Consider the following 40,963-nt stretch of genomic DNA (forward strand, 5'->3'; position numbering starts at 1 on the left):
TGCCAGATCGCGTTGGCGGCCGCGGCGTTGGTCAGGCCGTCCACGTTGCCGGCGTACCGGCCCGCCTGTTCCATCGGGATGGTGCCGGCGTCGGCCTGGCGCAGCAGGTACTCCTGGTACAGGTCGGCCGCCGCGTTGATCTCGTCACGGCCGTCCTGGGTGACCTGGCCGAGCATCAGCATGTGCCGGGCGTCGGTGCTGCCCAGGCGCTGCGCCGCCGGATCGGTGTCCAGGCCGTCGAGCGGCTGGGCGTACAGGTCCATGTTCGGCACGGTGGCCCGGGCGATCGCCTCGGCGAAGTGCGGGTTCTCCCGCATGGCGGCCAGGGTCTGCGGGTACGACGCCGGGTCGGTGATCGTCTGGGTGAGGTTGACGTACGCACCGCGGGCCAGGTCGTGCTCGACGGGATCGGCTGTTGCGGCACCGATCCAGTCGACGACCCGGCCCGCGGTGCGGCCGTCGTCCGCCCAGCCGAAGCCGGCCAGCCGGCGCAGCGTCTCGCCGTCGCTGGCCAGCGCCGCGTCGGCGGCGTGGTTACGGGTGGACACGTCGAGCAGCGGGGTCAGCGTCGCGTCCACCCGCGACTTGTCCCAGAGCACCGCGTCGTCGGTCGACACGTAGTACCCGGGCTGGTTGGGGCTGTGCCGGGACAGGTCGTCCAGGCGCTGGGTCACGTCGGCCATCTCACCGACCCGACGCGTCACCGCGGCGGAATAGTCGGCTCCGGCCACGAGGTCCCGGTCGGCCGCGCCGGTGAGCTGGGACAACGCCTCCCACTGGGCGTAGCGGGGCACGTCCAGCCGGTTGGTGTAGACCGTCTCGCCGATCGCCCCGGTCAGCGGCGCCCGGCCCGGCACGGACGGCACCTCCTGCGTGAAGCCGAACGAGTTGGTGCCGATGTTGGTCTCGATGGCCGCCGGGGTGTGCACCAGGTCGCGAATCGCGGCAGGCAGGTCGGCCGGGTCCTGCGAGAGGGTCAGGATGCCGTTGCCGACGGTCCGTAGCATCGCCTGCCGGTCGGCGGGGGCGAAGCCCGGGGCGGTCTCGCCGAACATGCCGAACAGGCTGGTCTGGTAGCGGTGCTCGGTGGCCTTGAGATAACCCGGCAGGTCGAACACCCGGTCGCCGAGCGCGCCGTAGAACGACGTCAGGAAGGCCTTGTCCTCGGCGGACGGTGGCTGGCCGGCGCGTACCCGGTCGGTGATCACGGCGAGTTGCGCCATGCTCTGGCGGAACTGCGCCGGCGAGACGTCCCCGCCGAGCGCGGCCAGCACCGACTCCGCGGCGAGACGTCCGTCGGCGCCGGCCGCGGCGGCCGGACCGGCGGCGCCCGCGGGGTGCGGCCCGCCGAGTTCGGTGGCGACCTGCGCCAGCACCGTACCGAGCCGGTCACACACCCCGCGCATCGCGCTCAACGCCTGTTCGCCGACGCTTCGGGCCTGGCCGAGCAGGGCGGAGACCTGGCTGCTCGGCACCGCCCGGGCGGCGGCCACCAGGAGCTGGGCGTTGGCCCGGAACCGGGCGATGACCACGTCGGCGGTACTCGCGGCGGCCTGGAGTCCGCCGGCCGCGCGGTCCAGCGCGGCGGCGTGCTGGCGCAGCCGCGCCTCGGTGCCGTCGAGCCCGGTGCTGACCCGGCCGGCGGCGGCGCCGAACGCGTCGTACGCCGAGCCGTGCCAGTGCGCCGACAGTCCGCTGCGGCGCCGGTCGAGCTCGCCGGAGACACCCGCTGCCCGGTCGGCGATCGCCAGGTAGGAGTGGGCCACGGCCCGCAGCCCGGCCGGGTCGCCGGTGAGCTGCCGGCGGTACTCGGCGAGCACCGTGGCGTACCGGTCGAGCAGCCAGGACAGCGCGCCGGACAGATTGACGGTGCCGCCGACCAGGACGGAAGAGGCGCCGGCCACCGGTCAGTCCACCTTGACCGAGCCGTCGGCGCCGACGCTGATGTCCGCGTCGACGCTCTGCCCGCCGGAGCTGGCGGTGACCTCGATGTCGAACGCGCGTCCGGTGTCCACCGGCACCTCGACGGTCACCGTCAGGTCACCCTTGCTGGCCGTGACCGTCACCTCGTCGCCGTCGCCGTCGGCACCGGGCCCGGACGGGGCGGACGACGGCGGCCCGTCCACCGACCCGGACGGGGGGATCGGCAGGGTCTGCACCGGGCCGGTGGGCGTCGTCGTCACCGGCGTCCCACCGGAGGAGGGCGAGGACTGACCGGGTTGGACCGCGACCCACTGGTCGGTGCCGAGCGCCGAGGGCAGGTAGCTGCTCATCGAGCCACCGGTCGGGTAGCCCGAGCCGTTGAACGACGGCATGCCGTAGCCGCCGCCCAGGGCCGCCTGCCCCGCCCCGCTGGCGATGCCGGCCATCGGCGGTGGCGCGAGCACCGGGTTGCCCGCGCTCCCGGCCGGCAGCGCCGCGGCGGACGCCGAGCCACCGTCGTTGTTCTTCGAGAACAACTGCTCGATCTGGCCGACGATGGTGGCCAGGCCGGTCAGGATCTGGCCGAGGTTGGTCACTCCGATGGCGGTGAGGATGCCACCGATCCCGGTGAGGAACGCCTTGAGGATCCCGGTGGTGCTGACCGCCAGCGCCCGGCCGGCCGCCTGGGTGTAGGGGTTGGACATCAGCGCGGCGACCGTCGGGTTCACCGCGCCGACCACCGCCCGGTAGGCCGTCTGCGCGGTGGTCAGCTGCGCGGCGGCACCCTCCAGTTCCCGAACGCCGGCGAACACGGTCTCGATGATCTGCTGGAAGCTGGCGAAGGACTTGGTCAGCTTCTGCACCACGGAGTCGCTCGCCGATCCGGCGGACCACACCTCACGAAGCTGCTCGCGGGCCCGCTCCAGGTCGGCCAGGAGGGTGACCAGCCGGGCCACCCGCGCGGTCAACGCCGCAGCGTGGGCGAGGATCGCCTGCGGGTTACCGCCCACGATCGTGGGCAGCGCGACGGTGCCGGGCCCACGACCGCTGGCAGCGGCGTCCATCGCGCCCGAGTTGGGAATGTCAAACACGACGCACCTCTCTCGGCTTCACGTCGTCGGGGTTCACCACAGCGACGTCGCATCCGTCATCGGGCGGTAGACCCGGACGCGTCCGAACTCCGCCGCCGAGCCGACCGCCCCGTGGTTGTAGAGCTGGCCGTTCGCGCCGGCGACACCGATCACCGGGCCACCGTCGCCGACGAAGGGCTGCACGACCACCACGTCGCCGGGGTGTACCAGGCCGGGCACGTCCCGCCCGCTGCCCGAGTAGACCGCCAACAGGCCGACCCGTTCCTGGTTGGCCGGGCTGCGGTCGAGCCAGTCGGCGAAGTCCCGCGCGTCGCGGAAGGTCACCTCGGTCAGGGGCCGGGCCGAAAGCTCGCCGAGCCCCGCCCGGCCTAGATAGTCCAGCACGTTGCCGACCGACCCGGGCTCCCCCGCCGCGCCCGCGCTGTCGTTGATCGCGTAGCCGGCGAGGGCGGCGCTGGGCGCCGCACCGCTGCCGGTGGACGCCCCGCCCAGCGCGGCGGCGACCGCCTGGTCCGCGTCGTCGTAGTCGTTGGCGCTGCGGTGTACCAGGTCGTTGGTCTCCTGCAGCAGTTGCAGCAGCGTCCGCATGGTGCCGACGACCTGCCCCTGCATCGCGATGTTCGCCGACGCGACCGGCGAGCCCAGCTTCGCGAACGACGTCGGTGACAGGGTGAGCCGCTCCAGCTCCAGCACCGTGCTGTACGCCTGGAGCAGAAGGCCGACGATGTTGCCGACCACTCCACGTACGGCATCCGGCCGCACGTGGTACGACGAGTTTGTCGTCATCGTTCGCACCTTCCCGCCAGATCACCCGGCCCGCGTCACACCGGGCCGGACAATTTCGACCGCGCTGGGCCGGTTCCCGGATGGTTGCGGGTCATCGTAGGTTGATGCGCGCGAGCCCTTAAACGGCAAAACTACCCACGACCTGCTCCGTCAAAGTGACCACGGGTTACCGATTCATCGGGCCGAGGAGGCACCGCCGGATGTCCGCCGACACCTTCCGCCGCCGGGCTGTACTGCCCGAACCACCACGCGGCGAGATCATGTTGCAGTCCCCGCCCGCCCTGCCCCGCGGGTCCGGCCAGGCCGGCATGCAACTGATGTTCATGCTGCCGATGATGCTCGGCATGGGTGCCATGTCGTTCGTCTACATCGGGCGGTCCGGTGGTGCGATGACCTGGGTCTTCGGCGCCCTGTACATCAGCGCCATGGCCGGCATGCTGGTGATGAGCCTGTCCCGTGGGGGCGCCTCGAAGAAGGCGCAGATCAACGACGAACGGCGCGACTATCTGCGCTACCTCGGCGGGCTGCGCGGCCAGGTCCGTGAGGTGGCGGTCCGCCAGCGGGAGGCGGCCCTGGCGGCGCTGCCCGACCCGGCCGACCTGTGGTCGTTCGCCGGCACCGAGCGGCTCTGGGAACGGGCCCGCACGGATGCCGACTTCGGTCGGGTCCGGGTCGGCATCGGGCCCCAGCGGCTGGCCACCGCGCTGCGGGCGCCACAGACCGCCCCGCTGGAGGACCTCGATCCGGTGGCGTCCACCTCGCTGCGGCACTTCATCCGCACCTACGCCACCGTCGGCGAGCTGCCGGTGGCGGTGTCCCTACGCTCGTTCCGGCGGGTCACCCTGGCCGGCGACCGTCCCGAGATCCTGGCCCTCGCCCGGGCCCTGCTGGCCCACCTGGTCACCTTCCACTCCCCCGACAACCTGCGCATCGCCGCCTGCGTCGGGCCGGACCGGCAGGACGGCTGGGACTGGCTCAAGTGGCTGCCCCACGCGGTGCATCCGGGCCGGGCCGATGCCGGTGGGCCGACCCGGTTGGCCGCGCCCAGCCTCGGGGAGCTGGCCGCGCTGCTCGCCGACGATCCGGCCGACCCGGCGGCCCGCGGCCCGTTCAAGGCCGGGGCCCGGCCCGAGGCGCCGCACCTGCTGATCGTCATCGACGGAGCAGGCACGCTGCCCGATGCCGGGCTCGCCCCGCCCGGCGGCCTGGCCGGCACCACCATTCTGGAGATCGGCGGTGGGCCCGGCGGTGGCGCCGACGCGCTCGATCTGGTGATCTCCGAGGGTCGGCTCGGCATGCGCACCCCGGACGGCGTCGCCCTGGTCGGCGTGCCGGAGCGGCTCAGCGTCGCCGGCGTCGAGGTGGTCGCCCGGCAGCTCACCGCGTTGCACACCGGCGCGCCGGTGGCCAGCGAGCAGCCGCTGTCCACCACCTTCGGCCTGGCCGACCTGCTCGGCATCGGCGACCCGCGCCGGCTCGACCCGGCGGTCACCTGGCGCCCCCGGTCGGCCCGGGACCGGCTGCGCATCCCGATCGGGGTGGATCCCGACGGACGCCCGGTCGACCTGGACCTCAAGGAGTCGGCCGAAGGGGGCATGGGCCCGCACGGGCTGGTCATCGGGGCCACCGGTTCCGGCAAGAGCGAGCTGCTGCGCACCCTGGTCACCGGGCTCGCCGCCACCCACTCCTCGGAGACGCTCAACCTCGCGTTGATCGACTTCAAGGGTGGCGCCACCTTCGCCGGCATGACCGGCCTGCCGCACACCTGCGCGGTGATCACCAACCTCGCGGCCGACCTGACCCTGGTCGACCGGATGGCCGACGCGCTGCGCGGCGAACTGGTCCGCCGCCAGGAACTGCTGCGGGCCGCCGGGAACCACGCCTCGGTACGCGACTACGAGCGGGCCCGGGCCGAGGGCGCACCGCTGCGACCGCTGCCCTCGCTGCTGGTGATCATCGACGAGTTCAGCGAGCTGCTCTCCAGCCGGCCCGAGTTCATCGACCTGTTCGTGATGATCGGTCGGCTCGGCCGCAGCCTCGGCGTACACCTGATGCTCGCCTCGCAACGACTTGAGGAGGGGCGGCTACGCGGCCTGGACAGCCATCTGAGCTACCGGATCGGGCTGCGTACCTTCTCCGCGGCGGAGAGCCGGGCGGTCCTCGGGGTGTCCGACGCGTACGAACTGCCGCCGGTGCCCGGCTCGGCGTACCTGAAGTGGGACACCACCACCCTGCAACGGTTCAAGGCCGCGTACGTCTCCGGCGAGCTGCCGCCCGAGCAGGTGGCCGCCGCAGCCGAGGAGATCCCGTACCAGCGGCGGGTGCTGCCGTTCGGGCTCGCCCCGCTGACGCCGGCCGAGGCGGGGCCGGCACCCGCACCGGCACCGGCGGGCGGTTCCCACCCGGCGCCGACCAACGGCGAGACCGTGCTGAGCGCCATGATCGGCCGACTGCTCGGCAACGGGCCCGCCGCGCACCAGATCTGGCTGCCGCCCCTGGCCGAACCGCCCGCCCTGGACCAGTTGCTGCCGCCACTGGGCATCGACCCGCAGCGCGGCCTGACCCCGGTGGGCTGGGCCGGCAACGGGCAGCTCACCGTGCCGCTGGCCATCGTGGACAAGCCGTTCGAGCAGCGTCGGGACCTACTGTGGGCGGAGCTGTCCGGGGCGGCTGGGCACGCGCTCGTGCTCGGCGCGCCGCAGAGCGGCAAGAGCACCCTGCTGCGTACCCTGGTGACCGCGCTGGCACTCACCCACACCCCGATCGAGGTGCAGGTGTTCGTTCTCGACTTCGGTGGCGGTGGCCTGGCCACCCTCTCCGGCCTGCCGCACGTCAGCGGCTACGCCAACCGGATGGACGCCGAGCGGGTCCGCCGGATCGTCGCCGAGCTGACCGGCCTGCTGGCCGAGCGGGAGCGGTCGTTCGCCGCGCACCGCATCGACTCGATCTCCGACTTCCGGCGCCGTCCACCGCCCAGCCCGGACGGGCGGACCTTCGGTGACGTGTTCCTCGTCGTCGACGGTTGGATGACCCTGCGCCAGGAGTTCGAGCCGCTGGACGAGTCGGTCACCACGCTCGCCGCCCGCGGCCTCGGGTTCGGTCTGCACGTCGTACTGTCGGCCAACCGGGCGATGGAGATCCGGCCGGCCCTGCGCGACCTGATCGGCACCCACGTCGAGCTGCGCCTCGGCGACCCGGCCGACTCGGCGTACGACCGGCGGGCCGCGGCCAACGTGCCGAAGGGCGCACCGGGTCGCGGGCTCACCGCCGACAAGCTGCACTTCCTCGGTGGGCTGCCGCGCATCGACGCCCGCACCACGGTCAGCGACCTGCCCGACGGCGCGAGCGACCTGGTCAAGCAGGTGGACGCGAGCTGGCACGGCCCGCGCGCTCCGCAGGTGCGGCTGCTGCCCCGGCTGGTGCCGGCCGGCGACCTGCCCGGTCCGGTTCCCGGTGACCGGCGGATCCCGATCGGGCTGGCCGAGGCGGACCTGGGACCGGCCTACCTGGACTTCGACGCCGACCCGCACTTCCTCGCCTTCGGCGACGTGGAGTCCGGCAAGACCGGGCTGCTGCGGGTGCTCGCCCAGCAGATCGCGGCCCGCTATCCGGTGACCGACGCCGCGGTCATCGTCGCCGACTACCGGCGCGGGCTGGTGGACGCGCTCACCGGCCCGCACCTGCTCGGCTACGCCGGCAGCGAGCCGGTGCTCGCCCAGCTCGTCGCCGAGGCCGCGGAGGGGCTGCGGCGACGCCTGCCCGGTCCGGAGGTGACCGCCGCCGAGCTGCGCGAGCGTAGCTGGTGGAGCGGCCCCGAGCTGTTCGTCCTCGTCGACGACTACGACCTGGTGGTGTCACCGAGCCGCAACCCACTCGCGCCCCTGCTGGACTTCCTGCCCCAGGCCAAGGACGTCGGCCTGCATCTGGTGCTCACCCGCCGCTCCGGTGGCGCCAGCCGAAGCCTGTTCGAGCCGGTCGTGCAACGGCTCCGTGACCTGGGCACACCGGGCCTGCTGCTCTCCGGCTCCCGCGACGAGGGCGCGCTGCTGGCCGACGTCAAGCCCAGCAAGCAGCCGCCCGGACGGGGGCAGTTGGTGGACCGGCGGACCGGGGTGTCGCTGGTGCAACTCGCCTGGGCGCAAACCGATCCGGCCTGATCCGGACCGGTCGGCGCCCGGGCCCCGCTGCCCCGGCGGCGGGTCCGTGTGGGTAATAGTGCCGTGTACGCGACGGGTACTTGTGCCGTACTAACGAAGGGTGACGGATGCATAGCATCCCAGCGTGTACGGCGCCGCGAGTCGGCGCGCGACTCCGCCAAGAGGAGGTGACCCGACGTGGCCAGTCCCGGATACCAGAGCGATTCCGCCGCGATGACACGAGCGGTCAGCGGGTTCGACGAAGCCGCCACCAACGCGGCTCGGAGCATGAGGGAACTGGAGAGCGAACTCGTATCGGTACTGAGCCGGTACGCCGGCAACCAGGCCACCGCTTTCTGGCAGCTACAGGGCCGGCTGCAGGAGAGCATGCGAGTTGCCTCACGGGAACTGCAGACCATGTCCGGCCTGGTCAACGAGAGCTTCCGCAACTACAACTCCGGTGACGTGGCGGCAGCCGACTCCCTGCGCGGCCTCACCGGTGCCGTGGGCGAGGGCAGCCCCGTACTCAGCCGGCTGGCCGGTGCCTAACCGCCCGGAAGGGGTGATGTGAGATGACCGCCGATGTGATCAACGTCGAATTCGCCGCGCTGCGGGCCGCCGCCGACTCGTTGCAGGTCAAGGCCCAGGCGTTGAACGGCCACATGGACCAGTTGCAGACCAGCCTGGCCCCGATCAAGCAGACCTGGTACGCCTCCGGCAGCACCGCCGGTCAGGCCGCGGAGCAGTCCGAGACGCGACTGCGCGCGGCGCTGGCCGACATCATCGCGGTGATCGGCCAGTTCTCCGGCAAGGTACACGAGGCCCACGACACCCAGCTGGCGCTGGAGAACCGGAACACCAGCTTCTTCGCCTGAGCTGGGGCGATCAGCGGCGGCGTGGGGTGGGGCGGGATCCGCCTCCACCCGACGCCGCCGCCCCGCTGACCGGCGTTGTTCTCAGCCGAGCTCCGAGACAGGAGAGCGCGACGATGTCCCACGAGGAGTCGTTCCGGGTCCACCTCGATTCGCTGCTGGCGTTCGCCCGCGAGTTGGAGGATCAGCTGGAGGCGATGCGCAAACCGACCGACGGCCTGGGCCAGTTGCGCATCCGGCCGGTCCTGCTCGGCGACTTCGGCGAGGCGGCGTCGTTGACCGACCGGCACCAGGCTGCCGCCGAACAGATGCACGAACTGCTGCACACCGTGCGGGAGGCGATCGCCTTCGCCAACGACGTGACCCGCATGATCGCGGACGGGTACGCCGACTACGACATCGGCGTCGCCACGTCCTTCCGGGCGCACGGAAGGGACTGACACGATGCCGCGTGGACGCGGTCGGGCGCATACCGACTTCAGTCAGTACAGCCATCAGGAACTCGTGCGGATGCTGCACGTCGGCAAACCGGAGTCGGTGACCGAGGCGGCGGAGGGCTGGGGAGCCGCCGGCACCGCGCTGCACGAGCGCGCCGGCGACATCGAGCGCCAGCTCCGCGAGTTCGAGCAGTGGTGGGACGGCGGCGCCGCCCGGCAGTACCAGTTGATGATCAACGACCTGACTTCGGGTATCCGGCAGGTGGCCAGCACCGCGTTCGCGGTGCGTGACCTGGCCTTCTCCTCCGCCGAGGCGCTCACCACGGCCCAGGAGGCGATGCCCGCCCCAGTCGCCGTGCCCGATCTCGCCCCCTCCGTCATCGCCGCCGCGACCACGCCCCTGGTCGTCCCCGCGGACACTCCGACCAGCACCGTCGACACGCTCCGCCAGCATCAGGCCGAGGCGATCGCCGAGGTCCGCGCCCAGCAGCAGACGCAGGCCGCCTCGAACGCGGCTCACCAGCAGGCGGTGCAGGTGATGTCCACCCTCGCCACCGAGTACGTCACCACCGAGGACGCGATGCCGATCACCCCGAGCGCCGCGTCCCGGCCGACCACCGGCGCGCCGATCGAGGAGCCGCCGCCGGTCACGCCACCCCTGCCGCTGGCACCGCAGCCCGGTGGCGATCCGCCGTCCGTACCGGACGGGACACCGGGCGACCCGGGCGCGGCACCGGGCGACCCGAACGAGCTGCCGCCGGCAACCCAACCCCGGCCGCTGTTCGGCACGATGTTCACCGCCGGGTTGGCCGCGGCCGCCGCCGCGCTCGGCGGGCGGTTCGCCACCGTCCCGCCCGGCCTGGGGGCCAAGCCGAAGGAGACGAAGAAGGAAACGCAGAAGGGCGCCGCCCCGGTGCCGACGGCCACCGACGGGGCCGGCGGCGGCGCCCGGATCTCCGGGGGCGGTGCGGGCGGCGGCGGAGTCGGCGGAGGCGGAGGCGGCGTCGACCTGTCGCCGGTGGCGAACCAGTCCTTGGCCGGCCAGAGTGGCGGCCCGACGGCGAGCGGGCTCGCCGCAGCCGCGGGGGCCGGCGCCGGGGTCGCCGCGGCGAAGGGCATGGGCGGCGGCTTCATGCCGGCGATGCCCTTCGCCCCGATGGGCGCGGGCGACGCGGCCGGCGGCCGACGTATCCCGCCCTGGCTGGTCGAGACCGAGGACGTGTGGGGCGAGCAGTCGGTGGTGACGCCGGCGGTGATCGGCGAGGAGCCTGAGTCGAACGAGCCGGGGGCCCGGCCATGGAGGTGACCACCACCGGATTCCGGGCCGTTCCGACCGCGCTGGACGCCGCGGCGGCCGAGCTGACCGGAAGCGCCGACCGGTTGGCCACCGTTCGCGGGCAGCTCACCACGCCGGCCATCGGCACCGACGCGTTCGGGTTGGTGCCGCAGTCCCAACGGGCCATGCAGGCGCACGGCAACAGCCTGCAACGAAGCAGCACCGAGCTGGAGTCGGCGGCGACGCAGACCCGGCGGTTGGCCACCGGGGTGACCGCCGCGGTCGCCAACTACCGGCGGGGCGACACCCAGGCGAGCCAGGCGTTCCGGCAGCTACTGGGCGGTGGCACCACGCTGGCCGCCGAACGGGCCGCCGCGCCTGCCGGCGCCGCCCCGTTCGGCGCCCGGATCGCGGCCAACCGTTCGGCGATCACCGCCGAGCTGACCGCCGAGCGGCAGCGCCTCGCCGGCTATCAGAACCAGCTCACCGGGGACCCGGCCGTCGACCACCGGCTGCGCGAGACCATCACCCGGTCGCAGGCGCGCATCGAACTGTACGAGAACGTCATCGCCGAACACCGCAAGATCCTCTCGTTCGACCCGTCCGGGGACGGGTCGATGGTCGAGTTGGTCGGCGACATCCACGCCGGGACCCGCGACGTCGCGGTGTTCGTCCCGGGCACCACCTCCGAGCTGGCCAACTTCGAGCGGTACCACGACGCCGCGGTCGGCTTCGTCGACGCGGCCCCCCGCCGGGACCTGGCCATGGTCGTCTGGATGGACGGTGACCTGCCGTCCAACCTGTTCCCGCAGGCCCCATCGGCCAGCTACGCCGACGAACTCGGGCCTCGACTCGCCGACTTCTCCCACCAGTTGCGGGCCGAGATCGCCGGCTCCGCCGCGGCCGGCAACGACGTGCAGGTCACCTTCGCCGGCCACTCGTACGGCGGCGCGGTGGTCGGCACCGCCGAGCAGCACGGGTTGGACGCCAACCGGATCCTGCACATCGAGTCGGCGGGCATGGGGCACCGCGTGGACGGCCCGGAGGACCTGCGTCCGGCCCAGCCCGATGTGCAGCGCTACTCGATGACCGCGCCGGGCGATCCGATCGCCTGGGTCCGGGACATCAACATCGGCAACTGGGGGCACGGGGCCGACCCCGACGAGTTCCCCGGTGTGGTCCGGCTGGAGACCGGCAACTACGCCGACGGCCGACCGCTGGAGGGCACCTCCGCGCACTCCGACGTGCTGACCTACCACAGTGACGCGTGGTGGAACATCTATCAGGTGTTCACCGGTGGTCCGCTGGTGACGGTACCGTCGGTGCCGTGACCGAGCCGATCGACTTCGCGCCACTGGCCGCCGTGGCCGGGCCGTTGCGGGCCGTGCTGGACGAGGTTGCCGCGCGGTTCGGCCCCGACGTCCGGATCAGCCGCGACGAGCAGCTCGACTGCGACCCGTTCCGGCCGGCCGGCGTGCCGAGCGAGTCGGTGCGCTGGGAGTACAACCTACGGGTTCCCGCCCCGCCCGGCGCCGCCGAGATCCTGCTGTCCGAGGTGCTGCCGCGGCTGAGCGCGGACGGTTGGCGAGCCACCGACCGCAGCGGCGAGAGCGAGGTGGCCTACCAGTTCCAGCGGGACGGGACGAACCTCGGCGTACACGTCTCCCGGGACGGCACCGGCGATGTGGTGGTGGGCGGCTCCAGCCGCTGCGTGCCGACGGAGGCGCGGTAGCACCGGCGCGCCACGGGTGGGGCCGGTCAGCCGCCGGGACGCCACCCGCGGGCCCGGCCTCGACGCGCCACCGCCCTGCCGATCCCGAGCAGCAGCGCCGCCACGAGTCCCGCCAGCACCAGCGACGGCACCCGCGGATCCGCCCGGGCGTCGGGATTCGCCCGGGCCGCCGCGACCGGCTGCGCGCTCGCTCCCACGGTTCCCGGCGGATCCTCGACGCCCTCGGCGGCCACCGCCCGGTACGGGTCCACCATCCCCCAGCCGAGCTGCGGGTGGTGCCCGTCGAACGCGGTCCGGTGCGCGGTCGACTCGATCCGCCGCACCACCTCGGCGGCAGTGAGCTTCGGCCGGTACGACCGCACCAGCGCGGCCGTGCCGGCCACGTACGCCGCCGCGTAGGCGGGATCGTCGACCGTGGGTGAGTGTCCCAGCCGGCCGCCTGCTCCGGCGGAGAGGCTCAGCAGTTGTCTTCCCGGGGCGGCCACCCCGATGTGGTCCCCGGATTCGGTGGAGGCCACCGCGCCGTCCGGCCCGAACGCGCCGACCGCCAGGACCCCGGGCAGCGCGGTCGGATAGCTGGTCGCACCCCCGGTCCGCGCGCCGGACGCGGCCGGCGACACCACCACGACGTCGGCCGCGATCGCCCGCGCGGTGGCGGCCCGCAGCCCGGCGGTGATCCTGGTCGCCGGTAGCACCACGTAGATCACTCGGGCGCGGGCGGCCACCGCGAAGTCGATCGCGGCGGCGAGCCGGGCGGGGTCGACGGCCCCCTCGCCCTGTTTGGTGCTCTGGGCGTAGCGAACCGGGAGCACGGACACGCCAGGGGCCAGACCGGCGAAGGTCGTCTCGTCGTGCGGCCGGGCGGCGATCAGGCCGGCGGCGAACGTGCCTCGGCCGTCACAGTCGTCGGTGGCCCTGGCGGTGTTGGCCAGGACGTCCCGACCAGCCTCGACCTGACCTGGACGGAACTGTGCGTTCCGGGCGTCGACGCCGGTGCCGAGCACCGCGACCCGCACCCCGGAACCCGTGCTCAGTGGCCACACCCGGCGCGGCCCGAGCAGCTCGGTCGCCCACGGCGTGCCGGCGGTGTGTACCCCCACCGGCTTGGCACAGCCGGCCGGGGCGACATAGCCGGCCGGGGCGGCGGCCACCGGCAGCGCCCCGACCAGCGCGCCGACGACGCCCGCCAGCGCGCCGAGCGCGGCTCGGGAGCCGCCCGGCCCCGGCCGGGCCCCCGCCCCGGCACCGCGCCTGGGTCGGCCCAACCGGTTCATGCCGGCACCCGCAGGGTGACCCGGGTGCCACGGCCGGGCCAGGACTCCACGGTTGCCCTGCCGCCGACCTCGCGCAACCGGGCCACGATCGACTCGCGGATGCCGAACCCGGGCCGGCCGGCGACGTCGAAGCCGCAGCCATGGTCCCGGACCACCACGACCAGGGCGCTGCTCTCCTCGTCGGCGCGGACCACCGCGTCACCGATGCCGGCGTGTTTGGCCACGTTGCCCAGGGCCTCCCGCACCCCACCGAGGACCGCGTCGCGGTACGGTCCGGAGATCCGGCTGCCGGCGCCGGCGGCCACCGCCAGCTCCACCCGCAGCCCGCGTCCCGCGAGTTCCTCGGCCAGTTCGGCCAGCCCGCTGGCGAGCGGGTTGTCGTTGCCGCCGGGCTCGTCGAGCGTCCGACGCAGCCGGGCGGCCTGGACCCGGGCGGTGGCCCGTACCTCGGCGAGCTGCGCCGCCGGCGCGGTCTCATCCGCCGCGCTGTGCAGGGCGATCGCCTCCAGGCTCTGCAACACCGTGTCGTGCAGCGAGCGCAGCCACCGGATTCGCTCGGCCTCCCGACCGGCCCGGATCCCGTACGACATGGCCAGGTGCAGACCCAGCCCACAGACCACGAGCGCCGCCCACGTGACCACCACCGCCAGGCCGAGCCACCCGACCCGGCCGACGAACGTGCCCGTGTCCGCGGCGGCGCCAAACGCGGCCATCGCCAGCTGTGCCGGCGCCGACAGCAGCACCGCGAGCACGCCACCGACCAGGCCGTACGCTCCGGTCACCAGGACCACGGCACCGGCCAGGTACGGCCAGAGCACCGCGGTGTGCGGCACCACCGCACTCGCCGCCACGGTCAGGCCGTACGCCACGGCGAGGTCGACCAGCACGGCCCCGCGTACCCGTTCGAGGTCCACCGTCGACCGTCGGGAGACGGTGCCGATCGCCGCGACGTTGGCGGCCAGCAGCAGGGCCGTGACGGGCAGCAGGACGGCCGGCGCCACCGACTCCCCCCGCACCACGAGCAGGCCCAGGGCGACGGGCAGGACGCACACCCGGTATGCCAGGGCACCGAGCAGCAGGCAACGCGAGGTCTGACGACGGAGCACGGCACCGGCGGTGCCACCGACCGGAACGAGCCCCTGCGCGAAGGCCGCCGGCATCCACATCGGACGCCACGGCGGCGCCGCGATCCCCGCCGCGGCGCGGGTCAGCAGCGCGAACATCATGCCCGGCACGGCGGCACTGTCGACCGTCACGGCACTGTCGGCCGTCACGGCCGCTCCCGCGCTGCGCCGACCAATGCCCACGTGTCAGCTCCTTGTCCACATCACGGACCGCGCGTCACGACTGGCCCACACGAGGATCATGGCCAGTTTTCCCGACATTTGACCTTCGAGGCAAGAGCCAAATACCGCTGCGGCGGTGAGCGAGTCGAGTGCGCCGGGTGTTCTGGCTGCTGTGGGCGGCCGTCGCGCGCAGCCCCACCGGCACGGCTGCGGCGGTCAGCGTCCCCAGGCCCGCGCGCAACAGGGCCGATGGCAGTGGAAAAGGCCTCGTCGCGTCGCTGGTTGCTGGTCGACGGCGCCCACCGTTCGGCCCGCCGCGCCGAATCTCATCGACAGTGATCTCTGGCGTGCGCCGCCCCCACGTGGTAGGAATTTGCCGAATCGTGCGTCAGTTTCGAAGAATTTCACCCACAGGGAGGCTTCGATGAGGACAAGAAGGATCATGGCCGGCCTCACGGCCGCCGTCGTCGTTCTGACCGGGGCGGCCACACCGGCCTGGGCGGCCCCCACAGACGAACGGATCGTCAGCTACCGCGGCTACCGGGTGCCGGTACCGGCGGACTGGCAGATCGTCGACCTGTCCACCGACGCGCACGCATGCGTCCGGTTCGACCGACCCGCGGTCTACCTCGGCCATCCGAGCGAGGAGCCCTGGTGCCCGTCCGGGCTGGTGGGGCGCACGGCAGGACTGGTCATCGAGCCGATCGACGCCGGCACCGCCGAACGCCTCACGGCGGACACCGCCGTCACGGCCAGGGGCCGGGCGACCGCGGACACCCTGGTGTCCCGCGACGGAACGCTCCAGGTCGCGGTTCGTGACGCGGGCGTACTCGTCACGGCCCTGCACACACCGGACACGGAGTCGGTGGTCCGCCGGATCCTGACCTCCGCCACGCTCGGTCGGGGTGCCACGCCGGTTTCCCCGGACGCCGTTCGCGCGGCCTCGATGCTGCCGTCGGCGGCGTCCGGCCCGCAGCCGGGCACCTACACCGGAAAGGGCTTCGACACGTGTACCGCTCCGTCGCAGTCGACGATGGACGCCTGGCGCAACAGCTCGCCCTACCGGGCTGTCGGCGTCTACATCAGCGGCTCAAGCCGATCCTGCACCCAGGCCAATCTGACCGCGACCTGGGTGGCCAACCAGACCAGCAAGGGCTGGCACCTCATCCCCATCGAGCTCGACCGTCAGGCGCCGTGCGGCACCCGCACGCCGAAGATGTCGTACGACCCCGCCACGGCACGGTCCGAGGGTGCGACCCGGGCGACCAGCGCGGTGAACGCGGCCCAGGCGCTGGGCATCCCCGCCGGAAGCGTGCTCTACAACGACATCGAGCACTACCCGTCGACTGAGTCGTGCAAGGCGGCCGTGCTCTCCTACCTCTCCGGCTGGACCGAACGGCTCCACGGGCTCGGCTACCTCTCGGGCATGTACTCCAGCGGCTCCTCCGGCGTCCGGGATCTGTGCGGCGCCTATCACGACACCCGGTACACCCGCGTCGACCATCTCTTCTTCGGCTGGTGGAACGGCGCGGCGAACACCGACGCCGGCGACTACTGCCCGGACGGGTACTACGGCAACCGTCAGCGCATCCACCAGTACACCGGTGACAGCTACGAGACCTGGGGCGGCGTACAGATCTACATCGACCGCGACTATCTCGACGTCTCGACCGGCACCACGGAGCCACCGCAGGGGTTCAGCGTCACGGTCGACAACACCACCACGGGCCGGTTCACCGCGAGCACGAACTGGGGCACCTCGACCTATTCCAGCCAACGGCTCGGTACCGACTACCGGTTCGCCGCCCCGACCCCCGCCAGCGATGTCGCCTGGTACAGAGCGGACCTCCCGGTGACCGGCAGCTACGAGGTCTCGGTCTGGTACCCGGCCGACCCGGGCTACAACGACTCCACCCCGTACGTCGTCGCCACCACCACCGGCAACCAGACGGTGCGGGTGAACCAGCGCCTCAACGGCGGTCGGTGGGTGTCACTCGGGGTGTTCCCGCTGGCCGCAGGCGACGGCAACAAGGTGGGAGTGAGCCGGTGGTCCAGCGGCACCGGCTACGTCATCGCCGACGCGGTCCGCATCACCCGCGCCTGACCGACGGCCCGAACAGGCACCCGCGCCGCGACCGCCTCGACCCCCGGCCACATTTACACATAGTCAGTCTTCGATTACTATCGGCGCTCCGACCGTCCGTAGGAACGGGGTCGTCGTGATTCCACCGCGCGCACCGGCATTCGCCGCCGACGATCCACTCCGGGCCATCGAACTCGGCGACGTCGCTGGCCGTTCTCAGGTCGTCTCCTGGGACCGCGCCAGCGGTCGTCGCCGGGTCCTGACCGAGGCGCGGCACGGGGTGGACGCCTTCGACCTGGAGCCGGACGGCGGCCACGTCTGGTGGTTCGACACCGACCCGGATGGCGTGGGGCTCTGGCGACGCCAGCCGTTCGAGGGCGGGCCGGCCGCTCCCGCGTTGACCGGGGTGCCACCAGGCCGGCCGTACGGCATCGCCTTCGACCACACTGGCCGGCTGGCCGTCGTCTGTGTCGGGGACGCTGCCGAGTCCCGGTACTATCTCGGCACGCCCGGCGGCCCGGCGCACCTGCTGGCAGCCGCCCCGGGCTACGTGCCCCTGGTGGACCTGAGCGCAGACGGCACCCTGCTGGCGCTGGCCGGACGACCGGACGGGCCCACCGCGGTCACCGTGGTCCGGCTCACCGACGGCCGCACCGAGATCCTGGCCGGCGACCGGCACCGCCGGGTGTGGGCGCTGGAGTTCCGCCCGGGTCCGGGGGACGACACCGCCCTGCTGGTGGTCGTCGAGACGGGCGGCCGCTACACCGTCGGCACCTGGCGGCCGGGGCACGACCTCCGGTTGCACGAGCGGCTGTCGTTCGACACGGAGATCACCGCGCACTGGTACGTGGACGGCCGCCGGGTGCTGGTCCAGCAGGATCGGACGGGGCGCAGCCGACTCCTCCTGTCCGACCTCGTCGGAGGCGCCCCGAGCGTCCTGCCCACCCCACCTGGAACCATCCTCGATCTGGCCTGCGCGCCCGAGGGCGCGGTCCACTACGTGTGGAGCCGGGAGGCGGTGCCGCCGAGCCGGCTGGTGGTCGACCCGGCCACCGACCGGCACCCGGCACCGGCCCCGCCCGCCGCTTCCGGACGCGGCGAGGTGTGGACGGCCCAACCGTACGGCCGGATCCACAGCTTCCTGGCCACCCCGCCCGGCACCGGGCCATGGCCGGCGATCTTCCTGCTCCACGGTGGACCGTTCCTGCACGACCGGGACAGCTACGACCCACGGGTGGAGCTGCTCACCGGTGCCGGCTACGCCGTCGTGCGCACCAACTACCGGGGATCCACCGGCTACGGTCCGCGGTGGCGGCACGACTTCGGCCACCGGGTCGGCCTGGCCCAGCTGGAGGATCTCGCGGCGGTACGCCGGCACCTGGTCGACCTCGGTGTCACGGAGCCGGGGCGGGTCGGGCTGTGCGGCTACTCCTGGGGCGGCTACCTGGTCCTGCTCGCGATGGGCGTCGAGCCCGACGACTGGGCGGTCGGGCTGGCGGTCTCCCCGGTGGCCGACTACGCCACGGCCCACCGTACGACACTGCCCGCTCTGCGCGAGGCGGACGAGGAGCTCTTCGGCGGCACCCCCGCCGAGGTCCCCGACCGGTACCGGGCCGCCAACCCGATGACGTACCTGGACCGGGTCCGCGGGCCGCTGTTCGTCGCCGCCGCGACCGACGACGAACGCTGCCCGGCGGAGGCGGTCCGGCGGTACGTGGCCGCGCTGCGGGACCGGTCGGTGCCGCACGAGGTGCTCTGGTCCACCGGCGGGCACCACGGGAACGCCGCCGCCCAGACGACCGTCTTCACCGCCCTGCTCCGGTACGCCGGCACGGTGCTGCCGCCGGGCGTCCGGGCTCCGGCGCCCCTCAACCAGGACCACCGCGACCGGCGGGGTCCGACCCCGGACCCACCGGAGGGAGGTGAATGCAATGAAGCGACGCACTGTCCGGCACGACCCGATCAGCACGGGCGAGCGGGACCGCGGCGCCGTCATCGTCAAGATGCTCCTCGATCTTGACCGGGCGGTCCCGGCCGCGCGGCCCCAGGTGAACGAGGCGCCCCGAACCACCGGCAAGTGACCCGGCAGCGGTGACGGCACGTCCACGGCATCGTTCCGGGGCATCGCTGCGCTGCCCCGGAACGATGTCCAGCCCGTCGAGAGGAGACCGGCGATGAAGGTCGTCCTGGTGCACATGCCGTGGGGATCGCTCGACGTTCCGTCGCTCGCCCTGGGCATCCTGCGTACCGCGGCCGGCAACGCCGGCCACGACGTGGAGGTCCGGTACGCCAACCTGGACTTCGTCGACTGGGTGGTGGACCGGGTGCCCTTCGGCCTGGCCGAGTACCAGTACTTCTCCGAGACGTCCTACTTCCAGGGCGCCGGGGACTGGGTGTTCGCCGGAGCGCTCTACGGCGAGCGACGCGACTTCGCGCCGTTTCACCGGCTGCTGGCCGACGCGGGGTCGAGCCGGGCCGAGACGGCGATGACCGCCGCGCTGCACGAGCTGGTGCCCGACTTCGTGGAGACGCTGGTCGCCGAGCTGGCCGCCGCCGCGCCGGACGTCGTCGGGTTCACCAGCACCTTCCAGCAGAACACCGCCAGCCTGGCCGCCGCCCGTCTGCTCAAGCAGCGACGGCCCGCGGTGCGGACCGTGCTCGGTGGGGCCAACTGCGACGGGGCGCAGGGCGCGGCGCTGCACCGCAACTTCCCGTTCCTCGACTTCGTCGTCCGGGGCGAAGGGGAGGTGGCCTTCCCCCGCCTGCTCGACGCGCTCGGCGGCGCGGCGGACGACCTCGCGGACATTCCCGGGTTGTGCTGGCGGGACGGGACGGGCGCCGCGCGGGCCAACCCGATGTCGGCGCAACCGTTGCCGCCGGCCCGGATCGTCACCCCGGACTACACCGGCTTCGTCGAACGCCTGGACACCTCGGCGGCGGCCGAGTGGGTGGCGCCGAAGCTGGTCGTCGAAGGCTCCCGCGGCTGCTGGTGGGGCGAGAAGCACCACTGCACGTTCTGCGGTCTCAACGGCTCGTCGATGCAGTTCCGCAGCAAGAGCCCGGGTCGCTTCCTCGACGAGGTGCTGGGCCTGGCCCGCCGGCACCAGCTGCTCGACTTCATCGTGGTCGACAACATCCTGGACATGGCGTACTTCGACTCGGTGCTGCTCCGGTTGGCCGAGTCGGAGTACGACGTCCGCCTGCACTTCGAGGTCAAGGCCAACCTGCGCCGGCACCACTTCCAACGGCTGGGTGCGGCCGGGGCGGTACAGGTCCAGCCGGGGGTGGAGAACCTGAGCAGCCACGTCCTGCGGCTGATGGACAAGGGCGTGACCGGCTGCCAGAACGTCCGGGCGCTGCGCGAGGCGCAGAGCGCCGGGGTGACGACGAGCTGGAACTACCTGTACGGGTTCCCCGGCGAGACGGCCGAGGACTACACCGAGGTCATCGCGCAGCTACCGGCGCTGCACCACCTCGATCCGCCGATGGGAGCGGCGCGGATCGCCATCGAGCGGTTCAGCCCGTACTTCAACCAACCGGAGCTGGGCTTCCCGGTGCTGGAGCCGGCCCCGCAGTACCGGGAGATCTACCACCTGCCCGCCGGAGAACTCGCCGACCTGGCGTACATCTTCACCACCGTCGCGCAGGGCATCGGCCGGGACGAGGCGGCGGCGCTGGACGCGGCGATCGAGCGGTGGCGGGCCGAGTACCCGGTCAGCCGGCTGACCTGCCAGGAGGTCGACGACCGGATCGTGCTGGTCAGCCGGCGCGCCGCGTACGACTGGTCGGTGTACGAGCTGACCTCGCCGGTCGAGGTCGGGCTGTTCCGGCTGCTGGAGCAGCCCCGGACGGCCGCCACGCTGGCCGCGCGGACACCCGGCGGGGCGGCGGTGGTGCGACCACTGCTCGACCGCTGGTCAGAGCTGGGCATCGTGTTCCGGGAGGGGGGCTGCTGGGTGCACACCGCCGTGGAGTCGCACAACCAGGTGCTGGCCCGGATCGACCATCACCGGGCTGCGGCGGACGCCACCGCACGCGGCGGAGAGGACCGCCATGCCGTCGCAGCGGGTTGACTTCGGCGCGACCGAGATCCGGGTCGAGCTGTCCCGGGACTACGATCCGGCCGCCGCGCGGCTGCCCGGGATGGCGCTCGGCACGCGCCGGCTCGGCGGGCCGTGCGGCCCGGCGGTGGCCGGCTGGTACCGCGACGGCGCACGGCACGCGCGGCTCACCCACCCGGTGGACCTGTGCCGGGAGGCCGACGCCACCTCGGCGCGTTCCCTCGTGCTGATCCGCGAGCTGACCGCCCGCGGGGTCGCGGTGGACTGGACGGCGCGCTGCCGGGACGGGTGCCACGGCGGCGGCCTGTTCACCCACCTCCACCCGCCGGCACGGCTGGACGGGGACCCCGACGGCGCGGTCACGGCCCGCTGGCGAGAGGAGTTCTTCCTCTGCCGGTGCGTCTACCGGCGCGGACCCGGGTTCGTCGAGGTCCGCGACCGGCGCTCCGGCTCGCTGGAGGTGGTGACGATCGACGAGCCGGGTCACCTGACGGCGATCACGGCGCTGGTGGAGGGCGTCGCCGCGACGGAGGTACCGGCCGGGGTGCGCCACGACCTCGCCGGGGCGCACCTGGTCGTCGAGCAGGCCGGCCACCTGTGGTGGCTGCCGACCCGCGCCCACCGCTGGCCCTTCCCCGCCCTGATCGTCTAGCTGCCCTGATCGCGCAGCTCCCCCGACCGTGTCACCCCGAGGAGGCCCATGAGCACCGCCGAGGACGAGCTGGCGCCACCCCGGCAGGCCCCGTTCATCGTCGATCCGTACCCGACGTTGGCCCGGATCCGGGCCAACGGTCCGGTGTCGATCCTGCACAGCGACGAGGGTCTGCCCATGTGGGTGGTCGCCCGGTACCGCGACGTGCGGGCGGTGCTGGCCGACCCGAGGTTCGGCCAGGACGTCCGCCGGGCGCAGGATCTGGCCGACGACCGGGTGGCGGGCGTGCCGCTCGGCAGCGACATGGTCCACATGCTCAACAGCGACCCGCCCGACCACACCCGGCTGCGTCGGCTGATCCACGGGTTCTTCACCGCCCGGCGGGTGGCGGCCATGCGCCCGCTGGTGGAACGGGTCACCACCACGTTGCTCGACGGGATCGCCGATCGCGACACCGTCGATCTCGTGGCGGATTTCGCCTTCCCCCTACCCATGCTGGTCATCTGCGAGTTGATCGGCTTCCCGGCGGAGGACCGGGCCGCCTACCGGAGCTGGTCCACGGCGATCCTGACCCACGGCGACGATCCGGAAGCCTTTGGTCGGGCGCTGCGGGAACTGACCGACCACATCGCCGTCGTGTTGGAGCGGCGGCGCACGGACCCCCGCGACGACCTGCTGACCGTCCTGCTCGTGGCCCGCGACCAGGGTCAGCTCACCGACGACGAGATCGTGGGCATGGTGTTCCTGCTGCTGATCGGGGGCCACGAGACGACCGTCAACCTGCTCGGCACCGCCACCCTCGCGTTGCTGCGCAACCCCGACCAGCACGCCTGGTTGCGGCAGAACCGGGCCGCGCTGCCCATGGCGGTCGACGAGTTTCTCCGCTACGAGTCCCCGGTGAGCATGGCGACCCTGCGGTTCACCACCGAGCCGGTGGACGTCGACGGGGTCGAGATTCCCGCCGGGGAACTGGTCCTGGTGTCGCTGGGCGGCGCGAACCGCGACCCCGACCGGTTCCCCGAGGCCGACCGGCTCGTCCTCGACCGGGGCGACGCCGGACACCTCGCCTTCGGCCACGGGGTGCACCGGTGCCTCGGCGCGTTTCTCGGCAAACTCGAGGGCGAGGTGGCGCTGGACGCGCTGCTGAGCCGTTTCCCGGGGCTGACGCTGGCCGGCACCGAGGCGGACCTGCGCTGGCGAAACACGATCATGCTCCGTGGGCTGGAGTCGCTGCCGGTGGCCACGCATGGCTGACTCCGCCACCCGGACCCCCCGGCGTCGGTCGGGGCCCCGGCTGAGTCTGGAGCCGCTGCGGTCCCGCGACTACCGGCTGCTCTTCGTCGCCGAGTCGGTGTCGGTCTTCGGCGACGCGTTCCACGCCGTCGCGCTGCCCTGGCTGGTCTACCAGGTCGGCGGGGGTGCCCGGGAACTCGGGCTGCTGGTCGCGGTCTACGGCCTGTGCCGGCTGGCGACCACACCGCTGGGCGGGATCCTCGCCGACCGGGTCGGCCCCTGGCACGTGATGCTGGTCTCCGACCTCGGCCGGTTGGTGTTCACCGCCGCGATCGCGGTGGTCGCTGTCGCCGGCGACCCGGATCTCGTCCTGATCGGGGCGCTGGTCGTCGGCACCGGTCTGGGGGCCGGCCTGTTCCAGCCGGCCGCCTACGCCATCACGCCCCGGCTGCTCCCCGCCGACCAGTTGGCGGCCGGCAACGCGCTGCACAGCACCGCCGGCTTCGCCGCCGGCCTGGTCGGGCCCGGGGTCGCCGGGTTGCTCGTCGTCGCGCTCTCCCCGGGCGTCGCGTTCGGCGTCGACGCGCTCACCTTCGCGGTCTCGGCCGTATGCCTCGGGGCCATCGGGATGCACCATCGCCGGGTCGCGCCGGTCGCCCGACCCGCCGACGGGGCGCCACCGCCGCCTCGGTCGACGTTCTGGCAGCTATTGCGCGGGTCCCCGCTGCTGCGGACCGTCCTGGCGGTGACCGCCGCGGCCAACCTGACCGTCGGCGGGATGATCCGGGTGGGGCTGCCCTCGCTGGCCAGCGCCGACCTGGCCGCCGGGGCGGGTGGCTTCGGTGGCCTGCTGGCCGCGTTCACCGGCGGGTCGCTGGCCGGCGGGTTCTTCACCGCCGGGTTGGCCCGGCTACGGCGGCGCGGCGCCACGGCCATGCTCTCCGGGTTGGTGATGGCCGCGGCGGTGGCGCTCGTGCCGTTCGCCGGTTACGCCGGTGCCGTCGTCGCGCTGGCCGTCGCCGGGGTCGCCAGCACCGTGACCAACGTTCTGATCATCACTGTCGTCCAGCAACACACCGCTGCCCACCTGCTCGGCCGGGTGATGAGTGCCATCCTCTTCGCGGCGTTGGGCCTCTTCCCACTGTCCGGCGTGGCGGCGGGTCTGGTGGTGGACGCGTACGGGAGCGGGGTGCTCTTCCTGGCCACCGCGGCGACGTTGGGCGCCGCCTTCAGCGTCGGCCTTTCCCGCCGCGCCCTCCGCGAGGGGTGACCGGCCCGCCGGACCGCGGCCGGCGACCATGCTTCCGGAGCCCGGGACCGGCGGACTCCAGGAACGGCGGACCGCACCGATGTCACGAACGACTCAGCTCCACAGGCGTACGGAGGGACCCGGGTCGGATCCGGCTCAGGCGAAGTCGAACACGAACGGGAAGGCCAGGACGACCGTCCAGGCCCAGACGGCATAGACGATCAGGTAACGGGTCTGCCAGAGTTCCAGGCGGGCGAAGGGCATGCGACCGCGTACGAAGCCGAGGAACCTCGTCTTGGGCGCGGTCACCGGAGTCGTCAGGCGATGACCGGAAGGTGCCGCGCTGCCGGGGGAACCTCGTTGATGCACGCCACGGGATGCCCGGCACCGCGCTGGACCAGGGCGGGCTGCTCCGCCGAGCAGGCGTCGGTGGCCTGCCAACAGCGGGTCCGGAACCGGCAGCCGCTGGGCGGGTTCACCGGACTGGGCGGGTCGCCCCGGAGCAGGATCTGCGCACGCTCGTGGTGCGGGTCCGGTACCGGCGCGGCGGACAGCAACGCCTTGGTGTACGGGTGTGCCGGACGGTCGAAGATCTCCGCCACGGTGCCGGTCTCCACCACGCTGCCGAGATACATGACGGCGACCCGGTGCGAGATGTGCCGCACGACGGACAGGTCGTGGGCGATGAACACGTACGCCAGACCGAGGTCCCGTTGCAGCCGCCGGAGCAGGTTGATCACCTGCGCCTGGACCGACACGTCGAGCGCCGACACCGGCTCGTCACAGACCACCACCTCGGGCTGCAACGCCAGGGCACGAGCGATGCCGATCCGCTGCCGCTGGCCGCCGGAGAACTGGTGCGGGTAACGGTTGACGTGCTCGGGGTCGAGCCCGACGGTCTCCAGCAGTTCCTGGACCCGCCGCCGGCGCCGGTCGGCGGTGCCCAACTCGCCGTGCACGGCGAACGGCTCGGCGATGATCTGACCGACCGTCATCCTCGGGTCGAGCGACGAGTACGGGTCCTGGAAGACGAACTGGATACGCCGGCGCAGGTCGCGCAACTCCCTGCCGCGCAGCCCGGCGATGTCGGTCCCCCGGTAGCGGATCTGCCCGCCGGTCGGCTGTTCCAGCCGGGTCAGCAGCTTGGCGAGGGTCGACTTGCCACAGCCGGACTCACCGACGATGCCCAGCGTCTCGCCGGCCCGGAGCTCGAAGGAGACGCCGTCGACGGCCTTGACCACACCCGCCGACCGCTTGAACAGGTTCCCCCGCCGGACCGGGAAGTGCTTGGTGAGCCCGTCGACGTCGAGCAGCACGTCGGGGGTCATGCCGCGCTCCGGCGGGGCCGGCCGATGACGAAACCGAAGTTGTACGGGTGCACCGGATGGCTGCGCGGCACCGACAGCAGGATCCCGTCGCCGGGCGACCGGTACTCCTCGATGATGGTGAGGTCGACCGGGGAGAGCAACCGGCCGAGCAGTTCTCCCCCGGTGGTGGCGGTCAGCAGCCGGTCCTCGGTGATCTCGGGTACCAACATGCCCCCGTGCCCGGGCCGCAGGTCCCAGGCGACCTCGACGTCGGTGACCGGCCGGGGCGGTGCCGGCTCGTCGAGCATGCCCAGGTGGATCATCACCCGGCGGACACCGTCGACGTTCCGGGCGATCCAGTCGTCCTCGCTGCGGGAGCCGAAGCCGAGGCCGCCGACCTCGACGCCGATGGCGGACACCCCGGCGGCGCTGGCCGCGTCGAACACCGAGTTCGGGAACGCGACCGCGGCGTCCTCGCCCTGGATGTACGGCATGCCGAAGGCGACGGCCAGCTCCCGGCTGGCGGCCGACAGCGGGCCGGTCGCGTCGTAGAGCACGACGCCCCAGGTGGTGCCCCACGGGCCGGGGTGGAAGTCCAGCAGGTGGGTGGAGCGCTCGATGATCTGCTCGACGAGCACCTGGCCGGTCCGTCCCGTGATCGACTCGGTGTCGCGCAGGATCGCCTTGTTCATGTTGACGAAGCCGACCTGCTGGATGTCGTTGGAGTAGCGGGTGACGGTCCGCAGGGCGTACGGGTTGGCGGCCGGCACGACCACCAGGGTTCCGCGCAGCGTCGCCGGGTCGGTGCCGGCCAGCACCGCGCGCAGCACCGCGTGCGAGAACCACTCGTTGCCGTGCACCCCGGACAGCAGGGTGAGCGTCGGCCCGTCGGCGGTGCCCGACACCACGTGGACGTGGATGGCCAGCTCCGAGCCGTCCAGGTCGGTCAGTACGGGGAACCGCAGGATCTGGCGTTCCCCGGGGCGGGTTCGCAGCAGTACGCGGGAGGTCATGTCGTCACGGCCTTTCGGGGATCGACGAGGTGGTGGCGGTCTCCGGCCGGGCATCGCCGAGCGGGGTCAGGCGCAGGCACGCCGCCAGGTGGCCGGCGGTCACCGGGACGAGGTCCGGCACGGCGGCCGAGCAGTCGGGCGTGCGGATCCCGCAGCGCGGGGCGAACGCGCATCCCGCCGGCAGTGCGGTCATGCTCGGCGGGGAGCCGGGGATCGCCCACAGCTCCTCGTCGGCGGGCCGGTCGAGGCGGGGTACGGAGTCCAGCAGGCCCTGGGTGTACGGCATCGAGGGGTTGTCGAACACGTCGGCGGCGGTGCCGACCTCGACGAGCCGGCCGGCGTACATCACCGCGACCCGGTCGGCGATCTCGGCCACGATCCCGAGGTCGTGGGTGATCATCAAGATCGCCGCGCCGGTACGCTCCCGGACGGCCCGCAGCGCGGCGAGCACCTGGGCCTGCACGGTGACGTCCAGGGCGGTGGTGGGCTCGTCGGCGATGATGAGATCCGGGTCGTTGGCGATGGCCATCGCGATCACCACCCGCTGGCGCATGCCGCCCGAGAACTGGTGCGGGTAGTCGCCGAGCCGGTTACGGGCGTCCGGGATCCCGACGGTGTCCAGCAGTTCCACGGCGCGGGCCCGGGCGGCGGCCCGGGAGCAGCCCTGGTGTACGCGGACGGCCTCGGCGACCTGGTCGCCGATGGTGTGCACCGGGCTCAGCGAGGACATCGGGTCCTGGAACACCATGGCGATCCGGCTGCCCCGCAGGCGCCGGAAGTGCGGCTCGGCCAGCCCGACGAGTTCCTGGCCGGCGAAGTGGATCGAGCCGCTGACGGTGGCGGTGGGCGGCAGCAGCCCCATCAGCGCCGCGGCGCTGACGGACTTGCCCGAGCCGGACTCACCGACCAGGCCGACGACCTCGCCACGGCGCAGTTCCAGGTCGAGGTGACGAACCGCGGACACGTCGCCGCTGTCGGCGGCGAACACCACCCGCAGGTCGCGGACCGACAGCAGCACGTCGTCGGGCACCGCGTCGGTGCGCTCCGCCGGCCGGGCGAGGTACCTGCGGCGGCGCGGACCCTTGGTCTGGGTCGGGTCGAGGGCGTCGCGCAGGCCGTCGCCGATGAAGTTGATGGACAGGGCGATGAGCAGGATGACCAGGCCCGGGAAGTAGAACAGCCAGGGCCGGGTGGCGACCGCGGACTGGGCGTTGGCCACCAGCAGGCCGAGGGAGGTGTCCGGCGGCTGGACGCCGAAGCCGATGAACGACAGCGCGGTCTCGGCGAGGATCGCGGTGGCGACCAGGATGGTCACCGACACGATGATCGGGGCGGCCACGTTGGGCAGGATGTGCCGCAGCATGATCCGGAGATCGGACGAGCCCAACGCCCGGGCGGCGGAGATGAACTCGCGTTCCCGCAGGCCGAGTACGACGCCGCGGACGACCCGGGCCACGCTGGTCCACATCAGCGCGGCGAGTACGGCCGCGATGAGCACCCACCCGCCGCCGCTGCCGGCGAAGTTGTGCCCGAGGACGGCGGCGACCGCGATCGTCGGCACGGTGAGGAACAGGTCCACCAGCCGCATCAGCAGTGCGTCGGTGCGTCCGCGGTAGTAGCCGGCGACGATGCCGATCACGGTGCCGACCACCGCCGCGCCGAACGCCACGGTGAGCGCGATCAGCAGCGACTGCTGGGTACCGCGCATGACCTGGGCGAGCAGGTCGTGGCCGAGCGAGTCGGTGCCCAGCGGGTGGGCCGCCGACGGTGGCTGCGAGTTGTCGGGCGTGATCTCGTCGTGGCCGTAGCGCCACAGCAGCGGGCCGACGAACGCGAACGACCCGACGAGTACGAGGGCCACCAGCGCCGCCGCGGCGAGCCGGTGCCGGCGGAACCGGGTGAGGACGCCGCGCCATGGACCGGGCGCGGCGGCGGGTGCGGACACCGGTGGCGGTTCAGCGGACACGTCGGATCCTCGGATCGAGAGCGGCGTACAGGATGTCGGCGAGCAGGTTGAACAGGACCACCGCGACCGCCGCCACGAGCAGCCACGCCATCACGGCGTTGACGTCCCGCCCGTTGATGGACTCCAGCAGGTAGTCGCCCATGCCCCGCCACTGGAAGACGGTCTCGGTGACCACCGCCCCGGCGAAGACGGCGGTGAAGTCCAGCGCGATGACCGTCACCAGTGGGGTGAGCGCCGTGCGCAGGGCGTACTTGCGCAGTACGGTGCGTCGTCGCAGGCCCTTGGCGGTGGCCAGCTTGACGTAGTCGCTGCCGAGCACGTCCAGCATCGACGAGCGCTGGAACCGGCTCCACGCGGCGAAGTTGATCAGTACCAGCGTGATGGTCGGCAGCACCAGGTGGCCGGCGAGGTCGGCGATCCGGCCGCCCAGGGTGGGCGGCGGGATCACCGAACTGTCGCCGACGGTGTAGATCAGGGTGCTGCCGGCCAGGGTGTTCAGTTCGATGCCGCCCTGCTTGAGCAGCACGGCCAGCCAGAAGGACGGCATCGCCAGGAACAGGAAGCCGGTCGAGGTGAACAGGTAGTCCAGCCAGGAGTACTGACGGACCGCGCTGACGACCCCGACCAGGATCGCCAGCACGGCCGCGATCAGCATCGCGATGAGGACGAACCGCATCGTGATGCCCAGGCGCGAGCCGATCTCCATGCCGATGTCGGCGTTGCGGTCGACCGACGGACCGAGGTCGCCCTGGACGACCCCGGTCAGCCAGTCCCAGTACCGTTGCAGCACGGGCTGGTCCAGCCCGAGCCGTGCCTCCTCGGCGGCGATCGTGTGCGGCGGCACCGGTGGCTGTCGCTCCCGGAGTTCGGCCAGCGGATCACCGGACTTGGCCACGGCCAGGAATATCAGGAACGTCGACACGAACAGCACCGGAATGGCGACGAGCAGCCGCCGCAGGGCGAAACCCACGATCTCCATGAGGAACCTTCCCGCGCCCGCTGCCGGCTAGCCTTCGCCGCCGGTGATCTTCCGGAGGCGACCCCAGTGCCAGAACGGGATCCGGAAGTCGACCTGGTCGGCCCAGCCGAAGAACTGGTCGCTGCGCAGCAGGTAGATGCAGTACCAGAACAGCGGCACCACGCTCGCGTCGCGGGCCCACACCTCCTGGAGCTGTCGGTAGTGCGCGATCCGCTCGGCCCGGTCGGTGGTCGACCGGCCGGCGACGTAGCAGGCGTCGGCGTCGGGATTGGCCAGCGCGAGGTGGTTGCGCTGCCCGCCGCCCGCCAGCCGGCTGGCGGTGATGTCCGGGTCGGGCATCATGTTCCCGCCGCTGATGGTCAGGTCGAAGTCGCCATCCCGGCCGATCTGCCGCGACCACGTCTCCGAGTCCAGCCCGGCGTACTCGACGTGCACGCCGATCGCCGCGAGGTCCTCGGTGACGCTGCGCGCCAGCCCGGCGTGGCCGTCGAAGGTGGCCATGTAGTACATCCGCAGCGACAGCCGACGTCCGTCCGCGCCGCGCGGGTAGCCGGCCTCGTCGAGCAGCTTCTCGGCCGTCGCCGCGTCGTGGCCGACCGCCGTGACGTCGCGGGCCACGGCGAAGCTGCTGCCGGGGAAGAAGTTGGCCCACGGCTCCGACCAGCCGGGCTCGGCGAAGCGTTCGAGGCGGCTGCGGTCCACGGCATGCGCGAGCGCCAACCGAAGCCGGCGGTCGGCCCACCGCTCCTGCCGGTAGTTGAAGCTCAGCAACGCGACGCCGGGACCACGCTCGCGGTACACGCTGGCGTGCGCCGAGCCCTCGGCCAGCGGCAGCCGCTTCATGGTGAGCACGTCCTGCGGCGCGAAGTGTGCCCTGCCGTCGGCGATCATGCGGACGCACTCGTCGAGGTCCGGTTCGACGACGATGGTCACCCGGTCCACGCCGGCCGGCGGCCCCCAGTACCCGTCCCAGGCCTCCAGCACGATCCGCCCGTTGGGCACCATCTCGACGAACCGGAACGGGCCGGAGCCGACCGGCTGCTGGTTGTGCGGGTTGGTCGCCCAGTCGGTGCCCTCGTACAGGTGCCTGGGCAGGATGTGGGTCGCGGCGAAGTTGCCGAGCTGGGTGAGGAACGCAGCGTTGGGCTCCTCCAGGTGGTACTCGACCAGGTGGTCGTCGAGCACCTTGATGTCGGCGATGCCGTGCAGGAACGACGCGGCGTGGTACCCGTTCGCCAGGGCGGTCAGGTGGGTGTAGGCGACGTCGTGGGCGGTGACCGGCTGGCCGTCGTGCCAGCGGGCGTGCCGGTTGAGGGTGAACCGCCAGCGCCGGGCGCCGTCCAGGCACTCCCAGTGCTCCGCCAGGTCCGGGTAGGACGCGGCGCCGCCGACCTCGGTGACGACGAGCCGGCTGAAGATGTTGTTGGCGACGAAGTAGCCGGCGCCCCCGACGAAGTTGCGGTACGACTCGTTGATCTCGGTCGTCCCGTTGGGTACGACGACGATGTACTCGTCCAAGTCATCTCCTCGGTGATTGGGGTAGGAACTGCCCCAGGTGTCCTGCGGATGGGTGGAAGGGGGGTCAGCGCACGACGGGCCGGATCCGGCCCCAGTGCCAGAACGGCACCCGGAAACCGACCTGGTCCGGCCAGCCGAAGAAGCTGTCACTGCGCAGGTAGTAGGCCGCGTACCAGAACAGCGGCACCCAGTCGACGTTGCGGGCCCAGACCCGCTGCAACTCCCGGTAGTGCTCGCCGCGCCGGTCCCGGTCGATGGTGGCCCGGGCAGCCGCGTAGCAGGCGTCGGCCTCCGGGTCGGACAGCCGGGCGTGGTTGCGCCCGCCGCCGGTCTCGAACCGGCTGGCGGTGATCTCCGGGTCGGGGACCATGTTGCCGCCGCTGATCGTGAGGTCGAACTCGGCGTCGCCGGCCACCTGGCGGGCCCAGGTCGGCGAGTCGAGCCCGGCGACCTCGACCTCCAGTCCGACGGCACGCAGGTCCTCGGCGACCGCCGCGGCGATACCGGCGTGGCCGGTGAAGTTCTTCATGTACGCCAGCCGCAGCGTCGGCCGGTCGGCGCCGGCTGACGTGATCCCGGCCGCGTCGAGCAGCCGGACCGCCTCCGCCGGGTCGAAGGCCGGTGCGGTCGCGTCATCGGCGAACGCCCAGTCCACGCTGCGCGGCAGGTAGTGGGCGTACGGCTCGGACCAGCCGGGGTCGGACAGCGGGATCAGCCGGCGGCGGTCGACCGCGTGCGCGATGGCGGCGCGGGCCCGTCGGTCGTGCCACCGGTCCTGGGTGTGGTTGAAGCCGAGTACGGCGATCCCGGGGCCGCGTTTGCGCCACACCGACGCGACCGTGCTTCCCTCGGCCAGGTGCAGCCGGGGGAAGGTGAGCACGTCCTGGACCAGGTAGTGGGCCCGCCCGTCGGCGACCTTGCGGACGGCCTCGTCGAGGTCGGGCTCGATGTCGAGGATGACCCGGTCGACCTGGGGTCGCGGCCCCCAGTAGCCGTCCCACGCCTCCAGCACCACCCGCTCGCCGGGTACGTGCTCGACGAACCGGAACGGGCCGGAGCCGACCGGCCGCTGGTTGTACGGGTTGGTCGCCCAGTCCGTGCCCTCGTACAGGTGCTTGGGCAGGATGTGGGCGAACACCAGGTTGCCCAGTTGGGCGAGGAACCCGGCGTTGGGCTGGCGGAGCACGTACCGCAGCTCGTGCGGGCCGAGCACCTCGATGTCCTGCACGTCGTGCAGGAACGACGCGGCGTGGTAGCCGTTGGCCAGGGCGGTCAGGTGGGTGTAGGCGACGTCCTCGGCGGTCACCGGCTCACCGTCGTGCCAGCGGGCGTTCCGGTTGAGCTGGAACCGCAGCGTACGGGCGTCCGGCGCCATCTCCCAGTGCTCGGCGAGGTCCGGATACGCCGCCGGGGATCCGGTGTCGAACACGACGAGCCGGCTGTAGATGTTGTTCGCCACGAAGTAGCCGGCCGAGCCGACGAAGTTGCGGTAGACCTCGTTGAATTCCACGGCCGGGGACGGGACCTCGACGATGAAGTCCCGGCCGGTCCGGTGCTCGCCCGTCACTCCTTGACCCCCCAGTCCTGGGCGTTGTAGCTGGTGCCGAAGCGGGTCGGGTTGACCCGCACGTTGCCGAGGTCGCTGCGGTACGCGACCAGGCTCGGCGTCTGGTAGATCGGCAGGGTCACGGCCTGCTCGCTGATCCGGGTGTCGACCTTGTTCAGCAGGTTGACGACCTGCTGCGGGTCCAGGGTGCGGGCCGCGTCGGTGAGCCAGCCGTCGATCTCCTTGTCCCGGTAGCCGGTGTGGGTGCCCTTCGAGCCGAACACCGACTGCGCGGTGGCGGTGGGAATGACGTCGAGGTTGGTGCCGAAGACGATCAGGTCGAAGTCGCCGGTGTTGACCGTGGTGCCGAGGCTGTCGGTCTCCTGGAGCTGGAGCGTGATGCCGAGCTGCTTGAGCTGGTTCTGGACGAGCACCGAGGTGTCCAGTCGAACCTGGTTGCCCTTGCTGTAGCGCATCCGCAGCGCCGGTACCGGCTTGCCCTTCGGGTCGGTGAGCTGACCGTCGCCGAGCACGTAGCCGGCATCGGTGAGGATCTTCTTCGCCGCGTCGAGGTTTCCGTCGCCGAGCCCCGCCGGGGTCACGGTGTCGGCGTAGGCGTCGACGCCTTCGAGGGTCTGGCCGGGCATGAAGTTGCGGTTGCCGAGCGGCTTGGTGCCGGCCGCGAACTGGCCGATGGTCTTGTCGATGATGGCCTGCCGGCTGACCGCGGTGAAGATCGCCTTGCGCAGGGCGACGTCGGCCAGTGCCGGGTGGGCGGTGTTGATGTCCAGGTGCTCGTAGACCAGTCCGGAGGCCAGCGACGTGGTGACGTTGCTGACGCCCTTGAGCTGCTGGACGAGGTCGAGGGTGGGGCGGGGCACGACGACCTGGATCTCGTTGTTGGCCATCGCGGTGACCGCCTGCCGCTCGTCGGTGAGGATCCGGAAGACGAGTTGGTCGAGGTGCGGGCCGTCGCCGTACCACTTGGGGTTCTTCGTCATGGTGACCGACTGGTTCGGCACGTACTGGGAGATCAGGAACGGCCCGCCCGACCAGGTCGGCACCGTGCTGGTGAAGTAGTTGTTGAACGAGTTGGCCGGGTCGCCGTGCTGGGCGGCGATGTGCGCCGGCAGCAGGTGCGGGAACATCAGCCGCCACGGCTGGTAGGTGTTCTTGAACTCGACGGTGACGGTCTTGCCGTTGTCGCTGCCGGTCACCGAGGCCACCTGGTCGTACCCGGCCTGGGTGGCCGGCTCGCAGGTCGGGCACTGCTGTGGGTCCTGGACCTGCCAGGTGTACTTGAAGTCGTCGGCGGTGATCGGCGTCCCGTCCGACCAGGTGGCTTCCGGCCGGATGCGGTACTCGACGGTCTGTGGCGAGTCCTTGACGACCTTGACCTCGGTGACCAGCGCGTCGTTCTTGGCCATCGTGAAGTCGGGCTGGGAGATCATCGCGTGTGGGAGCACCGGGTTGAGGATCTGCCGGTAGCCGAAGACGTCGCCGGTGGCGTGCAGGATGTTCCAGTTCTTGACATCGACCTCGATCGAGTAGGCGAGCGTCCCGCCGTCCTTGACCTTGGCCTGGTTGGCGTCGACCTGGCCGGCCTTGATGCCGTCGCCGACGTTCTCGTCGCCCCCGCCGGTGCTGCAGGCGGCGAGTAGTAGGGGCAGCAGGGCGAACCCGGCTGTCGCCGCCCGGAGGCGGCGGTGGGGGTTGCGGTGAGACACGGATGACCTCCCGGTACGTGGACGTTCGTCGTGCTGCGCGGGATCGGGCATCAGATGGTGATGCGCTGGTACCGGGGGCCAGGCTGGCCAGCCGGCGTGGCGCCGGCATGCGCACCAGGACCAGGTGGCGTTCGTTGACCGGAGCCGGTTTCCACATGGTGGATACTAGTATCCGCATCGCGCACGTCAAGTGTTCGTTCGGAGGATCTGAGTTCGGCCGGGCGGACGCTCCACCACCGGAGCCGACGGCACCTGGGTGGCGACAGCGCGGACACCGCCGCACGGCATACGATGTGCGCCGCGCGGGCATCAGCGCAGGATCACGGCGGCACGGGAACGAGGGGGCATGGGGCGCGAAGGCGACAGCGGGGGCGGAGGCGGAGGGGTCCAGTCCGTCAAGCGAGCACTGCAGATCATGAATGTCATCGCCGACACCGGAGCACCGTGCGGGTTGTCCGAGCTGGCGACCGCCACCGGCCTGCCGATCGCCACCATCCACCGGCTACTTCGGACGCTGATCGGCGCCGGCATGTTGCGGCAGGAGCCGGACCGCCGGTACGCCCTGGGCAGCGCCCTCATCCACCTCGGCGACCAGGCCCTGACCATGATCGCCCCATTGATCCGGCCGCACCTGGCGACGCTGGTCGAGGCCCTCGGCGAGACCGCCAACGCGGCACGGCTCGAGGGAACCCACATCGTCTACCTGGCCCAGGTGGCCTCCCGGCACCAGATGCGAATGTTCATCGAGGTCGGCCGGCGGGTCGAGGCGTACCGGACCGCCGTCGGCAAGGCGATGCTCGCCCAACTCGACGACCAGGTCATCGCCGACGTGTACGCCAACACCGAGTTCGTCGCGGCCACGCCGACCAGCATCACCAGCCTGGACGACCTGCTGCGGGAGTTGCAGGCGGTGCGGACGAACGGCTTCGCCGTCGACGACGGCGAACAGGAGGTCGGGGTGCGCTGTGTCGCGGTGGCCGTTCCCGGCCCACCCGGCACCCTGGCCCTGTCCGTCTCGGGGCCGACCGCCCGGATCAACGACAGCCTGGTCGCCCGGGCCGTACCGCTGCTACAGCAGTCGTCGTCCATGATCGCCGCGGCCACCCGCGTCGCCCACACCGGACTGGTGGCCCCTCGGGCACACCGTTAGGCCCGACTTCCTGCGCCCCGCCCGGCCGCGGCCGGGACAGCCGGGCGTCCCGCCCGGCAGCCCACGCTCGCCGGCCGGCCCCTCAGTCGTCGAGCAGCTGGTACGCCGGCAGGGTCAGGAAGTCGACGTAGCTCGCGCCGAGCGCGACCTCCTCGAACACCTCACGCGCCACCTCGTACCGGCTCGCGGCGAACCGATCCGCGCCCAGTTCGGCCCTCAGCGCGGCGATCTCCTCGGCGATCAGGCCGCGGACCAGGTCCACAGTGACCACCACGTCGGTGTCCAACACCGTCCCGGCGCGCACCCACTGCCAGACCTGCGACCGGGCGATCTCCGCCGTCGCGGCGTCCTCCATCAGGTTGAAGATGGCCACCGCGCCGGTACCGCGTAGCCACGCCTCGACGTAGCGGAGCCCGACCGCGATGTTGTTGCGCAGGCCGGCTTCGGTCACCGTGCCGGGGGTGGCCGCGATGTCGAGCAGGTCATCGGCCGTGACCTTCACGTCGTCCCGCTGACGGTCGACCTGGTTCGGCCGGTCCCCGAGGACCACGTCGAACACCTCCCGGCAGACCGCGACCAGATCCGGGTGCGCCACCCAGGAACCGTCGAAGCCGTCGCCGGCCTCGCGCTCCTTGTCCGCCCGCACCTTGGCCAGGGCCGCCCTGGTGGTCTCCGGCTCGTGGCGGTTCGGGATGAAGGCCGCCATGCCGCCCATCGCCACCGCGCCGCGCCGGTGACAGGTCGCCACGAGCAGGTCGGTGTACGACCGCATCATCGGGGCTGTCATCGTCACGGAGTTCCGGTCCGGCAGCACGAATCCGGAGCCGGCATCGCGGAAGGTCTTGATGATGCTGAACAGGTAGTCCCACCGTCCGGCGTTCAGGCCGGAGGCGTGCTCGCGCAACTCGAAGAGGATCTCGTCCATCTCGAATGCGGCAGTGATGGTCTCGATCAGCACGGTGGCGCGGATCGTGCCGGTGGGGATGCCGAGCGCCTGCTGCGCGTGCCGGAAGACGTCGTTCCACAGCCGGGCCTCCCGGTGGCCCTCCAGCTTCGGCAGATAGAAGTACGGTCCGCTGCCGGCCGCGATCAACCGGCGGGCGTTGTGGAAGAAGTAGAGCCCGAAATCGACCAACGCGCCGACCGCCGGCGCGCCGTCGACGAGCAGGTGCCGCTCGTCGAGGTGCCAGCCACGCGGCCGGACGACGATCGCCGGCAGCGGGTCACCGGTGAGCCGGTACTGCTTGCCCTCGGCGCTGGTGAACTCGATCCGCCGTTCGATGGCGTCGGTCAGGTTGAGCTGGCCGCCGACGACGTTCGCCCAGATCGGCGCGCTGGCGTCCTCGAAGTCGGCGAGCCACACCTGCGCACCGGAGTTCAAGGCGTTGATCGTCATCTTCCGGTCGGTCGGGCCGGTGATCTCCACCCGCCGGTCGCACAGGTCGGCCGGCGCCGGCGCGACCCGCCAGTCGGCCGCCCGGACGTCGGCCGTGTCCGGCAGGAAGTCCAGACGCCCGGTGCCGGCGATCTCGGCACGGCGGCGTACCCGGTCGGCGAGGATCCGGTCCCGGCCGGCGGCGAACCGGCGGTGCAGGTCGGCGACGAAGGCGAGCGCGTCGGGGGTGAGCACCTCCGCACCGCCCAAGACGGCCGGTCCAACGATCGTCACCGAGGCATCTGTGGCCATACCCCAACCCCTGCCTTTCGCATTGTGAATATACATTTCCGCATAGCGGAAGTCGGTGGGTACCATATCATCAGGGCGGGCCATCCGGAACCGCCACCGACACCACGAGGGGAGCCCTGGTGCCGCAGGAACCGCCGACCGGCCGGTCCGGCGTGCAGTCCCTTCAGCGCGCCTTCGACCTGCTCGAACACCTCGCCGACGCGGGTGGCGAGATGGGGCTCTCCCAGCTCGCCGCCGTCGCGGATCTCCCCCAGCCCACCATCCACCGGCTGATCAGGACCCTCGTCGAGCTGGGGTACGTGCACCAACAGCCGTCCCGTCGCTACGCCCTGGGCACCCGACTCATCCGACTCGGCGACACCGCCAACCGGCACCTCGGCCACCGGGCCCGGCCGGTACTCGCCGACCTCGTAGCGGCCACCGGCGAGACGGCCAACCTCGCGACCCTGGACGGCGACCGGGTGGTGTACCTGGCGCAGGTACCCTCACCGCACGCGATGCGGATGTTCACCGAGGTCGGCCGCAGGGTGCTGCCGCACTGCACCGGCGTGGGCAAGGCGCTGCTGGCCCAGCTACCGGCGACGGAGGCGCACGACATCCTCGCCCGTACCGGGCTGCCGGCGATGACCGAGCACACCATCACCGACCTGGCGGAGTTCGACCGCGAGCTCGACCGGGTCCGCGCGTCCGGATACGCGATCGACGAGGGCGAGCAGGAGGTGGGCGTCCGGTGCGTCGCCGCACCGGTCGTCGGCGCGCCCACGATGACCGCGCTCTCCGTCTCCGGCCCGGAAGGACGGCTGACCCGGCAGGCCGCCGAACGGATCGCACCGGTGCTGTGTTCGGCCGCGGAACGGCTCGCCGCCCACATCGCAGCCGGCAACTGACGAGCGGAGTCGCCCGGGTTCGCGATCCGGCGGGGGTGGGTGGGCGTCGCGCTACGGCGGCTCCCCCTCCGTCCCCACCAGGCTCCCCCGATGACCGCTCACCATGGCCGGAGGCGGGCAAGTCAGCGACATCGCGGTCAGTGGTCAGGACTGGTTCGCGTTCGTCGGTCCAGGGGAGCTGGCACTGCTCAAGGTTCGGGCACTGGCCGGACCATCGGCTACGCGAGGACGACCAGTTGGACCGCGATCAGGACGTCGAACATGCCGCACCACTCGGCATACGAGCGGGACACAACCTTGTCGAGTTTGAGGTGGACGAAGTCCCAGATGCCGTGGAAGAACCAGCCGGCCGCCACCAGGTAGCAGCCCACGTCGGGGTCCACGGCCAGCCCGAGGAGGGCGAGCGCGCCGAAGGCGAGCATGCCCAGCGCCTGGATCCGGATCATCCCGGGCCGCAGCGCGTGCCCGGCGATTGCGCTCCAGACCAGTGCGCCCAGAGCGATCGGGACGACGACGGCGGTCGCTGGGAGTTCCACCAGCCGTAGGCCCCCGATGAGTAGGACGCAGGCGACCAGCACGGGCCAGGAGATGCCCCGCCTTCCCGCCCTGGCGACGACGAGGTAGACCAGCGGCAGGAGCAGGAGCGTCTCGCCGAGCCCGGTCACCTGGCCGGCGCGGTCGCCACCGCCCAGGGTCAGCACGGTCGACGCGATGGCCAGCAGCGTGGGCCAGCGCCGACCCAGGGTGTGGATCGTGCGCCTCATCGCGCGTACTCCTCGCGCCGGCGGAGCATGACGACGAGCATGAGCGGCAGCATCACGACGTGGGTGGCGATCATCAGTTGGTCGCCCGAGATGGCGTTCAGCCAGCTCAGTGGCGCGAGGACGACGGCGGGTGCGAACATCACGCCGGCCATCTCCAGCGTGCTCGCCCAGCCGTGGCGGCGGTAGCGCATCCAGCTGACCATCGCGACCGACATGTCGAACGCCATGGCCAGCGCGGCGATCTCGGGGTGCCGCGCCGCCGAGTGGTCGACGCCGGCAAGGGCGAGGACCCCGGCGCGGGCCGCGCCGAGGACCAGCATGCCGACGACCATCGCGGCGACCATCTCCAGGTAGTGCCGGACGAAGTGGCGCCTCATCTGACTGTTCTCCTTCGGGTATGGATATGGGGTGTCCCTCCCATGTCCACACTGGAGGACGCAGGCCGACCGCCAGTAGTGCCGAACCCGCACGTGGTGGTGTGGGTCCGTCACGAGATCTCATGACACCTGTCACGCCAGGCAACTGCGACAATGGCCGCGTGGTGGACGAGGCAATCGAGCACGGGACGGGGCTGACGGGCTTTCGCCGCTACACCTGGTGGACGCTGACCGGGGCCGTGGTGAGCGTGCTGGTCCTCCTCACCGGCGACTGGCTGCTGGGCGGCGGCGTGCCGGCCTGGGCCCGCGGCGCCGGCGGCGCCGCGCTCGCCGTCACCGTCTTCGCGAGCGTGGTGCTGCTCAACCGGAGACTGGCAACGGTGCCCGGCGCCGCGGTGCGGGGCCGGCCCACCGGGTGGCTGTTCGGCGCGGGCACGGGCGCGGCGGTGCTGGGCGCGATTCAGCTCGCCTACGGGGAGTACGGGCTGTGGGCAGTGGCCCCGGCGATGGTGGTGGCGATCGGCGCGGCGTTCCTGTCGGCGAGGGGCCAGCGGGCGCTCGTCGCGGGCGCGGTGGCGGCCGCCCCGGTACCCGGCACGCTCGTCTGCCTGCGCTCCGGCGAGGGTGACCTGCTCTACGCGGCGGCGTTCCCCCTGGGTCTGCTGCTCTTCACCGCCTGGACGACGCTGGGTCCGTTGTGGGCGTGGGACGTCGCGGGGCAGCTGCACCAGGCGCGGCGGCTCGCCGCGGAGCTGGCGGTCAAGGACGAACGGCTGCGGTTCGCGGCCGACCTGCACGACATCCAGGGCCACCACCTCCAGGTGATCGCGGTGAAGAGCGAGCTGGCGGCGCGGCTGGCCGAGGTCGACCCGGCCCGGGCCGCCGCCGAGATGAGGCAGGTGCGGCAGCTGTCCACCGACGCGCTGCAGGAGACCCGTGCCCTGGTGCAGGGCTACCGCCGCACAACGCTGGAGGAGGAGATGTCCAACGCGACCCGGGTGCTCGCCGCCGCCGACATCGACGCACGGATGGATCTGCGGCCGACTGCCGAGAGCCTGTCCGCGTCCGCCCGGCACCTGCTCGGGCTGGTGATGCGCGAGGCCACGACCAATGTGCTGCGCCACAGCCGCGCCGCACGCGCCGACGTCGAGTACCGGGTCGACGGCGGCCGGGCTCACCTGCGGGTGAGCAACGACGGCGCGGTCGATGTGCCCGGCACGACGACCGGCACCGGGCTGGCCACGCTCGCGGAGCGGCTGACCGCCGCTGGGGGCGATCTGACCTGGCGGCACGACGGGGAGCGTTTCGTCGTCGCGGCAGGGCTGCCGGTGGGTGCGGCATGATCCGCCTCCTGCTCGCCGACGACGAGGACATGCTCCGTGGTGCCCTGGCGGCGCTACTCGGGCTGGAGGCCGACATCGAAGTCGTAGCCGAGGCGTCGACCTCGACGGACGCCGTACGCCTGGCTTTGGAGCACCGGCCCGACATCGCCGTACTGGACCTGGAGATGCCGCCAGCCGACGGGCTGCGCGCCGCTGAGGAGATCCGGGCCACGCTGCCCACCCGGATCGTGCTGGTCACCCGGCATGCCCGGCCGGCCGTGCTGCGCCGGGCGCTGTCCGTCGGGGTGAGCGGCTTCGTGCCGAAGAGCACAGCGGCCACGCGGCTGGCGGAGATCGTCCGTGACATCGCGGCCGGCCGGCGGTACGTCGACCCCGAGATCGCCGCCTCCGCACTGACCGAGGACGCCTGTCCGCTCACTGAGCGCGAACTGGAGATGTTGCGCGCGTCGCGGACCGGTGCCTCGGTCAACGAAATCGCCGCGCGCGTTCACCTCGCCCCGGGCACCGTCCGCAACTACCTGTCTGCCGCCATGGCCAAGCTCGGCGTCAGCTCGCGTCACGCCGCCGCGCACCGCGCCTGGGAAGAGGGCTGGATCTAGGCCGGGCTA

33 protein-coding genes (1 of these 33 cut by a window edge) are annotated in these 40,963 nt (G+C 72.4%); 17 read left to right on the forward strand and 16 right to left on the reverse strand.

Annotated features, from left to right (window positions below):
* The 3 genes in view from C5N14_RS21475 to C5N14_RS21485 are tightly spaced (at most 33 nt apart) and all read right to left on the reverse strand, a layout consistent with a single transcriptional unit that may run on beyond the window.
* Positions 1-1,904 carry the 5' portion of a WXG100 family type VII secretion target gene (locus C5N14_RS21475; protein WP_117669936.1) on the reverse strand. 505 nt of this gene lie to the left of the window's left edge, so 1,904 of the gene's 2,409 nt are visible here — the first part of the coding sequence; it begins with the start codon at positions 1,902-1,904; the stop codon falls past the left edge of the window.
* Between the two features lie 3 nt (positions 1,905-1,907).
* Positions 1,908-3,014 carry a WXG100 family type VII secretion target gene (locus C5N14_RS21480; protein WP_128763628.1) on the reverse strand — a complete coding sequence of 369 codons (1,107 nt, stop codon included), beginning with the start codon at positions 3,012-3,014 and terminating at the stop codon, positions 1,908-1,910.
* Positions 3,015-3,047: 33 nt separating this feature from the next.
* Positions 3,048-3,800, reverse strand: a complete 753-nt coding sequence (locus C5N14_RS21485; protein WP_207892814.1) for a WXG100 family type VII secretion target — start codon at positions 3,798-3,800, stop codon at positions 3,048-3,050.
* 200 nt (positions 3,801-4,000) lie between these two features.
* Here C5N14_RS21485 and eccCa point away from each other — a divergent pair, with 200 nt between their 5' ends.
* From eccCa to C5N14_RS21520, 7 genes are all read left to right on the forward strand, one after another.
* Entirely contained in the window at positions 4,001-7,957 is a 3,957-nt protein-coding gene (eccCa, locus tag C5N14_RS21490) for a type VII secretion protein EccCa (RefSeq protein ID WP_117669940.1), read from the forward strand.
* A 177-nt stretch (positions 7,958-8,134) separates the two neighbouring features.
* Positions 8,135-8,485 carry a WXG100 family type VII secretion target gene (locus C5N14_RS21495; RefSeq protein ID WP_207892815.1) on the forward strand — a complete coding sequence of 117 codons (351 nt, stop codon included), beginning with the start codon at positions 8,135-8,137 and terminating at the stop codon, positions 8,483-8,485.
* A gap of 23 nt (positions 8,486-8,508) precedes the next feature.
* Complete coding sequence (locus C5N14_RS21500; RefSeq protein ID WP_117669944.1) at positions 8,509-8,811, forward strand: WXG100 family type VII secretion target; 303 nt, start codon at positions 8,509-8,511, stop codon at positions 8,809-8,811.
* Positions 8,812-8,924: 113 nt separating this feature from the next.
* Positions 8,925-9,248 carry a hypothetical protein gene (locus C5N14_RS21505; RefSeq protein WP_117669946.1) on the forward strand — a complete coding sequence of 108 codons (324 nt, stop codon included), beginning with the start codon at positions 8,925-8,927 and terminating at the stop codon, positions 9,246-9,248.
* A gap of 4 nt (positions 9,249-9,252) precedes the next feature.
* On the forward strand, positions 9,253-10,551 hold the full coding sequence (locus C5N14_RS21510; protein WP_117669948.1) for a WXG100 family type VII secretion target: 1,299 nt from the start codon (positions 9,253-9,255) through the stop codon (positions 10,549-10,551).
* Positions 10,548-11,852 carry an alpha/beta hydrolase gene (locus tag C5N14_RS21515; RefSeq protein ID WP_165878181.1) on the forward strand — a complete coding sequence of 435 codons (1,305 nt, stop codon included), beginning with the start codon at positions 10,548-10,550 and terminating at the stop codon, positions 11,850-11,852. Before C5N14_RS21510 ends, C5N14_RS21515 begins: the two co-directional genes overlap by 4 nt.
* Positions 11,849-12,253 carry a hypothetical protein gene (locus C5N14_RS21520; protein WP_117669952.1) on the forward strand — a complete coding sequence of 135 codons (405 nt, stop codon included), beginning with the start codon at positions 11,849-11,851 and terminating at the stop codon, positions 12,251-12,253. The genes C5N14_RS21515 and C5N14_RS21520 overlap by 4 nt, the downstream gene beginning before the upstream one ends.
* Positions 12,254-12,279: 26 nt before the next feature.
* Here the strand turns inward: C5N14_RS21520 and C5N14_RS21525 are convergent, their stop codons facing one another.
* Positions 12,280-13,527, reverse strand: a complete 1,248-nt coding sequence (locus C5N14_RS21525; protein ID WP_117669954.1) for a S8 family serine peptidase — start codon at positions 13,525-13,527, stop codon at positions 12,280-12,282.
* Positions 13,524-14,801, reverse strand: a complete 1,278-nt coding sequence (locus C5N14_RS21530; RefSeq protein WP_128763629.1) for a sensor histidine kinase — start codon at positions 14,799-14,801, stop codon at positions 13,524-13,526. The genes C5N14_RS21525 and C5N14_RS21530 overlap by 4 nt, the downstream gene beginning before the upstream one ends.
* A gap of 436 nt (positions 14,802-15,237) precedes the next feature.
* Here C5N14_RS21530 and C5N14_RS21535 point away from each other — a divergent pair, with 436 nt between their 5' ends.
* The 6 genes from C5N14_RS21535 (at position 15,238) to C5N14_RS21560 (ending at position 24,112) form a co-directional block, all read left to right on the forward strand.
* Positions 15,238-16,917, forward strand: a complete 1,680-nt coding sequence (locus C5N14_RS21535; RefSeq protein ID WP_243639880.1) for a glycoside hydrolase domain-containing protein — start codon at positions 15,238-15,240, stop codon at positions 16,915-16,917.
* Positions 16,918-17,083: 166 nt separating this feature from the next.
* Entirely contained in the window at positions 17,084-18,916 is a 1,833-nt protein-coding gene (locus C5N14_RS21540) for a prolyl oligopeptidase family serine peptidase (RefSeq protein WP_371685883.1), read from the forward strand.
* A gap of 154 nt (positions 18,917-19,070) precedes the next feature.
* Entirely contained in the window at positions 19,071-20,969 is a 1,899-nt protein-coding gene (locus tag C5N14_RS21545) for a RiPP maturation radical SAM C-methyltransferase (protein WP_117669962.1), read from the forward strand.
* Positions 20,950-21,609: a DUF5825 family protein gene (locus C5N14_RS21550; RefSeq protein WP_117669964.1), complete on the forward strand. Its 660-nt coding sequence runs from the start codon at positions 20,950-20,952 to the stop codon at positions 21,607-21,609. Before C5N14_RS21545 ends, C5N14_RS21550 begins: the two co-directional genes overlap by 20 nt.
* 48 nt (positions 21,610-21,657) lie before the next feature.
* Positions 21,658-22,863: a cytochrome P450 gene (locus C5N14_RS21555; RefSeq protein ID WP_117669966.1), complete on the forward strand. Its 1,206-nt coding sequence runs from the start codon at positions 21,658-21,660 to the stop codon at positions 22,861-22,863.
* Positions 22,856-24,112 (forward strand): MFS transporter, encoded by a 1,257-nt coding sequence (locus C5N14_RS21560; RefSeq protein WP_117669968.1) that lies wholly within the window; start codon positions 22,856-22,858, stop codon positions 24,110-24,112. The genes C5N14_RS21555 and C5N14_RS21560 overlap by 8 nt, the downstream gene beginning before the upstream one ends.
* A 135-nt stretch (positions 24,113-24,247) precedes the next feature.
* Here the strand turns inward: C5N14_RS21560 and C5N14_RS32305 are convergent, their stop codons facing one another.
* From C5N14_RS32305 to C5N14_RS21595, 8 genes are all read right to left on the reverse strand, one after another.
* The gene (locus C5N14_RS32305) at positions 24,248-24,400 is read right to left on the reverse strand and encodes a hypothetical protein (protein ID WP_165878173.1); all 153 of its coding nucleotides are present in this window, start codon (positions 24,398-24,400) and stop codon (positions 24,248-24,250) included.
* A gap of 8 nt (positions 24,401-24,408) precedes the next feature.
* Entirely contained in the window at positions 24,409-25,419 is a 1,011-nt protein-coding gene (locus tag C5N14_RS21565) for an ABC transporter ATP-binding protein (RefSeq protein WP_117669970.1), read from the reverse strand.
* Positions 25,416-26,411 (reverse strand): succinylglutamate desuccinylase/aspartoacylase family protein, encoded by a 996-nt coding sequence (locus C5N14_RS21570; RefSeq protein ID WP_165878182.1) that lies wholly within the window; start codon positions 26,409-26,411, stop codon positions 25,416-25,418. Before C5N14_RS21570 ends, C5N14_RS21565 begins: the two co-directional genes overlap by 4 nt.
* A 4-nt stretch (positions 26,412-26,415) precedes the next feature.
* A complete protein-coding gene (locus C5N14_RS33345) occupies positions 26,416-28,377 on the reverse strand; it encodes a dipeptide/oligopeptide/nickel ABC transporter permease/ATP-binding protein (RefSeq protein ID WP_117669975.1) in 1,962 nt (653 codons plus the stop codon).
* Positions 28,367-29,356 (reverse strand): ABC transporter permease, encoded by a 990-nt coding sequence (locus C5N14_RS21580; protein WP_243639883.1) that lies wholly within the window; start codon positions 29,354-29,356, stop codon positions 28,367-28,369. Before C5N14_RS21580 ends, C5N14_RS33345 begins: the two co-directional genes overlap by 11 nt.
* 27 nt (positions 29,357-29,383) lie before the next feature.
* A complete protein-coding gene (locus tag C5N14_RS21585; RefSeq protein ID WP_165878183.1) occupies positions 29,384-30,874 on the reverse strand; it encodes an ABC transporter substrate-binding protein in 1,491 nt (496 codons plus the stop codon).
* Between the two features lie 64 nt (positions 30,875-30,938).
* Complete coding sequence (locus C5N14_RS21590; protein WP_117669979.1) at positions 30,939-32,441, reverse strand: ABC transporter substrate-binding protein; 1,503 nt, start codon at positions 32,439-32,441, stop codon at positions 30,939-30,941.
* A complete protein-coding gene (locus C5N14_RS21595; protein WP_165878184.1) occupies positions 32,438-34,147 on the reverse strand; it encodes an ABC transporter family substrate-binding protein in 1,710 nt (569 codons plus the stop codon). The genes C5N14_RS21590 and C5N14_RS21595 overlap by 4 nt, the downstream gene beginning before the upstream one ends.
* A 346-nt stretch (positions 34,148-34,493) precedes the next feature.
* Between C5N14_RS21595 and C5N14_RS21600 the strand changes: the two genes are divergently transcribed.
* Positions 34,494-35,297 (forward strand): IclR family transcriptional regulator, encoded by an 804-nt coding sequence (locus C5N14_RS21600; protein WP_117669983.1) that lies wholly within the window; start codon positions 34,494-34,496, stop codon positions 35,295-35,297.
* 82 nt (positions 35,298-35,379) lie between these two features.
* On the opposite strand, the gene aceB is transcribed toward C5N14_RS21600, so the two are convergent.
* Positions 35,380-36,984, reverse strand: coding sequence for a malate synthase A (gene aceB / locus C5N14_RS21605; protein WP_117669985.1), 1,605 nt, complete (start codon positions 36,982-36,984; stop codon positions 35,380-35,382).
* A gap of 119 nt (positions 36,985-37,103) precedes the next feature.
* Here aceB and C5N14_RS21610 point away from each other — a divergent pair, with 119 nt between their 5' ends.
* Positions 37,104-37,871, forward strand: a complete 768-nt coding sequence (locus tag C5N14_RS21610) for an IclR family transcriptional regulator (protein WP_305792076.1) — start codon at positions 37,104-37,106, stop codon at positions 37,869-37,871.
* Positions 37,872-38,089: 218 nt separating this feature from the next.
* On the opposite strand, the gene C5N14_RS21615 is transcribed toward C5N14_RS21610, so the two are convergent.
* Positions 38,090-38,635, reverse strand: coding sequence for a hypothetical protein (locus C5N14_RS21615; protein ID WP_117669987.1), 546 nt, complete (start codon positions 38,633-38,635; stop codon positions 38,090-38,092).
* Positions 38,632-39,012 carry a hypothetical protein gene (locus C5N14_RS21620; RefSeq protein WP_117669989.1) on the reverse strand — a complete coding sequence of 127 codons (381 nt, stop codon included), beginning with the start codon at positions 39,010-39,012 and terminating at the stop codon, positions 38,632-38,634. The genes C5N14_RS21615 and C5N14_RS21620 overlap by 4 nt, the downstream gene beginning before the upstream one ends.
* Positions 39,013-39,173: 161 nt before the next feature.
* Here C5N14_RS21620 and C5N14_RS21625 point away from each other — a divergent pair, with 161 nt between their 5' ends.
* Positions 39,174-40,355 (forward strand): sensor histidine kinase, encoded by a 1,182-nt coding sequence (locus C5N14_RS21625; RefSeq protein WP_207892816.1) that lies wholly within the window; start codon positions 39,174-39,176, stop codon positions 40,353-40,355.
* On the forward strand, positions 40,352-40,954 hold the full coding sequence (locus C5N14_RS21630; RefSeq protein WP_117669993.1) for a DNA-binding response regulator: 603 nt from the start codon (positions 40,352-40,354) through the stop codon (positions 40,952-40,954). Before C5N14_RS21625 ends, C5N14_RS21630 begins: the two co-directional genes overlap by 4 nt.
* Positions 40,955-40,963: the final 9 nt, after the last annotated feature.

It is taken from the genome of Micromonospora sp. MW-13 (genome assembly GCF_003434305.1).
Classification (GTDB): Bacteria; Actinomycetota; Actinomycetes; order Mycobacteriales; family Micromonosporaceae; genus Micromonospora.

Coding starts and splice junctions, on each gene's coding strand:
- aceB (WP_117669985.1), bottom strand. CDS start 36,984: ATGGCCACAGATGCCTCGGTGACGATCGTTGGACCGGCCGTCTTGGGC.
- C5N14_RS21580 (WP_243639883.1), bottom strand. CDS start 29,356: ATGGAGATCGTGGGTTTCGCCCTGCGGCGGCTGCTCGTCGCCATTCCG.
- C5N14_RS21500 (WP_117669944.1), top strand. CDS start 8,509: ATGACCGCCGATGTGATCAACGTCGAATTCGCCGCGCTGCGGGCCGCC.
- C5N14_RS21560 (WP_117669968.1), top strand. CDS start 22,856: ATGGCTGACTCCGCCACCCGGACCCCCCGGCGTCGGTCGGGGCCCCGG.
- C5N14_RS21485 (WP_207892814.1), bottom strand. CDS start 3,800: ATGACGACAAACTCGTCGTACCACGTGCGGCCGGATGCCGTACGTGGA.
- C5N14_RS21525 (WP_117669954.1), bottom strand. CDS start 13,527: ATGAACCGGTTGGGCCGACCCAGGCGCGGTGCCGGGGCGGGGGCCCGG.
- C5N14_RS21545 (WP_117669962.1), top strand. CDS start 19,071: ATGAAGGTCGTCCTGGTGCACATGCCGTGGGGATCGCTCGACGTTCCG.
- C5N14_RS21565 (WP_117669970.1), bottom strand. CDS start 25,419: ATGACCCCCGACGTGCTGCTCGACGTCGACGGGCTCACCAAGCACTTC.
- C5N14_RS21570 (WP_165878182.1), bottom strand. CDS start 26,411: ATGACCTCCCGCGTACTGCTGCGAACCCGCCCCGGGGAACGCCAGATC.
- C5N14_RS21510 (WP_117669948.1), top strand. CDS start 9,253: ATGCCGCGTGGACGCGGTCGGGCGCATACCGACTTCAGTCAGTACAGC.
- C5N14_RS21615 (WP_117669987.1), bottom strand. CDS start 38,635: ATGAGGCGCACGATCCACACCCTGGGTCGGCGCTGGCCCACGCTGCTG.
- C5N14_RS21550 (WP_117669964.1), top strand. CDS start 20,950: ATGCCGTCGCAGCGGGTTGACTTCGGCGCGACCGAGATCCGGGTCGAG.
- C5N14_RS21505 (WP_117669946.1), top strand. CDS start 8,925: ATGTCCCACGAGGAGTCGTTCCGGGTCCACCTCGATTCGCTGCTGGCG.
- C5N14_RS21535 (WP_243639880.1), top strand. CDS start 15,238: ATGAGGACAAGAAGGATCATGGCCGGCCTCACGGCCGCCGTCGTCGTT.
- eccCa (WP_117669940.1), top strand. CDS start 4,001: ATGTCCGCCGACACCTTCCGCCGCCGGGCTGTACTGCCCGAACCACCA.
- C5N14_RS21630 (WP_117669993.1), top strand. CDS start 40,352: ATGATCCGCCTCCTGCTCGCCGACGACGAGGACATGCTCCGTGGTGCC.
- C5N14_RS21555 (WP_117669966.1), top strand. CDS start 21,658: ATGAGCACCGCCGAGGACGAGCTGGCGCCACCCCGGCAGGCCCCGTTC.
- C5N14_RS21620 (WP_117669989.1), bottom strand. CDS start 39,012: ATGAGGCGCCACTTCGTCCGGCACTACCTGGAGATGGTCGCCGCGATG.
- C5N14_RS21600 (WP_117669983.1), top strand. CDS start 34,494: ATGGGGCGCGAAGGCGACAGCGGGGGCGGAGGCGGAGGGGTCCAGTCC.